This window comes from Vibrio sp. OPT20 (assembly GCF_963889365.1).
Lineage (GTDB): Bacteria > Pseudomonadota > Gammaproteobacteria > Enterobacterales > Vibrionaceae > Vibrio > Vibrio splendidus.
In genome coordinates, this window is the sequence record NZ_CAWPOA010000058.1 from 802,630 (window position 1) to 851,689 (window position 49,060).

General features: G+C 43.0%; 34 protein-coding genes (1 of these 34 cut by a window edge). 16 read left to right on the forward strand and 18 right to left on the reverse strand.

Translation table 11 applies throughout. The features are described from left to right. From AACR09_RS15620 to phaC, 4 genes are all read left to right on the forward strand, one after another. Positions 1-235, forward strand: the final stretch of a protein-coding gene (locus tag AACR09_RS15620) for an SDR family oxidoreductase (protein ID WP_017109528.1). Its footprint begins 506 nt before the window's first position; 235 of the gene's 741 nt are visible here — the last part of the coding sequence; the start codon falls outside the window, past its left edge; its stop codon occupies positions 233-235. 26 nt (positions 236-261) lie between these two features. Further along, positions 262-1,473 carry an acetyl-CoA C-acetyltransferase gene (locus tag AACR09_RS15625; protein WP_171313394.1) on the forward strand — a complete coding sequence of 404 codons (1,212 nt, stop codon included), beginning with the start codon at positions 262-264 and terminating at the stop codon, positions 1,471-1,473. Between the two features lie 110 nt (positions 1,474-1,583). Continuing rightward, entirely contained in the window at positions 1,584-1,931 is a 348-nt protein-coding gene (locus AACR09_RS15630) for a phasin family protein (RefSeq protein WP_004731353.1), read from the forward strand. Positions 1,932-2,006: 75 nt separating this feature from the next. Then, positions 2,007-3,833: a class I poly(R)-hydroxyalkanoic acid synthase gene (gene phaC / locus AACR09_RS15635; RefSeq protein WP_193835354.1), complete on the forward strand. Its 1,827-nt coding sequence runs from the start codon at positions 2,007-2,009 to the stop codon at positions 3,831-3,833. Between the two features lie 124 nt (positions 3,834-3,957). On the opposite strand, the gene AACR09_RS15640 is transcribed toward phaC, so the two are convergent. The 6 genes from AACR09_RS15640 to napF form a co-directional block, all read right to left on the reverse strand. Next, on the reverse strand, positions 3,958-4,095 hold the full coding sequence (locus AACR09_RS15640; RefSeq protein WP_004731329.1) for a TIGR02808 family protein: 138 nt from the start codon (positions 4,093-4,095) through the stop codon (positions 3,958-3,960). Positions 4,096-4,106: 11 nt separating this feature from the next. Further along, positions 4,107-4,688 carry a NapC/NirT family cytochrome c gene (locus tag AACR09_RS15645; protein ID WP_004731326.1) on the reverse strand — a complete coding sequence of 194 codons (582 nt, stop codon included), beginning with the start codon at positions 4,686-4,688 and terminating at the stop codon, positions 4,107-4,109. A gap of 29 nt (positions 4,689-4,717) precedes the next feature. Next, positions 4,718-5,179 carry a nitrate reductase cytochrome c-type subunit gene (locus tag AACR09_RS15650; protein WP_004731324.1) on the reverse strand — a complete coding sequence of 154 codons (462 nt, stop codon included), beginning with the start codon at positions 5,177-5,179 and terminating at the stop codon, positions 4,718-4,720. Positions 5,180-5,304: 125 nt separating this feature from the next. Then, positions 5,305-7,794 (reverse strand): periplasmic nitrate reductase subunit alpha, encoded by a 2,490-nt coding sequence (gene napA, locus AACR09_RS15655; RefSeq protein WP_171329636.1) that lies wholly within the window; start codon positions 7,792-7,794, stop codon positions 5,305-5,307. Continuing rightward, the gene (locus AACR09_RS15660) at positions 7,791-8,096 is read right to left on the reverse strand and encodes a chaperone NapD (protein ID WP_004731320.1); all 306 of its coding nucleotides are present in this window, start codon (positions 8,094-8,096) and stop codon (positions 7,791-7,793) included. Before AACR09_RS15660 ends, napA begins: the two co-directional genes overlap by 4 nt. Positions 8,097-8,119: 23 nt before the next feature. After that, positions 8,120-8,599: a ferredoxin-type protein NapF gene (gene napF / locus AACR09_RS15665; protein WP_017078318.1), complete on the reverse strand. Its 480-nt coding sequence runs from the start codon at positions 8,597-8,599 to the stop codon at positions 8,120-8,122. A 253-nt stretch (positions 8,600-8,852) separates the two neighbouring features. Here napF and narQ point away from each other — a divergent pair, with 253 nt between their 5' ends. Together narQ and AACR09_RS15675 are read left to right on the forward strand one after the other, a co-directional pair. Further along, positions 8,853-10,583, forward strand: a complete 1,731-nt coding sequence (gene narQ, locus AACR09_RS15670) for a nitrate/nitrite two-component system sensor histidine kinase NarQ (RefSeq protein WP_017082100.1) — start codon at positions 8,853-8,855, stop codon at positions 10,581-10,583. Beyond that, on the forward strand, positions 10,570-11,202 hold the full coding sequence (locus AACR09_RS15675; protein WP_193835355.1) for a response regulator: 633 nt from the start codon (positions 10,570-10,572) through the stop codon (positions 11,200-11,202). The genes narQ and AACR09_RS15675 overlap by 14 nt, the downstream gene beginning before the upstream one ends. A gap of 232 nt (positions 11,203-11,434) precedes the next feature. On the opposite strand, the gene dcuC is transcribed toward AACR09_RS15675, so the two are convergent. From dcuC to AACR09_RS15690, 3 genes are all read right to left on the reverse strand, one after another. Then, positions 11,435-12,802 carry an anaerobic C4-dicarboxylate transporter DcuC gene (gene dcuC, locus AACR09_RS15680; protein WP_016785306.1) on the reverse strand — a complete coding sequence of 456 codons (1,368 nt, stop codon included), beginning with the start codon at positions 12,800-12,802 and terminating at the stop codon, positions 11,435-11,437. A gap of 444 nt (positions 12,803-13,246) precedes the next feature. Beyond that, a complete protein-coding gene (locus AACR09_RS15685) occupies positions 13,247-13,753 on the reverse strand; it encodes a hypothetical protein (protein ID WP_193835356.1) in 507 nt (168 codons plus the stop codon). Next, a complete protein-coding gene (locus AACR09_RS15690; RefSeq protein ID WP_104214976.1) occupies positions 13,746-14,465 on the reverse strand; it encodes a winged helix-turn-helix domain-containing protein in 720 nt (239 codons plus the stop codon). The genes AACR09_RS15685 and AACR09_RS15690 overlap by 8 nt, the downstream gene beginning before the upstream one ends. A 357-nt stretch (positions 14,466-14,822) precedes the next feature. Between AACR09_RS15690 and AACR09_RS15695 the strand changes: the two genes are divergently transcribed. The 4 genes from AACR09_RS15695 (at position 14,823) to AACR09_RS15710 (ending at position 22,828) form a co-directional block, all read left to right on the forward strand. Further along, complete coding sequence (locus AACR09_RS15695) at positions 14,823-17,045, forward strand: alpha/beta fold hydrolase (RefSeq protein WP_151417117.1); 2,223 nt, start codon at positions 14,823-14,825, stop codon at positions 17,043-17,045. Then, positions 17,035-18,231 (forward strand): outer membrane protein transport protein, encoded by a 1,197-nt coding sequence (locus AACR09_RS15700; protein WP_193835357.1) that lies wholly within the window; start codon positions 17,035-17,037, stop codon positions 18,229-18,231. Before AACR09_RS15695 ends, AACR09_RS15700 begins: the two co-directional genes overlap by 11 nt. Positions 18,232-18,426: 195 nt before the next feature. Beyond that, positions 18,427-19,764 carry an efflux RND transporter periplasmic adaptor subunit gene (locus AACR09_RS15705; protein ID WP_151417116.1) on the forward strand — a complete coding sequence of 446 codons (1,338 nt, stop codon included), beginning with the start codon at positions 18,427-18,429 and terminating at the stop codon, positions 19,762-19,764. After that, positions 19,751-22,828: an efflux RND transporter permease subunit gene (locus tag AACR09_RS15710; RefSeq protein ID WP_193835358.1), complete on the forward strand. Its 3,078-nt coding sequence runs from the start codon at positions 19,751-19,753 to the stop codon at positions 22,826-22,828. The genes AACR09_RS15705 and AACR09_RS15710 overlap by 14 nt, the downstream gene beginning before the upstream one ends. 114 nt (positions 22,829-22,942) lie before the next feature. On the opposite strand, the gene AACR09_RS15715 is transcribed toward AACR09_RS15710, so the two are convergent. The 4 genes from AACR09_RS15715 to AACR09_RS15730 all read right to left on the reverse strand — a co-directional run bounded on the left by AACR09_RS15715 (position 22,943) and on the right by AACR09_RS15730 (position 26,895). After that, entirely contained in the window at positions 22,943-23,854 is a 912-nt protein-coding gene (locus AACR09_RS15715; protein ID WP_108122380.1) for a 2OG-Fe(II) oxygenase, read from the reverse strand. A 235-nt stretch (positions 23,855-24,089) separates the two neighbouring features. After that, on the reverse strand, positions 24,090-24,842 hold the full coding sequence (locus AACR09_RS15720) for a DUF481 domain-containing protein (RefSeq protein ID WP_193835384.1): 753 nt from the start codon (positions 24,840-24,842) through the stop codon (positions 24,090-24,092). A 191-nt stretch (positions 24,843-25,033) separates the two neighbouring features. Beyond that, positions 25,034-25,930, reverse strand: a complete 897-nt coding sequence (locus tag AACR09_RS15725) for a hypothetical protein (RefSeq protein WP_193835359.1) — start codon at positions 25,928-25,930, stop codon at positions 25,034-25,036. A 248-nt stretch (positions 25,931-26,178) separates the two neighbouring features. After that, complete coding sequence (locus AACR09_RS15730; RefSeq protein ID WP_004731293.1) at positions 26,179-26,895, reverse strand: GntR family transcriptional regulator; 717 nt, start codon at positions 26,893-26,895, stop codon at positions 26,179-26,181. A gap of 317 nt (positions 26,896-27,212) precedes the next feature. On the opposite strand from AACR09_RS15730, the gene mngA reads away from it, so the two are divergent. From mngA to manA, 4 genes are all read left to right on the forward strand, one after another. Then, positions 27,213-29,147, forward strand: a complete 1,935-nt coding sequence (gene mngA / locus AACR09_RS15735; RefSeq protein ID WP_065605179.1) for a PTS 2-O-a-mannosyl-D-glycerate transporter subunit IIABC — start codon at positions 27,213-27,215, stop codon at positions 29,145-29,147. A gap of 237 nt (positions 29,148-29,384) precedes the next feature. Continuing rightward, a complete protein-coding gene (mngB, locus tag AACR09_RS15740) occupies positions 29,385-32,024 on the forward strand; it encodes a mannosylglycerate hydrolase (RefSeq protein ID WP_193835360.1) in 2,640 nt (879 codons plus the stop codon). Between the two features lie 45 nt (positions 32,025-32,069). Further along, entirely contained in the window at positions 32,070-33,236 is a 1,167-nt protein-coding gene (locus tag AACR09_RS15745) for a glycerate kinase (RefSeq protein WP_193835361.1), read from the forward strand. Positions 33,237-33,238: 2 nt separating this feature from the next. Next, the gene (gene manA / locus AACR09_RS15750) at positions 33,239-34,426 is read left to right on the forward strand and encodes a mannose-6-phosphate isomerase, class I (RefSeq protein WP_193835362.1); all 1,188 of its coding nucleotides are present in this window, start codon (positions 33,239-33,241) and stop codon (positions 34,424-34,426) included. 392 nt (positions 34,427-34,818) lie between these two features. Here the strand turns inward: manA and AACR09_RS15755 are convergent, their stop codons facing one another. Both AACR09_RS15755 and AACR09_RS15760 read right to left on the reverse strand, forming a co-directional pair. Continuing rightward, the gene (locus AACR09_RS15755; protein WP_081230494.1) at positions 34,819-35,109 is read right to left on the reverse strand and encodes a putative quinol monooxygenase; all 291 of its coding nucleotides are present in this window, start codon (positions 35,107-35,109) and stop codon (positions 34,819-34,821) included. A gap of 236 nt (positions 35,110-35,345) precedes the next feature. Then, positions 35,346-36,488, reverse strand: a complete 1,143-nt coding sequence (locus tag AACR09_RS15760) for an acyl-CoA desaturase (protein ID WP_193835363.1) — start codon at positions 36,486-36,488, stop codon at positions 35,346-35,348. Between the two features lie 166 nt (positions 36,489-36,654). Here AACR09_RS15760 and AACR09_RS15765 point away from each other — a divergent pair, with 166 nt between their 5' ends. Next, entirely contained in the window at positions 36,655-37,200 is a 546-nt protein-coding gene (locus AACR09_RS15765; RefSeq protein ID WP_004731280.1) for a GNAT family N-acetyltransferase, read from the forward strand. Positions 37,201-37,369: 169 nt separating this feature from the next. On the opposite strand, the gene AACR09_RS15770 is transcribed toward AACR09_RS15765, so the two are convergent. The 3 genes from AACR09_RS15770 to AACR09_RS15780 all read right to left on the reverse strand — a co-directional run bounded on the left by AACR09_RS15770 (position 37,370) and on the right by AACR09_RS15780 (position 40,887). Continuing rightward, complete coding sequence (locus tag AACR09_RS15770) at positions 37,370-38,395, reverse strand: GGDEF domain-containing protein (protein WP_029406384.1); 1,026 nt, start codon at positions 38,393-38,395, stop codon at positions 37,370-37,372. Positions 38,396-38,679: 284 nt separating this feature from the next. Beyond that, complete coding sequence (ylqF, locus tag AACR09_RS15775) at positions 38,680-39,615, reverse strand: ribosome biogenesis GTPase YlqF (RefSeq protein ID WP_004731276.1); 936 nt, start codon at positions 39,613-39,615, stop codon at positions 38,680-38,682. Between the two features lie 312 nt (positions 39,616-39,927). Next, positions 39,928-40,887 carry a peptidoglycan DD-metalloendopeptidase family protein gene (locus AACR09_RS15780; protein WP_054542357.1) on the reverse strand — a complete coding sequence of 320 codons (960 nt, stop codon included), beginning with the start codon at positions 40,885-40,887 and terminating at the stop codon, positions 39,928-39,930. Positions 40,888-41,145: 258 nt separating this feature from the next. Here AACR09_RS15780 and AACR09_RS15785 point away from each other — a divergent pair. Beyond that, positions 41,146-49,060 (forward strand): hypothetical protein (locus tag AACR09_RS15785; RefSeq protein WP_228010659.1); only part of this gene is annotated, 7,915 nt, incomplete at its 3' end.

Consider the following 49,060-nt stretch of genomic DNA (forward strand, 5'->3'; position numbering starts at 1 on the left):
AGAGGGGGCTAGAAGCGGTGTGACGGTAAACGTGGTTGCCCCTGGCTACACCGGCACCCCTATGGTTGAGCAAATGAAGCCTGAAGTACTTGATTCAATTAAAAACCAAATTCCAATGAAACGTTTAGCGACACCTGTAGAAATTGCAGACGCAGTGGGCTTTTTAGCAAGTGAATCTGGCGCGTACATTACAGGCGAAACACTGTCTGTTAATGGCGGCTTGTACATGCACTAATCGGCGAAACTGAAGGGAATGGAATAATGGAAAAAGTATTTATTGTTGCGGCTAAGCGTACTCCTATTGGAGCATTCACCGGGTCGCTAAAAAACGTATCTGCGGGCGAGTTGGCTGGCGTTGCGATCAAAGGCGCGTTGGAGTCCGTAGATCTTTCGTTGGATGCGATTGATGAAGTGATCGTTGGTAATGTGATTTCGGCAGGTCAAGGTATGGGGGTTGCACGGCAGGCTTCCATCTATGCAGGGTTACCTGAGGAAACACCTGCATACGGTGTGAACATGATTTGCGGCAGCGGCATGAAGTCGGTGATGGACGCAGCGGCGCACATCAAAGCACAAGATGCTGAAGTCGTTATTGCAGCGGGTGTTGAGGTGATGTCTCAGATTCCTTTTATTGTGCCACCGAGTATTCGCAACGGACACAAGATGGGTGACATCTCGATGAAAGACTTGCTAGTGGGTGATGGGTTAACCGATGCGTTCAATCACTACCACATGGGCATGACCGCTGAAAACATCGCCAACGCTTTGAATATTTCGCGTCTCGCACAAGATAACTACGCGTTAGAAAGCCAGCAGAAGGCGGTAGCCGCTATCGAAGCGGGTAAATTCAATGAGCAAATCGTGCCTGTAGAAGTTAAGCAGCGCAGACAAACCGTCACTTTTGATACCGATGAGTATCCGAAGTCAGACGCGACATTCGAAGCTCTACAAAAGCTTCGTCCAGCCTTTGACCGTGAAGGTACGGTTACGGCAGGTAACGCTTCGGGCATCAATGATGGCGCAAGTGCCATTATCTTAGCGTCTGAATCTGCGGTCTTGAAATACGGCCTGACACCACTCGTAGAGCTAAGCAGCTACGCACAATCTGGTTTAGACCCAAAAATTATGGGATTGGGCCCAGTAGAAGCAGTATCTAAAGCGCTAGATAAAGCGGATTTAACTTTAGAAGAAGTCGAGTTGTTTGAGTTGAATGAAGCCTTCGCTGCACAGGCGTTAGGCGTAATGTACCAGTTGTCTGAACAACATGATCTGCCGCTTGAAGCGTTCAAATCTAAAGTTAATGTCAACGGTGGCGCTATCGCACTTGGTCACCCTTTAGGGGCATCAGGTAACCGAATTATTGTTTCACTCATCCACGAAATGATCGAGCAACATACCAATTATGGTGTTGCTTCGCTTTGTGTGGGTGGGGGAATGGGAACCGCTGTTTTACTTAAAGGTATTGAGGGGTAGAACTCGACGTGCCGTAGGCGAGGCAAATTGGTTTTTTAAGCTATTTATTTTTTAACTGTTTCTTTATTAAGCTATTTCTTCACTAACTATGTATTCACCAGGAGTTACTTATGTACACGGATATTTTCAAAACAATCACAGACCAAACTGAAAAGCAGTTCGAACCGTACTTGAAATTCAATAAGTTGGTTGCAAAGAACGTTCAAACAATGACTGAACTTCAAATGAATGCTTTGCAGACTTATACCGATATGGGTCTTGCACAAATGAAAGCAGTCAGTGAAATCAAAGACGTAAATAGTCTTACCGCTTTTAATGGCCAGCAACTAACGGCACTCACTCAATTGTCTCAACAGATGATGAGTGATAGCTCAAAAATGCAAGCTGCTGCAAAAGAGTTCAAAGAAGATGTTGAAACACTAACAACTGAAAACTTGAAAACAGTTACGCCTGCATAAAACTAGTCGCCATCGAGTTAGTACAGGTTGGCCTGTGCGGCTTGGTGGCGATTTTCCGATTATTGGAGTCATGTTATGTTTCAACACTTCTTTTCGGACTACCTTGTTAAGCTTCAACAAACGAACCAGCAATGGTGGGAAAATTTTGAACAAAACAAGGAAGCCGCGCAATCTCCCTTAAATAAAGCGATGCAAGAATTGAATTTTGATGATGCATCGAAAATTTTTGAGCAAGCCGCAAACCAACCAGCCGTTCTACTTCAGCTGCAATCTCAATGGTGGGAACAGCAACTGCAAATCTGGCAAAACGCAGCACTGATGGGTAACACTGAAAGCGTTATCACTGAAGATCGTGGTGACAAGCGTTTTATCGATGATGCATGGAAGAACGACCCTTTCTATAGCTTCATCAAGCAATCTTACTTGCTGTTTAGTAAAAGCTATATCGATACCATCAACTCGATTGAAGGCATTGACGAGAAAACCAAAGAACGTGTGGCGTTCTTCTCACGTCAGGCTATCAATGCCATGTCCCCAAGTAATTTTATCGCGACTAACCCGGAGTTGATGAAGCTGACTCTTGAGAGAAATGGCGAGAACCTTCTTGATGGGTTAGAACAATTGCAAGCGGACGTGGAAGCGAGTGCCGACATCCTTAAGATCCGCATGACCAACAATAATGCATTCCGATTGGGTGTGGATGTTGCCAATACTGAAGGTGATGTTGTCTTTCAAAACGAGCTGTTTGAGCTGATTCAGTACCACCCAAAGACACCACAAGTTAATGCGACACCATTGTTGATCGTTCCGCCTTTCATCAATAAGTACTACATTCTCGACCTTCGTGAAAAGAACTCGATGGTACGTTGGTTGCTCGAACAAGGGCATAGCGTATTTATGATGTCTTGGCGCAATCCGGGTGAGGCACAGAAAGACCAAGAATTCGGAGATTATGTCACGGAAGGTGTTGTTAAGGCGGTAACCGCTATTGAAGACATTACCGGTAAAGAGCAAATTAATGCGGCAGGCTATTGCATTGGCGGTACGGTACTCGCTTCTACTGTGGCTTACTATGCAGCTAAGCGTATGAAGAAACGCATAAAAACGGCGAGCTTCTTTACCACGTTACTAGATTTCTCTCAGCCTGGTGAGGTTGGGGCGTACATCAATGAAACGATAATCGACGCGATTGAGAAACAGAACAACGCGAAAGGCTACATGGATGGTCGCTCGTTGAGCGTGACGTTCAGTTTGCTTCGAGAGAACAGCTTATACTGGAACTACTATATTGATAACTACCTCAAAGGCAGCAGCCCGATGGAGTTCGATCTATTGTACTGGAACAGTGATAGCACTAACGTGGCGGCTAAATGCCATAACTTCTTGCTGCGAGAGCTCTATCTTGAAAACAAACTGGTTCAAGACAAAGGCGTGAAAGTCGGCGGTGTTTGGATTGATTTGAATAAGATCAAAATTCCGAGCTACTTTATCTCGGCCAAAGAAGACCATATTGCTTTGTGGCAAGGGACTTACCGTGGTGCATTGAACACGGGTGGCAACAAAACGTTTGTTCTGGGCGAGTCTGGCCACATTGCAGGCATTGTTAACCATCCAGAGAAAAAGAAATACGGCTACTGGTTGAACGACAACCTAGACGACTCTGCTGACGAATGGCTAAACAACGCAAGTCACAACGAAGGCTCATGGTGGACACACTGGGATCAATGGTTACAAGGCTTTGAAGCTGACGAGAAAATCGAACCTTTCAATCAAGGTTCCGAGCTTCATCCTGTGATTGGCAAGGCTCCGGGTAACTATGTAAAGCAGGTGCTGCCGATTCTTGATAAAGAAGCTGTCGATAAAGAGACCGTCGACCCAGAAGCTTCGGAAAACCAAGCTTAACGTCTTGCCTCTTACTTAACAGTAGAAATACCTTACAGACAATAAAAAAGCCACTGAATTCAGTGGCTTTCTAGTATCAACTCATCTCAAAAATAACTGGCAAAAGTTGACGCAATTTCGATTTCTAATCGATTTCTTTGTCTTTAGTCATAGATAAAAGCCAAAGAGATACGGCCGCAACACCTGCAAAGCCACCAAGAATGATAACTGGCATAGCACTGTAACCTAGGATGTGCCAAATTACGCTTTCTAAAGTACTCATTCAATCGCTCCTTATTGCCAGCCTTCAACGCCGTGCATGTCTGGTAGTTTATGTGCGATACCTTTGTGGCAATCTACACACGTTTTTTCACCAGAAGCTAGCGCAGTTGAGTGTTGTTTCGCACTACGAGGGCTCTGCTCTGAGAAGTCCATGTAATCGAACTGGTGACAGTTACGACACTCAAGTGAGTCATTGCCTTTCATACGTTTCCACTCACGTTCAGCAAGGTGGGCACGACGTGCTTTGAATTTCTCTTCAGTGTTGATGGTTTTTGCAATAAAGTGCGCGTACAACTCTTTAGATGCCTGAACCTTACGAACAATTTTATCTGTCCACTCGTGAGGTACGTGACAATCTGAACAGATAGCACGAACGCCTGAGCGGTTAGAGTAGTGAATTGTTTCTTGGATTTCAGCAACAATAGGCGCATGACAACCAGAACAGAACTCTTCCGTGTTGGTTGCTTGCATACCTGTGTTAAATGCACCCCAGAATAAAAGACCGCCAGCGAAACCCAAGAAAAGTACAACGCCTACCGCTGCTTTACTTGGTGTCGCGAGTCTTTTCCAAAACGCTTTAAGTAATTTTATCATATATAGCCTCTCTTACCGTCTGGCTACGATTAACGCAGTGAATCTACAGGTTTGAACTCGTTCTCAACTAGTGGTTTAGCATTAGCTTGAGGTACGTGACACTGTAGACAGAAATAACGACGAGGTGATACGTCTGCAAGTACCGCATCTTCACGGTTCATGTAGTGAGTTACACTCACTTTAGTCGCACCCATTTCTTTTGCGTTTTTCCAGCTGTGGCAAGAAAGACACTTGTTAGCGTTAAGAGAAACTTCATAGCTACGAATAGTATGAGGCACTAGAGGTGGTTGGTATACGTAGTCACTCTCAAGTACTTGGTCACGAGGGAACTTTTTGAAGTCATCTGCTGCGCGAGTAGCTTCAAGTTCACTTGCACCACGTAGAGATTCTACGCCACCAATGCCGCCTGGGTTATCCAGCTCAGCTTGAGCTTGAACTGCACCAGCTAGCAAAAGACCAGCTGATAGTAGGGCAGTAATCAGTTTTTTCATGGTTAATTTCTCCGCCTAAAGGCTAATTCTTTGAGTGGACTACTTTTTTCAAAAAGTGATGAAAAAAGTAGTCGCAATATTAAATACGTTAGATCTTGTATCTAGGTTCTAAAAGCAATTGGCGCTTAAGAAACCTTAGTGATCTTAACTGGACACTTCTTATAATCCGTCTGCTTAGACAGAGGATCCGTTGCATCCAAGATCAACTTGTTGATCAGAATTCTTGCATCAAAGAATGGTACGAATACCAAGCCTTGTGGTGGACGGTTACGACCACGAGTTTCAACACGAACGCGTACTTCACCACGTTTGTTTTCGATAAGAACTTCATCACCACGGCGAAGGCCACGAGCTTTAGCGTCAGCAGGGTGGATGTAACAAAGTGCATCCGGTACTGCTTTGTAAAGTTCTGGTACACGACGAGTCATAGTACCTGTGTGCCAGTGCTCAAGAACACGACCAGTACATAGCCACATATCGTATTCATCGTTTGGTACTTCTGGTGGCGCTTCGTATGGAGCGTTGATGATCAGTGCTTTACCATCTGGCTTGCCGTAGAAGTCCCAGTCAGAACCTTTCTTAGCGTATGGATCTGAACCTTCTTTAAAGCGCCATAGTGTTTCTTTACCGTCAACAACAGGCCAACGTAGACCACGAACTTGGTGGTAGCGATCGTATGGTGCTAAATCGTGACCGTGGCCGCGACCAAAGGCTGCGTATTCTTCGAATAGACCTTTTTGAACGTAGAAACCTTGAGCTTGTGCATCGTCGTTAAGCTCTTGAGCTTCAGACAGTGGGAATGCATCAACGTTGCCGTTTTTGTAAAGCACGTCGTACATGGTTTTGCCACGGTACTCAGGCATTTTCGCAACCAGCTCTTCGCCCCAAACTTCTTCAATAGTGAAACGCTTAGAGAATTCCATGATTTGCCATAGGTCAGACTTCGCGTCACCTACCGTTTTCACTTGTTGGTACCATGCTTGTGTACGACGTTCTGCGTTACCGTAAGCACCTTCTTTTTCGATCCACATTGCTGTTGGAAGGATAAGGTCAGCCGCTTGAGCTGTTGCCGTTGGGTACGGGTCAGAACATACAATGAAGTTGTCTGGGTTGCGGTAACCTGGCAGACGTTCAGTGTTGATGTTTGGACCAGCTTGCATGTTGTTGTTACACATTACCCAGTACGCATTGATCTTGCCGTCTTTAAGCATACGGTCTTGAACAACAGCGTGAGCACCCGGTTTAGCAGGGATAGTGCCTTCTGGAAGTTTCCAGATGTCTTCTGCAATCTTACGGTGTTTAGGGTTAGCAACCACCATATCTGCCGGTAGACGGTGAGAGAACGTACCAACTTCACGAGCTGTACCACACGCAGATGGTTGGCCAGTTAGTGAGAATGGGCTGTTACCTGGAGTAGAAATCTTACCTGTTAGAAGGTGGATGTTGTACACAAGGCTGTTCATCCATACACCACGAGTATGTTGGTTCATACCCATAGTCCAAAGTGACATTACTTTGATGTTTGGATCCGCGTATTGCTTAGCCAGCTTGATAAGGTCATCTTGAGATACACCTGACATTTCAGACGCTTTCTCAACGGTGTATTCAGCAACAGAAGCTTTGTAGTTCTCGAAGCTGATATCAGTCATTTTGCCTGAGTTAGGGTTCGCAGCTGCCTGTTGTAGAGGATCATCATCACGAAGGCCGTAACCGATGTCTGTTGTTGCTTGCTTGAAGTTCGTGTGTTTGTTCACGAAGTCCCAGTTAACCGCATCGTTTTGAATGATGTAGTTAGCAATGAAGTTAGCAATCGCTAGATCTGATTGAGGTTCGAAGATGTAACCCGTGTCTGCAAGCTCAAAAGAACGGTGGTAGTAAGTAGACAGTACGTTTACTTTAACGTGTGGGTGGCTTAGACGACGGTCTGTAATACGGGTCCATAGTACTGGGTGCATTTCTGCCATGTTTGAACCCCACAGTACAAATGCGTCTGCGTGTTCAAAGTCATCGTAACAACCCATTGGCTCATCGATACCGAAGGTACGCATGAATGCACCTACCGCAGAAGCCATACAGTGACGAGCGTTTGGATCGATGTTGTTTGAACGGAAGCCCGCTTTCATCATCTTAACTGCTGCGTAACCTTCCATTACAGTCCACTGGCCTGAACCGAACATACCAACACCTGTTGGACCATTCTTCTTCAGAGCCGCTTTCCATTTCTCAGCCATTACGTCGAAAGCTGTGTCCCAAGATACTGGTGTGAAATCACCATCTTTATGGAACTCACCGTCTTTCATACGAAGAAGAGGAGTTTCAAGACGGTCTTTGCCGTACATGATTTTTGAAAGGAAGTAACCTTTAATACAGTTAAGGCCTTTGTTTACAGGTGCTTCTGGGTCGCCTTGAGTCGCAACCACTTTACCGTTTTGAGTACCAACTAGTACCGAACAGCCCGTACCACAAAAACGACAAGGCGCTTTATCCCACGTGATTTTTGTTTGATCAGAGCTAGCAATCAGGTTGGTTGCTGTTGCTGGCAGAGTTACACCTGCAACGGCTGCCGCTGATGCAGCTGCGTTTGCTTTCACAAACGCGCGTCTTGTCATTTTCATACTTCACCCTCAAGTTGAGAATTGTTGCTTCCAGTTTCTAAATCCGTTTCGTCGAGCTCAGTTTCGATTTGGTGATAAACCAAAGCTGTGCCTAAAACGTTCGTAATATTATTAATTTCTTCGATGGTGTCCGTTACAAAACCTTGGTTTTCGGTTTCTAGGACTACTATGATTTTGCCTTCAGGGCTGCTGCCGTAAATCTCTGCGTTATCGAATTTCTCGATTTGTGCTTTGATCTCGTCTAGATGCTCTGGGCTCACATGCACGACTAAACTTGATATATGCACTTCATTTAGTGCCATAAATTGCTCTCGTTATTTTTGTTTTATGCATTACTCACAAGAATAGCTGAAGTAGGGCAAACTGCTACGCAGGCTCCACAACCGTTACACTCATCTAACTCGATTTTTGGTAGAGCAACACTGCCTGCTCTAAGTTGAAATTGAATGGCCATAGGTTCACACATGTCACCACAGCTTCGGCATTCAACATTTTGTTGCGCTAAGCATTTATCAGAGATACTTGCTTTTGCTTGCCAAGGTGTTTCTTCCTTGGGTTTAAAAATTGGTTCAGGACAAACGTCAGCACATTGATAACAAAAAGTGCATTCGTCTTTTGAATAGTCGACAGTAGGAAAACCACCATCGCCTACAATGATTATCTTAGTCTCACAATTTTCGATACATTTACCGCAACGAGTGCAGTCATCTGTAAAGCTTTCTAGGCTGTTAATCCAAGGCAATCGAATCTGGCTTGAATCTACTTTTCGCCTAGAAAATAGGCGTCGTCTCGATAGGTCTACCACTAAATGCCTACTAATGTTGCTAAGATGTTGTAATTGTAGATCATTGTTTTGTTAATATCTTGTCATTTATCCTCACAAGTAGTGTAGTTTTAGAAATATTTGTATAAATACCCCTTAAGGGCTAAATAGGATCCTATATTGTCTTAGATCAATAAATTACGAAGCGTTTGGTCACATATTGAATGGAGCTCTGTTTTTTGATGTGTGACAATAGGTTTCGGACAGCCACTTATATACCTTCAGGATTTTGATTTTGCTTATTAAACCAGTTTCATCTGTAACGAGTACAATAGCTAAATCATTGCTGTCCATACTGCTCCTTTCGGTTGCCACTACTGGTTTTGCTATCTTTACATTGGCGTCAAGTCTCAACGACGCAGAGGCGGTTAACGTGGCCGGCTCAATGCGTATGCAAAGCTATCGTTTAGCGCATGATATTCAAATAGAATCAGTTGATTATGATTCTCATATTCGTGAATTCGAAAGTTCTCTTTATTCCCCTTCAATGGCCAACTTGGTCAGTTGGGAAGTTCCTACAGACATCACCGAAGATTACTATTTAATTATTGGTCGTTGGCACGAGCTTAAACAGGTATTAAGCAGTGAAGATCGAAAGCACTATCTCGTATTAGTTGAAAACTTCGTTACTGAAATTGATGGCTTCGTTTTTAAGCTGCAAGAGTTCTCTGAAGATAAGTTGATAAAGTTGGCGTGGGCTGGTGGTATTGGCTTAGGTGGAATTCTCGTCATATCTCTTTTTGTTGTTCACTTTGTCCGTAAACAAGTTGTTAAGCCGTTACATGCACTCGTTGGCGCCAGTCAGCGAATCAAAAACAGTGATTTTGAAGTCGAGTTGAAGGTCACCAATAACAACGAACTGGGTATTTTGACCAAGACATTTAACTCAATGGCGAAAGACTTGGGTGCGCTCTATCGAAATCTTGAAGACGTTGTGGATGCTAAGACAATAGAGCTACAAAACGCTAACCAATCCCTACAGGCGTTGTATCACTCTTCACAAGAGCTGACCGTAACACGTATCGCCCCAGAGAACTTCCGAGCCATCCTGCAGCACCTCGTGAGCTTAGAAGGCATCGAATCGTTAAGGCTAGAGATTGTAGACAACTCAGGTCGTTCACTGATTATGGATGAAGGGTACGACTCGAACTTAGACTATGAAAAATTTGAAATGAAGCTGGATGATAATGAGCTTATCTTGGGCTATTTATATTGTTCATATCATCATGGCCATTCAACGAGGACGCTGATTGATAGTTTTATCCAACTCTTATCGCGAGCTATCTATTATAATCGTGCGCAAAAAAAAGCTGAGCAGCTTATTATTATGGAAGAGCGTGCAACAATTGCACGTGAACTGCATGATTCACTGGCTCAATCACTGTCGTATTTAAAAATCCAAGTGACATTGCTGAAGCGTGTGATTGGCAAACTGCCAGAGCAACAACACCGAGAGCAGTCGGAACAAATAGCGTCGGAAATCGGTAACGGTTTGGCTGATGCCTATACTCAGTTACGAGAGCTACTCACAACATTCAGGTTGACCATAAAAGAGGGCAACTTCGGAGAGGCTTTGAGCACCATGCTTGAAGAACTCAGCGAAAGAACAGAAGCGAAGATTAACCTAACCAATAATCTTTCATCGATTGAGCTTGATGCGCACAGTCAGGTTCACTTGCTTCAATTGATTCGTGAAGCAACAATAAACGCAATAAAACACGCCAATGCCGACTTGATAGATGTATGCTGTATCGATGAGGAAGGTGAAGTATTCGTCGTGATTAAGGATAATGGAGATGGCTTTGACCCAAGTAGTTCGAAGATGAACCACTACGGGATGAGCATTATGCAGGAGCGTGCGGCAAGACTGAATGGCGACTTAACGATTGAAGCAGCTCAAGGTGAAGGCTGTACAGTCATATTGAAATATAAAAGTTTGAAGGAAGTTAAAGTTGACGATTTGTAAAGTAATGCTGGTTGATGATCATCCATTGATGCGCAGAGGTATAAGCCAATTACTGAGCTTTGAAGATGAATTCGAAGTGATTGCAGAAGCAAGTAACGGTACTGAAGCGGTCGCTCTTGCCCATGAAGAAGAACCTGATTTGATCCTTTTGGATCTTAATATGAAAGGCATGTCTGGCCTTGATACGTTAAAGGCACTTCGTAATGATGGCTCAAGCGCTAACATCGTTATTCTAACGGTTTCTGACAGTCCTGCAGATATTGAAGCAATTGTAAAAGCGGGCGCTGATGGTTACTTGCTTAAAGACACTGAACCCGATGAACTCATCGAATTACTGAAACAAGCGCACCATGGCGACAAAGCCTACAGCAGTGTTGTATCTCGTTACTTAAATGATGCTGAGAGCCGCAACGACATCTTCGACCAACTGACTGAACGTGAAATGCAGATCCTTCAAGAAGTTGCAAAAGGCTACCGCAACAAGCAGATCGCAGACCATCTGTTCATTTCTGAATCGACAGTTAAGGTACATATGAAGAGTTTGCTGAAAAAGCTACAAGTTCCTTCACGTACTGCAGCAACGGTTCTGTACCTAGAACGCTATGGTGACATGAAGTAGGGCTTGTTCCTTTGAAATAAAACTATTTCAAGCCGTACTGTTGGTTGTAAATGTTAGGGGCAAATAACGTGATCTTTTAACGACAGTTTCTCGTGATAACTTTTAATTTAGCATCAATAGCCTCTAATGATTTTGAACACGTGACATTAAAAAAGGCGCTGAACTTATTAAGTTCAGCGCCTTTTTGTTAGGGCATTTTATATCCAAATAATCATGTCTGTTTCACTGACAATTAAGCTGCCATTGGTACTAGAACAAGCGTACCGAAGATAACCGTGATAAGACCACAGATGACAGGGACAGAAGTACGTTTTACTACTTCAAATGGGCTGATTTTACCCATACCAGATGTCGCGACAATTACACCAGAGACTGGCGAGATGGTACGACCTAGGTTCGATGCTTGAAGCATTGGGATGATTAGGAACGCAGGGTTCAAGCCCATTTTAGCAGCCAGTGACGGAGCCAGTTCTACGAATGCATAGAACGGTGCGTTACCAGAACCTGTCGCGATAGCCGCTGCAACCGTTAGACCTGTTAGGATAAGCATCAATGCGATACCGCCTGCGCCTGCCGATTCCGCAAGACCAATCAGGTTATCAATAGCACCGATAGACATTAGGCCTTGAGCAAATACGCCCGCCGCAACCAACAGCATTACCACGCCTTTGAATGCTTCTGCCATACCTTGGTAGCAAGAATCTAGGTCTTCTAATGTTTTCTCACCGTCGAATTTCTTCACAACGTAATCGATGATAGCGCCCACGAAGATAGAGCCCACTACGATGGTGTAGATATCAAGTGAAAGGCCCGGAATCGTACGGCCGTTAAATAGGAATACACCGATGATAGGTAGGAATGGCAGTGCAGCGTAGAAAGCGGGTGCCGTTGTTTCAATGTCTGAAACGTCTACTTTTTCCATTGGTGTGTTTTCTTTCTTATCCAGATATTTGTTCCAGAAGAAAGCGGCCGCAGCCATCACGATGATTGCACAGATAGAAACAGGTAGTACCGTTTGAACGGCAAACACATCAAGAGACATGCCTGATTTTTCAGCTGCAATAACCACATCACCAGAGGTTGGTGAAAGAATGATTGCTGCAGGTGACGCACAAACTGCAACCGCTGCCGGGCGTGAAATACCCATTGCCGTCATCATTGGGAATAGGGTAGCCATCAATAGCACACCAAGGCCTGTTGCAGAACTTACTGCTAGAGACATTAGACACGCTACGATGTAAGCCGCAACAAGAAGTACGTATGGAGATTTGATCGCAGCAAGCGGTTTAGAGAATTGTTTCACTACCACGTTGTTTGCGCCGATGTGCGTCATGTAAGAAGCAAAGCCACAAAGAAGCATGATTTGCATACCTAGGCCGCCTCCACGGTACTGAAGCATGTATTTAACAAATTCTAGTGAGTCGGTAACCATGTTACCTGTTGAAGCGACCTTAGCTGGTAAGACTGTGTGACCAATAAGGCCAGTAATAAGAAGTAGGGCAAGGCCAGCAGTTAGTAATACGCCTGCCGCTTTATAGCCTTTCACAATAAAGTAACCAACAGCGATAGTAATCACTAATCCGATCAAGAGCTCTAACATAGAAATCTCCACAAAGTTTAAAAAATATAAGAAAGTGTTTCAGAATATGACAATGAATGTACAGAAAACTGCACTGTGGCACGAGGCATAGTTGAGGTTGATATGATCTAAGACAAACATTTTTTTCGATGTTAATTGTGGTTGTAAATCGTGATTAACTACTGTTGTTTAGATGTTAATAAACAAATTTTGTAGCTTGTTAGAATATAACTTGGATCACTTTTGGTTGTTCTAGTTGCATATGGATGCGTTGTTTTATAAACCATGAGTGTTTTTTGTACTTTGGAAGGAAATGTGTAACGAAGTGGGTATTTATCGGAGTAAAGAGGTGAGAATCTTTGCTTTGACGCTTACTTACGTTTAACGCCTACTTATTTTCCTAAGTAAGCGTTAAAACACAAGCTAGCACTAAAATATAATTAGGGTTAAAAATAGCGAGTGAGTTTAGTTCATATCAACGTCAGGAATGTCATTTGAATACGTTGACAGCTCAGAGCAGACTACCTTCTTACAAAAATGAATCATCCCATAACGCGTCACCAGTAAAAACTCTTCTCTATTCAATGGAATGTAAGGCATGGCGTCAGACGATAGTGTAGAACCTTCACTTATCATGACTTTTTCGTAAAACGACAACTCGCGATTCGGGATGATTTGCTGGTGTTGGTTCTCATCCAGTGAGATGTCGTGTTGAGTGACAGAGTAAGATCCTGATGACGTAAAACCGACTTGCTTGGTCGACACGTATAATAGGTCATAACTGTCATTCTTCTTAAATTCGATGTTAATAGAAGACTGGTTATGAATCATATTATTGGACGGGTTAATAATTGATGCTGTATTTGCTAAATAATGCCCTTCAAGGTGTGATTTAGGAATAAAAGTAGAAATCCAGCCGACTAATACGCCAAGCAGTACCACAACAATTGCTGTATTCGTTTTGTTATTCACAAGTCACTCCTTTAAATCCTGCTGGAAAGCTCAGAGATTTTCCTGAATTATCGATGATTATTTTTCGTCCCTTATAATCATAAAGCGTGACGTTGAATAACTCGTTAAAAGTGAATTCGTCGGATTCAATTTTACAAGAGATAAAATGCTGGCCCACGAGGTCTTCGCCTAGGCTATTTCTATCTAAATAAGAAAACAAATAATGGGATAAACCTGCAGCCACTACAAATAATGCAACCAGCGCTACTACACTGTTTGTCTTTTTCGTCGCGGCCGTTGTCTCGGTTGTTGAATTTTCTGTCGCTATGCTATCTGTCGCTGTGTTGTCTTCAGGTTGTTTCGTTTCTTGTTTGGGTTGCGATTGAATTTTACTCAGCGCGCGTTCTTTGTCTTGTGTCACTTGTCCTGCAAATCGGTAGCCTTTACCGCGCTCAGTGACGATGATCATCCCGCTCTTATCTTCTAATGCTTTTCGGCAAATCGAGATGGTCTGCATTAGGCTGCCATCTTCAACGTAGATACCTTTAGACACCCACACTTGTTCAATCAGAACTTGGCGAGTGATCACCTCATTGGGTCTCGAGATAAAAAACTTAAGCAGCTCTGATTCATTAGAACCTATTGGGTAGGTACGGCCCGTCTTGAAGTGATGGATTTCACTCTCTTCTAAATTGACCTGTATATCATCATTGATAATAAATTCAGCAGACATCTGGGTTCTCATTGTTATAAGCGTTCTAACCTAAATATAACAAATCTTACAACAAACATAAACTTACTGATTTTATCGTCTTTGATATTTAAGTGACTGAATTTATGTTGATTATTAACCTAATTAGATTTCCTTATATACCTTTTTGAGGTTGTTTAATGCGGTTTCAGGTGCTTGCCGTTAGTAGCTATTGGATCATTAACGGGTGACGCTGATTTAGTGGGTGTGGGTTAATTGCTCAAATTTCTTACGTAGTTTTATCAACGTGTCATTCCAACTCTGTGTTGCCTTGCTCTCTACGAATAAAAGTCGAGCTTACCTCCGACTCAATTGGCAACTCAAATAACGATAAATCGCATGACCACACCAGTTAAATGCGAAAGCTACGAAGGAGCTGTTTTGAAAGATTTCAATAAGCCATATATATGTGGACTAATTACGCTCGCCTTACTCGGCTGTCAGTCTGAAGACTCGACTCAAGATGCCGTATCGGTAATTGTTCCCTACAACATTAATGAATTACCAAAACCGAATGATGGTTATGGGTATGATGACGATGGAACAATATCGGGAGTCGGTGAAGACGTTGCCGCAATGTCATCGACCAATGACGCTTATTATCAGGACTACAACAATTCATACGCAGCCCTAGACGGCTGGGGACTTTGTGCGGAACCGATTTTAATTCCGCTACAAAGCGTAAATTCTGATAAGCGTTATCCATTAGATAACAACTCTTTATTAAATAATGTCGTGTTGATTGATGAGAGTGGGGAATTAGTTGCAACTCGCGTCGAAGCTGATGGTTCAAATATTAAGATCCAATGTGAAGCTAGTCTTAAGCCAAACGAAATTTATTCAGTCGTTGTAACTGATCGTGTGAAAACAGAATTTGGAGAGTCGCTTCAAGCTGCGCAATCTTTCAATGACCTTTTATATTCAGGTGTTCCCCTTAACAGTGAAAGAGATATTGAATTACAAAAACAAGTACTTAATGCTATGGACGCATACTACAAGCACTTTCCTGAACAAGGTGTTCCTGTGTATGCCGCTCAGTTTACAACGCAGAGTGCTTATTCGACTTTAGATGCGATGAGAGATAATCATATTTCTGAAGGAACGGCTTTCTCACGAGATCTCATCTTAGTCGAAGATAAAACGACTAAATATGATCTTTATACTCAAAAATTAAAGCTTCCATTTTATTTACCTTTTACTGAAAGTCGTGAGGCTGAATGTAATTATGATCAATACGACCCTAAAGTATCGTGTCCGCCGTTATATGAATGGATGAAAACAAGCTCTGGTGGCTTTCCTACTGGAGATGATCCACTTCCAATTGTCGTAGAGTCACAAATTATCAATGCTGATATCTACACCCCTGCTCGTTGGGATGGAATCGAGCAACTACCGACGGTTGTGTTTGTTCATGGCGTTACAGCTGATAAGTCAGCGGCTTCGCTAATGGCAAAAGATTATACGACACAAGGGTTTGCCGTGGTCGCTATTGACATGCCTTATCATGGCGAGCGCATGAGATACGATGTAAATGGACTTGAAATTAGTGCTAAAGCAAACAAATCTTTCTTTATCAATATCGACTCGCCTCTCGCTCTTCGCTCCAATTTACAACAGTCGGTTTCTGATTTTCTAGGGTTACGCTTTGCTTTGAATGATCAGCTGTGGGTTGATAAGAGCAATATCCACCTAGTCGGACACTCTCTGGGCGGAATTATGTCGGTAATGGTCAGCGAGTTTAGCCAAGAGACTCGTGAGTTACAGGCTAACTCTGACTTCTCATTTAATACCGTTAATTTTGTTGTTCCGGGACAAGGTTTAACCAATTTGGTTTTGTCTTCTCAAACGCTGGGACCAGAAATGTCTGAAGGCGTGAAAAAATCGCCGGATGTACAGCGTAGTATCGCTGAAACTGTGATTCCGGAAAACTGCGACGCAGAGAATAACAACCAAGAGTGTATTGAGTCATTAAACGAGTTTGTCAATTTATCGTCCGAAAATGCGCTGACAGTCAGTCAGCTAGAAGACGACATCTTTTCGCTTTTGGTGACAGGTCTAAAGCAGGGTGTACAAACTGCTATCGATAGCTCAGACCCAGCGAGCTTTACTTCTCGTCAAGCCAACAACGAACAACCAACGTTATTGTTGGCGGCGGTAGGTGATTGTGGCGACACTTGTGATGTCGGCGTTGACTATATTCCAGACAGCGTCGTTCCCAACTCTGCTCCAGACAATATACGAACGGGTACTGAGCCGCTAATAAAGGCCTTAGGTTTAGATTCTATTACTGGCACGACAGGACAACCTTTATCGGTTGTTCAAACCCGTGGAGTTATTCGAACGACCACGGGAGGGCATGGTACTTACCTGTTCCCTTATGAGGGAACGATGGACGAATCAGGATTACCCGGATTCCCAGATTCTGAAGAGCTCAATTTTGTTTGGGATGCGACCAATACTCAGCAGGTTGCCGTTGCATCGATGGTAACAACAACGGGTGCATCAATCGAAATCGTTAACGAAGATCATATCGAAACAGAGGAGCCTCAAGATGAAGAATAAACTCATATTGGGCACCGCAGCTGCTCTCATTCCTTGTTTAACAAACGCCGCAGGATTCCAACTTAACGCACAATCAGCAACGGGTTTAGGCCGTGCATTCGCGGGTGATGCTGTTATGGCTGATAGCGCGGCAATTGTTGCTAAGAACAGTGCTGCGATGGCTTACATCGAGCAACCAACACTCTCTGTCGGCGCTATCTATATCGATAGTGGTATTGATGTGTCTAGTGTTAGTTACACACCGAAGTTTAGTGATACTAAAACGTTAGACGACCAATCATTAGATACAGGGACATTAGTTCCGAACATTCATTATGTTCATCCTATCGAGGGTTCGAAGTTCACTCTGGGTGCGACGGTTCATTCTAACTTTGGTACCGACGTCGAATTTGATAACTCGTTCGAAGCGGATGAGTTTGGAGGCAAAACGGCGCTTTCCAGTATCAATGTTGGCTTCGCTGTCGCTTATGAGATCTCTGAAAAGATCAACTTAGGTGCTGGTATTGATGTTATCTACGGTGAAGGTGAAATTTCGCGTCAAGGTTTACTCGGTGTTGATGCTGATGGATTTGGCTTGGGCGCCAATATTGGTGCTACCTATCAAGTTAATGAGAATAACAAATTTGGTATTTCCTATCGTTACAGCCCTGATATCGAAGTTAAGGGGGATATCTGGATGCTGGGTTCTGGTACGGCAGAAAAAATGAATGTTCCGTTACCAGACATACTAGAGTTTTCCGGTTGGCACCAGTTCAACGAACAGTGGGCTTTTCACTACAGCCTGCAGTGGGTGAATTGGTCTGAATTTGACTCGCTAACATCTGACTCTTATGACGACTCTATTAAAGAGTATCAATGGAAAGATGCAGGACATGTTTCTGTCGGTGGTACATACACCATGTCAAAAGACATCGTTCTACGAGCGGGCTACATGTACGACATTTCCCCGACTGACGAACTCACATCGCTCTCTATTCCTGATGTTAACCGTCACTGGTTAACAGTCGGAGGGACGTATAACTTCACCGATGCCAGTTCTGTGGACGTTGGAGTCGGATTTATCATCGGAGAATCACAAGATATTGACGAAAACCTGACGACGATTCCAGGAACGAGTTCCAATATAACTGCTGATGTGACTGCCGATGCTCTCTTGCTTGGTGTTCAATATCAACATCGTTTTTAACTTTTACTTTGGAGTTCAGAACGTAAAAATTTAGGAATCATATAAAAATTGCAGGGCTCGACAGTGAGTTGAGCCCTTTTCTCATTATTAGCTGTTTTAGCATTATTTAAATAGCTGGAAGCTCATTAAGTAAGAAATAGCTGCTTAGAAAAACGTTTTAATTCAGACGAATTCAAACGGTTATGGTTATTAAAAATGAAATTTACAAAGCTTAGTAAAACAATCTGTTTGGCACTGTTTGCCTTACATATCTCTCCATCGTTTGCCCAAGACTCAAACTTGATTCCTGTGACTATCGAAAAAGCGCACAAACAAGCATTCACATCTTCAATCAACGAGGTTGGCAAAATCAGGGCAACGGATTCTGCTGCATTGACATTCAGTGCCTCCGACAAAATTCTCAATATCCATTTCAAAGATGGAGATTCAGTTAAAAAAGGCGAGTTGATCGCTCAACTGGACAATACCAAAGCAAAAGCCGATTTAGACAAAGCAAGAAGCTCTCTAGCGTTAGCAAAGTCGAAATTAAAGCGAGTACAAGAATTACTAAAGAAACAGCCTGACTCTATGTCTCAACAAGATGTTGAAGAACTGGGAGAGCAGGCGAATTTAGCTGCGGCTGATTTCCGTCAGAAAGAAGCGCTGATGAATGACTATCTATTGGTTGCGCCATTTGATGGGCAATTAACCAACTTTACCCACTCAGTGGGCAGTAAAATTGATGGCGCAACCGCGTTGGTGAGTTTGATTAAACTCGATCCTGTCGAAGTTCAGTATTCCATTGGCCAGTCGGATTTAGGCAACGCAAAACTTGGGCAGAATGTCTCAATCCAAGTTGATGCTTTTGTCGATGAAGCATTTTCTGGCGTGGTGGATTACATTGCCCCCGCGGTTGATGAGAGCTCAGGTCGCGTAGAAGTACACGCGCACGTGACCAATCCAGATCATCGCTTAGTTCCGGGTATGTTTGCCAAAGTAAGCCAAATGACGAGCGAAGACACGACTCAAATGGTGGTTTCTCAAAATTCCGTTCAAGCAAAAAATGCACAACGCTTTGTATGGATTGTGAATGGTGAAAAAATCGAGCAACGCATTGTTGAATTGGGTGTGAATACTAACGACGGTTACGTTGTTGTAGAGAAAGGCTTGAAGCTTGGCGATAACGTCGTTGTTACAGGACAACAGAACCTTAAGAAAGCGTCGTTAGTTAAGGTAATGAACCCTAATGCGGAGCAGAAAACGGTTGAGCTAATAACGGAGCCAATAGACAAAGAGGTCACTAAGCAGGCCGTTAAGCACGAGGTAGAAAAGACCGAAACACAGATTGATGAAGCACATCCGGTTGAGCCTTCGGTTGATTGGACGGAAGCAACAAAAGGTGTAGACGAAGCGGTCAACGAAAATAACGAGCGTGCGGAAACTAATGCGGCCGCTGAGCAATCATCGAGCGAAATCCAAAGCAAGGAAACTTTAAGCAAGCAAACCCAAAGCAAGGAAGCCGTAACAAAGGAGAATCTGAATGAAGCTTCCTGAGATTTGTATCAAGCACCCTGTGTTTGCGTCTGTTCTGAGTATCACCATTGTTTTGCTTGGACTTTTGTCGTTTCAAAAGCTCTCAATCCAATACTTTCCTGAACATAAAACACCTTCAGCAACGGTCACTGCTGCGATCAATGGTGCCAGTGCTGAGTTCATGTCGCGCAATGTGGCAGATAAACTGATCACGGCGGCAACGGGCTTAGACAGCGTGAAAACCATGACGACCGACTGTCAGGAAGGAACGTGTAATCTAAAAATCATGTTTGAAGATGACATTAATGACGTCGAATACACGAGCTTGATGAACAATCTGCGTAGCAGTGTTGAAGCGATTGGTGATTTCCCTCCTAGTATGACGGATAAGCCAACGGTAACGGATGACTCTTCTGATACCAGCATGCCGAGTAACATCATCACGTTTGTGAATACCGGCAAGATGTCTAAGCAAGACATGTATGACTACATTAGCCAGCAAGTCGTGCCCCAGTTTAAGCACATACAAGGTGTGGGTGGGATTTGGGGGCCGTATGGTGGCAGTGAAAAAGCGGTTCGTGTGTGGTTACAACCTGATCGAATGATGGCGCTTAACATGAGTGCGTCAGACGTGGTCGGTACATTAAGCTCATACAACGCGACGTTTACCGCGGGTACTATCAAAGGTCAGGTGCGAGATTTCTCCATTAACCCAGTCAACCAAGTGACCAGTGTTGATGATGTGCGAGATTTGGTGGTTCGTGTCGATAACGGCAAAATCATTCGCATTGGCGATATTGCTGAAGTAAAAATGGGTGAGGAGAGCCTTACACCGAGTATTCTTCGTGTTGACGACAACTTAGCTATGTCGATTCAGGTACTGCCACTGAAAAGTGAAAACCCAGTGACGGTTGCCAATAAGGTTAAGAAGCAAATAGACGTGATTCAACCTCAGTTGCCTGAAGGCATTGAGATGAAGATGGTCTACAACCAAGCTGATTTTATTAAAACTGCAATTGACGAAGGCTTCATGACTTTAGTTGAAGCGATTGTTCTGGTTTCAGCCGTTGTCGTGTTGTTCCTTGGTTCTGTTCGTGTGGCTTCGATTCCGATCATTACCATCCCAGTGTGTGTGATAGGTGTATTTGCCGTCATGCATCTACTCGGGTTTAGTATCAACGTATTGACTATATTAGCCATCATTCTTGCAATTGGTTTAGTTGTCGATGATGCCATTGTTGTGGCTGAAAACTGTTACCGGCATATCGAAGAGGGCGAAACCCCTTTTAATGCTGCAATCAAAGGGTGTCGAGAGATCGTTTTTCCTGTGATAGCGATGACGCTCACGTTAGCGGTCGTGTATCTACCTATTGGCCTGATGTCGGGCTTAACCGCCGATCTATTTAGACAATTTGCTTTCACTTTAGCAGCTGCAGTGATCATCTCAGGGTTTGTTGCTTTAACGCTCTCGCCCATGATGTGTGCTTACTTAATGAAGCCAGTTACAAAGCCAGCAAAGTGGTACAAAAAAGTTGATGCGAAGCTGAATGTTCTGTCTGACTTGTACACCAAAGAACTGGGCAAATGGTTTGAGCGTAAAACACTGATGAGTAGTATTGCTTTGGTGTTGATTGCTCTGTCTGTTTTGGCCGTTTGGAAAATGCCTCAAGTGCTCCTTCCAACCGAAGACACTGGCTTTGTTGAGGTGACTTCAACGCCACCAACAGGGGTAGGGCGTCAGTATCACCTCGACAACAACGAGCAACTTAACAGTGTGTTCAAAGGTGATCGTTCGGTAGAGGCAAACTTGTCTTACATCGAAGGGACTCCGACCAATCACGTTTTATTGAAATCATGGGGCGAGCGTGACCAGTCAGCTGATGAACTGGTTAACGAGTTTATCGCCAAAGCGCAAAGTTCGGTCTCTGCTTATGGCATGTCTTTCAAGGTTCGCTCGGCAGATAACTTAAGCATCGCGACCAATATGATCCTTGAGCTGACGACGGTTAACCGCGACACGTCGGTGTTGTCTGAAACCGCAAGTGAGGTCGTTGAGGCGCTTGAGAGTTATGAGGGCGTGACCAACATTAATAATTCGATGTTACGCGACCAATTACGTTATGACTTATCGATTGACCGTAATGCGATTGTGTTGTCTGGTGTTGATTACAGTAACGTAACCAACGCGTTATCGACCTTCCTTGGTTCTGTGAAAGCGGCAGATTTGCAAGCCGATGACGGTTATACATACCCCATTCAAGTTCAAGTTAACCGAAAGGATCTCGGCGACTTTAAGGTTCTCGATAAGCTGTATGTGGATTCACAGTCGGGGCAAAGGCTTCCTTTGTCTCAGTTTGTTTCGATCAAACAAGTGACATCAGAATCTAACTTTAAGACGTTCATGGGTAAAGACAGCGCTGAAATTACCGCAGATTTGATGCCCGGATACACGGCGAGTGATGTGAAAGCCTACATTGATGATACGGTTCCAAGCTTATTGAAACCGGCGCAGAGCTACGAATTCAATGGAATTGTAAAAGACTTAGTTGATTCAACAGCAGGCGCACAAGTGTTGTTCGTATTAGCGTTGATTTTCATTTTCCTGATATTGGCCGCGCAGTTTGAAAGCTTTGTCGACCCAATGATCATCTTGCTGACGGTTCCATTGTGTATCGTGGGTGCGATTTTGACGCTGTCGGTATTTGGTCAAAGTCTCAATATTTATTCGAAGATCGGGCTGCTGACATTGGTTGGCCTAGTGACCAAACACGGTATTTTGCTGGTGGAGTTTGCCAACGAGAAACGTAAATCTGGCGTGAGTGCAAAAGAAGCGGCGATCAGCAGTGCACGTTCAAGGCTGCGTCCTATCTTGATGACCTCACTGACGATGATCCTCGGTTCATTGCCATTGGCATTAGCAGATGGTCCGGGTTCATTAGGTCGAATCAATATTGGTTTAGTGTTGGTCGGAGGTTTGACTGCCGGAACCTTCTTCTCACTGTTCTTAGTGCCAGTGGCTTACGTTGGTATGGCGAATCTAAAACAGATGGACATACTGACTCGGTTGAGAACGAAACCCGCATAACTCGCTATATAGATTGACGAGTTAATTGAAGTGAAAACTAAAACGCGCCTACCATGACCATGGTGGGCGCGTTTGTATTTATTCTCTCAATTGCCTAGAACGGTACAAAACAGTCTAGAACGGTGCAAAACTGTCATGTACCACGGTTGGTACCGTCCAACGTTGATGCGCATCTACAGGCTCTAGTGCTGAATTGTGGTGTGGTATTTGTCCACGGTCGCCATACAACCACAATACCAAGTTTGAACGTTCACCACTTGTTATCGGCAGCGCCGCATGGGCAACGTTTCCTCGATGAATCATAGCGACACCGGGCGTGAATGTTGTTTGGTTCATCTTACCCGTAGTAGGGTCATAAAAGTTAAGTTCTGACCCTGAAAACTCTTCATCTGGCATATTTACGTTAATGTTGAGCGTGACAGAAGACGCATCAGTATGAAGGCGCAAAGACGTATCTTTGTTCGCTTGATACTGAATTGAGAATCCAAAAGTTTGTGTATCGTAGCCCATGATTTCTGGGAACAATAAACGGGCGATAGGGCGCATGTAACTGTCGAGCAAATTACGGTAAAACGCTTGGAAACTTGGCGCTGCTAAATAACCTTCAGATCGACTGTCTAACATTGCTCCACCGCGGTTAAGTACTATGCCATATGGTGGGCGCAGCGGAATTTGAGCGTTAGAGACCGCTTCCAAGTAATCACGCAACTCAGCGAGACGTTCAGCATCAAAGAACTGGAACTTAAATACTCCAGGAGAAATCTCTTCGAGCAAATCTTTTACCGCGATTTCTTTCGTTGGATTTTGCCAAGCTTCTCTGACAGCTTCACGCAGGCGGGCATCTAACAGCGAATCATCGAAATCCAATTGGCTGCCTTCCGCACTTGCTTCCCATTCTTTCCAAGCTTCGCTGAACAAGCCCTTATTGTTGTCCCAAAACTGTTGTACAGAAGGAGCTCGTTGAAGCATCGCTTCTCTTGTCGGTAAATCGATGGCGCGTGCGCGCTCTAGTTGATTAGATAACATAATGTGTTCGCTCCTTTTGTTTGCTTGCGACCAATCTATTACACCAAGGTTTGTAGATAAACGGGACACTGGGCAAAACAGAATTAACTTTTTCTATATAATCAGATAGTGGCTTAACGGTTCTGCTTAAGTAAATAAGCGGCAGGAATAGTTAATGATGAACAAATTGCGGAGTGATGGAGAAGCTTAGACGATCATGCAAATCCTTTTGCATGTTCGATGGGGGAAGTGTTATTTAGAAATCGTAGTTTAGATTCATTGAGCTGTAGATTTCGGCGTTACTTTGGTCTGATGCGACAGTGGTGTTGTAGATGTATTCTGTATCAAACGTGAGTGCCAAATTGCCCATCAGAATGTTCTTCAAATAGCCCTTTAGGTTGTAGTTGGTATTCTCTTCACCGTAAGCCATGTTAGCCGTTGCCCCAATAGAAAACGTTTCTGTTAGGGTCAGAGAGCCATCAATATTGGCATTGACGATCAGTTCATAGTTCTCTTTGTTTGGAAACTCTTCATCAGAAGACTGTCGCTTACTGATTCGGTAACCCGGACCGGCAGATCCTTGGAGTTTGATTCTTTCAGTATCATAAAAGTGGCGACCCAGTCCTGTAGCCGTTATGAATTGCTTACGATAAGTACCAAAGTGGTCGTGTTCAAAACGTGTTGTGGCGACCAAATAGGTGACTTCGTTCAGGTCATAGCTAATGCCATAGTTGGTGGTATAACGATTAGTACCATCTTCATCATTTTCAGCATCGGTATAGTAGGTGTCGAACTGAACTCGCTGCCCCCAGTTCTCTTTTTTGTATCCAACAGAGATTCCAGAGTTGATCGACAAAGATGAGCTGGTGTTTTGCGAGTAGATAAACCCAAGCTTAGTCAGGGTTGTAAAAGGAGATTCTTCAGCTTCTTCTTTTAACTCAGAACCTTCGCTTAATACGACGTCGCCTTCGAGTACCATTTCATCAACTTCTTCGGCAAATACGGGCATAGAGATAGCGATTAGAGCTATAGGTAGCTTTGCTAGGGAACGTGTGTATGAAACTGTGCTTGTTAATGGGCGAGTTGTTTGTGAGATAGTGTGTGTCGACATAATGGTTTGGTTTATAAAGTGATTTAACACGACGAACGTAAGGTTAGCCGTGAATAGTAGTCAATGATTGAATCGAAAATTGGATTGATTTAAGACGCGATAGGCAAAGGCGAGAAGATGGTTTTAATCGCAGAAAACCCGTTGCCTCTATGAGGGTTGAAATCTTCAATATGCACAATGAATTCAAGTATCTCAGAGGGTTTATCATCTTCGATTAATAGGAACTCGAGTAATCCCTGTTCGACATGGCATGAAACAATGGTCTCACTCGAATAGTCAGCTAGAACCTGTTCAACATTAATTAAGACGCTCGTCTCAGGCAAGACGTTGAAAGCATCTTGCGCGCATTTAAGAATACAGCTACACACATACTCACGATATAAGGTGTTGCTTTCAGAAAGAGGCATCGTTTCAAGCTTGACTTCACCTTGGCACAATACCTTTTTCTCTTTTGGGATCACGTTGTGCTTATTAACCTGAATATTGACTTCTAACAGGTGCCCATTCTTATAGGTATTAAAGTTATGGTTTATCAGCTTGGTGTCGACTACGGCTGCGTTTACAGGGTTCTGTTGCGCTTCTGAAAGGGCAGAAAGTTTGGCGCCACTGTCGTTGTTTAAAATGCCTTTCGACAACTGATTATCTTTGGCCCAGTAGCTGTAGTGTTGAACCCAACTTATAAACTCAGTTTTGTATTGTTCGATGTCTTTTTCGGCCGCACGCTCAATATTGTTGGTGAGGGTGTACAACTTCGACTTGCTGCCCAGCAACATATCTAGCCAGTTAGGCTTGTACTCATCGAGTGCTTCCATGGCTTTGACTTTATGATCGAATCGGACCGTTGGCATTGCCGGCGCAGGTTCCATCGCAATCGACTCCCAATTCATTTTTGGGGTCGGAATGGTATGCACGGATTGGATTAAGTGGAGGTGCTGATTGAATAAGCTCACTTCGCTTACCGCGTCCTCAAGTTGTTTGGTATTCATCTACATTCCTGTCGACTGTTGTTCTTGTCATTTGGTGCTTAGTTTATGTTCAAAGCGCGCGAACAGTATTTAAATGAACGTGAATGATCTTTCGTGAGGTTACTTGATATTGGTTTAGGAATATTTTGGGGAGAAAGCTAGGTTTATGATTAAAATAACAACACAGAAACACAGAAACACAGAGACACAGAGAACAAGGCGCTCTCTGTGCTGGTCAATTTGCTATTATAGAAACTCGCTGATGGGTATTATCTCTGGCGTCTTGCAACCAAAGTAAATCGGTAATCGTTAGACGTGAAGTAGTTACGGCTGTATTCAAACACCGTGTTATTGGCGAGGTAACCGCGAGTACGTTTTTCAATGATAGGCTGAGCTGGGTCAATACCTAGCTGTTTCGCAACATCTTCAGGCGGAAGAATCGGCACCAATTCTTGCTCACTTCTATCAATCACCATGCCTTTGGTGTTCTCAATAAAGTCGTACTTTGATGTCTGCATCACTTGATAGGTGAGATCTGGGAATAGGGCAACAGGTAACCAAGTTTCTTCAACCGTGATTGGATTGTTGTCTATGAAACGAACACGTTTTACGTAGAAAACCAATTCGCCTTCTTTGATATCTAAATGTTCAGACATCGCCAAAGAACACGGCTTCATTTCGAAGGCCAGAACGTCACTGTGTGTAACCACATCCAAATGCGCCCACTTTTCTTGAAAGCTCGACTGTTTGTAGATGTCGTAATTGATCTTGTTCTCTTTGACGTAAGTACCGCTACCTTGAACGCTTTCCAGCTCATCGTTTTCGATCAGTAGTTTCAGCGCCTGTCTAACCGTTACACGACTTACCGAGAATACTTCACGCAATTGCGCTTCCGTTGGGAGTGCTTCTCCAACTTTATATTCACCAGAACTGATCTTTTCTCTTATTGCATCGGCGATTTGGCGATACATAGGGAGTCTTGCCATTTTTGCCTCATTTGTGCGCTAGAACAACTAGACTTTGATTAACAACCTGTACCTTAAATACGTAAATTTGCTCTATATAAGCCTTGCTTTAAAGGTTAGTGTGAGCGTCGTATCGGCGTTTTGTAGTACATATAATACAAATTAAACGATACATAACAAGCTTTCTTAAAGGATTTTCCAATACGATTTAAATACAAATTAAATACAAATATGTATTGGTGAGATCGTGATCACGGATTAAATGTCTTGAAGTTGTATTATTCTTCTCGTCGACAGGGACGACTGTCGTACTAATCCGTGACTATGGGACAAAGGTTATGAAACTTACTACTCTAACGAATAAGTCGCTCGTAAATCTGCAAACTACGTTTAGCAGTCGAGAAGAAGCGATTTACGCACTTGCTGACCAACTGGATCAGCAAGGCAAACTGCATAACAAGCAAGAGTATCTTGATGCAGTATTTGCTCGTGAAGAGCAAGGCCCGACAGCGCTTGGCGAAGGCCTAGCAGTACCGCATGGCAAGACTGACGCGGTTAAAGAAGCTGGCTTCGCTGTAGCAACGCTTAAAGAAGACATGAAATGGAAAGGCTTGGATGAAGACGAAGATGTAAATCTTATCTTCCTAATTGCGATTCCAAATGCAGAAGCGGGTTCTACCCACATGCATCTGCTCACTGCATTGACAACTACATTGGTTGACGACGATGTTCGCGAAGCGGTATTAAAAGCGACAACGGCTGAAGAAATCTTTGTGCTTCTTGATGGCGACAATCAACAAGAAGAAAAACAAGACAACTTAGATACAAATGCACCGACAATTGTATGTGTTACTGCTTGCCCTGCAGGCATTGCTCATACCTATATGGCGGCAGAATATCTTGAAAAGGCGGGCAAAAAGCTTGGCTATAATGTGCATGTTGAAAAACAAGGCGCAAACGGTATTGAAGATCGCTTAACTGCGGAACAACTTAATAATGCTGTAGCGTGTGTGTTTGCTGCTGAAGTTGCGATTAAAGAATCTGAGCGCTTTAATGGCATTCCTCGTGTTGAAACCCCAGTTGCAGAACCGATTAAACACGGTGAACGCATTCTAAATGAAGCAATTGAAGAGTCGAAAAAAGGCAACGGTGCAGAGCGTAAAGTTGCTACTGATGACAAACCGAAGAAACTGCCACTGAAAACTGAGCTTAAACAAGCACTGCTTTCTGGTATTTCTTACGCGGTTCCTCTTATCGTTGCTGGTGGTACTGTTCTTGCGGTTGCTGTTCTTATCGCGCAAATTTTTGACCTGCAAGAGCTCTACGCAACAAAAGATTCTTGGCTATGGATGTATCGCAAACTAGGTGGCGGCCTACTGGGTACATTGATGGTGCCAGTACTGGCGGCTTACACTGCTTACTCATTAGCAGATAAACCGGCACTTGGTCCTGGTTTTGCCGCAGGTATTGCAGCAAACATCATTGGCTCTGGTTTCCTAGGCGGTGTTGTTGGTGGTTTGATTGCTGGTTACGTGATGCGTTGGGTAAAAGAGCATGTTCGCTTAGGCCCTGCGTTTAACGGCTTCCTTACTTTCTACCTTTATCCGGTGATCGGTACGTTGGTGGCAGGTAGCTTGATGCTATTTGTTATCGGTAAACCTGTAGCGTTCCTAAACCAAGGTCTAACGGACTGGTTGAACGGTATGTCAGGCACCAATGCGCTGTTATTGGGTGCGATTCTTGGTCTGTTTGTATCATTCGACTTGGGTGGTCCGGTAAACAAAGCCGCTTACGCATTCTGTTTAGGTGCAATGGCGAACGGTGTTTATGGCCCATACGCAATCTTTGGTTCAGTAAAAATGGTATCAGCGTTCACCGTAACGGCTTCAACCATGATTGCTCCACGCCTATTTAAAGACTTTGAGATTGAAACCGGTAAATCTACATGGCTACTTGGCCTAGCGGGTATTACCGAAGGTGCAATCCCAATGGCGATTGAAGATCCAATCCGTGTAATCGGCTCATTCTTACTAGGATCAGTGGTTACAGGTGCGATGGTTGGCGCGGCAGGTATTGGTCTATCGACTCCGGGCGCAGGTATCTTCTCTATCTTCTTGTTACACGATTCAGGTTTGGGCGCATTCTCTGCTGCTGCAATCTGGTTCGGTGCTGCGATTGTCGGCACAGTGATTTCAACTGTTACTCTTCTGATGTGGCGTGGTCATGCTGTAAAAAAGGGTAAGTTTGAAGCAAGTACTGCAACACAGAACTAACTAAATTTTGAGCTAACTTCTAACTCGCAATTAAAACACCATATAAAAAATAACGAACAACTTGGCTGTCCTAAATACCTGTGCTCCTAACGGTTTTATTCACACAGATTCTGGGCGTGGTTTTCTGCACCCTAAATTTAGTGGCAGCCAATTTTAACCCCTTGAAAAACTTTAATTTAGTCGTATTTGAGTTCGAATTTTAGATTTACTTGAAGCGACACATTTAGGTAAATGATTATGACTACATCACGCGTACATATTACTCCACACATGCACTGGGATCGTGAATGGTATTTCACAACAGAAGAGTCTCGTATTCTTCTAGTGAACAACATGGAAGAAATCATGAACCGTCTGGAGAGTGATCCAGAATACAAATACTACGTTCTAGATGGTCAAACCGCTGTTCTAGAAGACTACTTTGCGATCAAACCAGAGAACACAGAACGCGTAAAAGCATTGGTTGAAGCGGGCAAGCTTATTATTGGCCCTTGGTATTCTCAAACCGACACAATGCAAGTTTCTGGTGAGTCAATTGTACGTAACATGATGTATGGCATTCGTGACTGTATGAAATTTGGCGACGCAATGAAGATTGGTTACCTACCAGATTCATTCAGCATGAGTTCTCAACTGCCGATGATCTATAACGGTTTCGACATCACGCGTGCAATGTTTTGGCGTGGTTGTTCAGAGCGTCATGGCACGAATAAAACAGAATTCTTATGGCAATCAAACGACGGCAGTGAAGTTACGGCACAAGTGCTTCCGCTAGGTTACGCAATTGGCAAATACCTTCCACAAGACGAAGAAGGCTTGCGTGCTCGTTTAGATAAGTACTTCCCAGTGCTAGAAAAGCCATCGGTAACGAAAGACATTTTGCTGCCGAATGGCCATGACCAAATGCCGATTCAAAAAGACATCTTTGAAGTAATGGACAAACTTCGCGAAATCTACCCAGATCGCGAATTCTCAATGAGCCGCTTTGAAGAAGTATTCGAAAAAGTAGAAGCAGCACGCGACCAACTCGATACAATCAAAGGCGAATTCAACGACGGAAAATACATGCGTGTTCACCGTACTATTTCGTCTACGCGTATGGACATCAAACTGATCCACGCTGAAATCGAAAACAAGATTGTAAATATCTTAGAGCCGCTAGCGTCTATCGCTTGGACATTAGGCTTCGAATACCACCACGGCTTGATTGAGAAAATGTGGAAAGAGAGCATGAAGAACCACGCTCACGACTCGATTGGCTGCTGTTGTTCTGACAAGGTTCACGCTGAAATCCTAAACCGTTACATCCTTGCGGACGACATGGCGACCAACCTGATTCATTTCTACAAGCGTAAGATTGTTGACCACATGCCGGATCGCGAAGGTTGCGACAAACTAGCAATGTTCAACCTTTCTCCGTACGAGCGTGAAGAAGTGGTGAACACAACCATTACTATCCGTGCTCAAGAATTCTCAATCTTTGATGAAAACGAAAACCCAGTTGAGTACTTCATCCAAGACAAGCGCCAAATTGACCCGGGTAAAGTAGACCGCCAAATCGTTCACTACGGTAACTACGACCCGTTCATGGAGTTTGATATTCAAATCAAACGTAGTGTTCCAGCAATGGGCTTCACCACGTTACACATCCAAGGTAACGAGAAGGGCGCTGTAAAAGTTGCTGAGCAAAAAGACTACCTATTAGAAAACGAGTACTACCGAATCAATGTGAACGACAACGGTACTCTGACCATTTTCGATAAAGAGACAGAACAAGTATTCGACCAAGTCCTTCGTTTAGAAGACGGCTCTGATGACGGCGATGAATACGATTACTCTCCATCTCGTCAAGAATGGTTACTGTACTCAGACGAGTTCCCAGTCGAAACATCGATTGACCACCAAGGCTTCCAATCGGTCGCGAACATCGCTTTCCGAATGAACGTACCTGCAAACCTTGCAGAGCGTGAAGAACGCACGGGTCAAAACGGTTTTGTTGAAGCGCAATGCCAAGTGGTATTGAAGCAAGGTTCTCGCCGCATTGAAGTACGCATGGAACTAGACAATCAAGCCGACGACCACCGTGTACGTGTGTTAGTACCAACGCCATTTGTTTCTGAAACTGTGGTTGCAGATAACCAGTTCGGTTGTATTACTCGACCAACCAATGACCCAGCAATGGCGGTTTGGGAAGAAGAAAAGTGGAAAGAAGCACCAGTTCCTGTGTATCAGTTAATGAACTTTGCAGCGTTAGAAAACGGCAAAGCGGGTATGGCGATTATGTCGAATGGTCTGCGTGAATTTGAAGTGATTGCATCTCAAGGTGACGAAAACCGAGATACCTTCGCACTGACACTATTCCGCGGTATCGGCGTGTTAGGTAAAGAAGAGCTATTGCTTCGTCCGGGCCGTCCATCAGGCATCAAGATCCCGACACCAGATTCACAAGTACGCGGTAAGTTAGTGTGTGAATTCACGCTGTGTGGCTTCTCTGGCAACTATATTGACGCGAACATCATGGCGCAAGCACGTGACAATGTCACTCAAATCGAATGCTACAACAAGATCCCTTACAACGCGATGAAGCTGAATGTGGGCGAGCAAAACCTACCAATGAGCTTCAGCTTGCTATCGAAGCAACAAGCAGGTGCGGTACTAAGCGTACTTAAGAAAGCGGAAGACGAAGATGCGTTGATCATGCGTGTCTACAACCCAGCAGAAACGGGTTCAGTGTCAGATTCAATCTCCTTCACTCAAACCGTTTCAAGTTGGAAAGAGACAAGCATGGACGAGCGCGTTCGTGAAGGTGATGTAGCAACAGAAACCTTCGGCCAGTTGGCATCTTGCCAAGCAAAAACATTCCAAATTAAATTCTAATTTTAGTTACCCGCTCACCTTGGTGGGCGGGAATGGTGAACGACAATGAAAATTGTAATTGCCCCTGATTCATTTAAAGAATCACTCGACGCTAATCAAGTTGCGTCTTGTATTGAGCGTGGATTTGCTGACGTTTTCCCTCATGCAGAGTTTGTAAAAATGCCACTCGCTGATGGTGGTGAAGGCACGGTAGACGTGTTGCTAGAGGCGCTCAATGGTAAGAAACAACGGTTGCAAACGATGGACCCAATCGGACGTGAATGCACAGCTTACTGGGCGTCGTTAGAGCAGACTTTTGATGGAATTAAGGTGAAAACTGCCTTGTTGGAATTTGCTCAAGCGTCGGGCTTAGACCGATTAACGGTAGAAGAAAGATCACCTTTAACTGCATCTTCGTTTGGCACAGGGCTATTGATTAAAGATGCTTTAGATCAAGGCGTTGAACAAATCATTATCGGCTTGGGCGGTAGCGCAACCAACGATGCAGGTGCAGGAATTTTACAAGCATTGGGAGGCAAGTTATTAGACAAGCAAGGCAACGAGCTATCTGGTGGCGGCGCCGAGTTAAGCCAGTTAGCAAGCATCGATCTTGATGGACTGCACCCTAGATGCAAAGAAGTCACGTTCGTGGTCGCGTGTGATGTAAATAATCCTCTGTGTGGTGAAAGCGGAGCAAGTGCTGTGTTTGGCCCACAGAAGGGAGCATCGAAAGCTCAAGTTGAACAACTTGATATTGCGATCGGTCACTTTGCCGATATCGCTCAAGCACATACGGGTACTAATCATCGTGACACAGCTGGTTTTGGTGCGGCTGGTGGTACACCACTGGGGTTAAGTCTTGCATTCAATATTCAAATTAAAGCGGGTATTGAGATGGTATTAGATGCCTTGGATGCAGATAAGGTTCTTGAAGGTGCTTCACTGGTCGTGACCGGAGAGGGGCAGATGGACAACCAAACCCTGCAAGGTAAAACACCTTTCGGTATCGCTCAGAGAGCTCAAAAGCTGAGTATTCCAACCATTGGAATTGCGGGCTCTTTGGGGCAAGACGTTGAAAAGCTTTACGGTTCAATGTCTAGCTTATTTGGAACTGTACGTTCACCTCAGTCTTTAGACCAAGTTTTATTAGAAGCGAATCAAAACCTGACTCGTACTGCCCGTAATATCGCCGCCACGCTCAAGCTTGGCAGCCAGATTTTTAATGAGAAGTAATTATGTCTCTATTTAAACTCGACAACGTTATTCAAAACTACGCATGGGGAAGCAATGACTCCATTAACCAACTGTTTGGTATTGTGAACCCAAACCAAGAACCTCAAGCAGAAATTTGGATGGGTGCTCATCCTAATGGTTGCTCCAAAGTAGGCGATACTGGTGAGCCGCTTTCTCACATGATTGATGAAAATAGGATCGATGTCTTAGGTGGGTACACGGCGGCACGTTTCGGTGAGCTACCTTTCTTATTTAAGGTGTTAGCAGCTGAAACACCGTTGTCGATTCAGGTTCATCCGAATAAGCGTAAATCTGAATTAGGTTTTGAGCGAGAGAATGCACTTGGTATCCCTTTGAATGCGTCAAATCGTAATTACAAAGATCCAAACCACAAGCCTGAGTTGGTTTATGCGTTGACCTTCTACAAAGCGATGAATGGCTTTCGTCCAATCGGCGATATTATAGCCTTGTTCGAAGAAGCGGATATCCCTTCGTTAGCGATTGAGCTTAATGTACTTAAAGCCAATGCCGACAGTGATTCTCTGAAGTCTTTCTTTAGCGCAATTATGTCTCTTGAGGGAGAGCGCAAAGCCTCTGCGCTTAATGAGCTTTATGCTGCACATGCGCGACCAGCTAAAACGGTCATGGGGCGTGAAGCTCTGCAATACAGCATTGAATTCAAACAGCATTATCCGGGTGATATTGGTTTGTTTGCCCCATTGATGCTCAACACGGTTGAACTGGCGCCCGGTGAAGCGATGTTCCTGTTCGCAGAAACACCTCACGCTTATGTTCAAGGCACAGGTTTGGAGATCATGGCAAACTCAGACAATGTGCTGCGCGCCGGTCTTACACCCAAATACATAGACGTTCCTGAGCTTATCGATAACACGATCTTTGAGCCGATTAAGCCAGAAGATATTCGCCTTAAGCCTGTATTGAAAGAGGGCAAGATGAGCTATCCGATTCCAGTGGATGACTTTGGCTTTGATATCTTGTCTGCGACTGATGAGAGCAAGTCACAGTATTTACGTAGCGCGGAGATCTTGTTCTGTGTGGAAGGAGAGGCGACCGTCACTTCAGAAGGACGGTCAGTTTCTCTTAAACCCGGAGAATCGGTCTTTGTAAGTAGTAATTCAAGTGTTTACCAATATCAAGGGAATGGCATTTTGGCTCGTGCTTTTAACTAGTGCCCCCGTGCTAGCGATCAGCAAAAGAAATGTCAGAGTGCCACTGTAAAGTGGTACTCAATATTGGATTGATGGTTGTTATACCAATCACAGTAAGTAAGTGATCAGAAATAGCGCAGGAAAAAGACTTGAGAACAAGGCAGAATTTTTCGATAAGTAGTTATTCTACAATCAAAAATTCTAACGCAGTTATCAAGTTTTTGAACCAGCTAGGCTGACAGTTATTTACTACGATTGGTATTATCTATCTGTCTTTGACAGTCATGATTATTGACCATACCCGCTACTCTGGCGGGTTTTTTCATTATTAGAATGAGCAGATATAAGCTTGTAGAAACGAAAAACCCTGCGATCAGAGCAGGGTTTTTATTGAATCAGTTCTGAGTGGCTGGTTAAGCGATATGCGTCATTTTGTTAAGCACAAAGGTTTCAATACAGTTTTCAGTCGCAGCCATGTACTCGGCGATGTGTTGGCTCGCTAAGTGTTTCTCTAGATGGGCTTCAGACTCCCAGTTCTCATGAAAAACGAAGTGAGCAGGGTTACTGTTATCCTGGTGCAGATCGTAGTTAATACAGCCATCTTCAACACGGGTTTTATCGATCAATTTAATCATCTCAGCTTTTACAAGCTCAGTTTTGTCTTCTTTAGAGACGATCGTTGCAATAATAGTCAGTTTGCTCATTTTCAATTCCTCGACTTTAAACTCGATAAGTTCACGTAATATAAGTATAAATTCAGATTGAAGAAAGAGTTCTGAAATCCAATAACTATGGTTCTTGGCATCCACAATTCAAATTTGAGAGCTTAAAGCTTGTGGTAATCGGTTGCGCTCATTAAAAAGCCCTCATAGCAATATGAGGGCTTGAGAACAAGAATCAAACAGTGTTGTTATTGGGGTGTTAAGCGTATTGCTTTACCTTAAGCGTACTGCTCTACTGTCATCGCCCAATTTTTCTTCTGTTGTTCAAAATTCATTTTGATTTGTTGGTAGCGAACTTTAAGAACAGAGTGTTCGTACTTTTTCACAACGTCTTCACGTTTACTTTCAAGTAGCTGTTTTTTGACTTCGTAGTATTCGTTCATGTTTGATACTAGAGCATCGAACTCTTGTTGAAGCTTGTCTGCGATTTGCTGTTTGTCGGCACGGTGCATGATTTTCTGCTGAGTGCGTTTCAGTAACATTGTTGCTTCGGCCTTTTCAATACGAGCTTGGGGTGTTTTCTTAAGCTTACTTGCTAGGCCCATCAATGAAGCACTCTTAATCAACCATTTCGTTGGATCGTATTGCCACCAGTAGATGCCGTTACGGTAGTCGTTCTCAAAGATGTGGTGGAAGTTGTGGTAGCCTTCGCCAAAAGTGAGTACCGCTAGCACACCGTTGTCACGCGCTGTATTTTTGTCGGTAAAAGGTTGGCTACCCCAGATGTGAGCAAGAGAGTTAATGAAGAATGTGGTGTGGTGGTTGAGGACCAAACGAACTGCACCCACAATTAACAGCATGCCAAGCACGTCACCGTAAATTACACCTAATGCGATTGGAACACCGAAGTTCATAAGTAATGCTAATAAAACGTAATGCTTGTGCTGCCACATAACAATCTTATCTTTTTTTAGGTCGCGACAATTTTCGTAATCTGTGTACATTGCAGTGTTGTAATTACGAATCATCCAGCCTATGTGCGAATACCAAAAGCCACGCTTTGCTGAGTATGGGTCTTTGTCGTTGTTATCGACATGTTTGTGGTGCACACGGTGATCAGAAGACCAGTGTAGTGCGCTGTTTTGTAGAGCAAATGCGCCACCTAATGCAAATAGAAATCTTAGGCTTGAATGCGCTTCAAATGCTTTGTGCGACCATAAGCGGTGATAACCCGTCGTGATAGAAAGGTTACAGAACGTAAAACAGATCGCTAGCCATATCCAGTGCTCCATACCATAGCCAAAAAAGTAGCCATAAACGGGAGCCGCGACAACAGCAAGCAGCATGCTAAAAGAGAAAACAAAAATATTGAGCCAGATTAGTGGTGGCTTTTTTGTTGATGGTTTATCGGCACTATTCATTAGTAAATTTCCATTGAGCTTACATCTGTTCGCTAGAATATCAGCGTACACGTGTAAGTCAATATTGAAAGTGTAAACGTGTATTAGTATGTTTTGCTTAAATATTGTATAAAGGTAGTGTGAAATGTAGTAGCAAGTAATAAATGGAAGTACTAAGGGCTAATAAATGGAAATTAAGGTAGCTGAATATAAAGATTATGAGCGGATTGCCCAATTACACGCGGATAGCTGGAAGCTATATTACCGTGGCATTCTTGCTGATGATTACCTAGAAAATGATGTTTTGGAGGACAGATCTGTTATTTGGCAGACTCGTTTGATTAATCCTCCTTTCAACCAACATGTTTTATTGCTTGAAGAAGGCGGTTTACTGGTTGGTTTCGTCTGCGCGTTTGGTAATCACAACTTTGAACGTGGTACGTTCATTGATGCGTTACACGTAGACAATAATTACCACGGTCGTGGTGTTGGCAAGCGTCTATTGTCTGAATTGTCAAAGTGGTTGCAGCAATACTATTCTGATTCGGGGCTTTACCTAGAGGTGATGTCTGAGAACCACCAAGCGATTGCTTTTTATCAGGCGATTGGTGGCAAAGAAGAACTAGAGCAAGTTTGGAACGCACCATGTGGCAGCCAAGTGAATGAAAAAGTGATTTCTTGGAGCTCTCCCGTTGAACTTGAACAGAAAACAGCGAGCGTTGTGTATTCTTAGTAGATTCTTGTTGAGTACTGGTTGTTTGCTGAGTAGCAGGTTCTTAACTAAGCTATTTTAAAGCACAAGAACAAAGACAAAAGCCCCGAGCATTCAATTGTTCGGGGCTTTTTTGATTGGATTAATGGTCGTTATAATGAATCGCTAGGGCGCGTGAAATGCTGGGCGATTAATCACTCCATGTGATCTTATTTCTACCGCTCTTCTTCGAAATGTAGAGTGCTTGATCGGCATCGTCGATAAGTTGTTCGACAGAGCCGAGAGCCTGTAACGCATGTTTCACACCGATTGAAATCGTTACTTCTAACCGAAGGAGAGAAGGAGATTCTAATAGGGAGTTAACTAGCGATTCAATTGAAGCCTCAGTTTCTCCTTGGACCATCACCAAAAACTCTTCACCGCCGTATCGAAAGCAGTTACTGCTGGTTGGTAGCCTTTTTTGAATCTCATCGGCCAGTTCTTTGATCACCATATCACCCATTTGGTGGCCGTAGGTGTCGTTAATCGATTTGAAATGATCAATATCTATCATGATCGATGTAATGGATAACTGACGGTCTATGCTTGGTTCGATCACCTGATGAAGATAAAGGCGGTTGTAGCAACCCGTTAGCGCATCTTGATAAGAAAGGGCTTCAAACATATTAGATTGCTTGCGGAGTTGTATTGCTTGTTTACGAAGCTGTTCGGATTGAGTGAAGCGTTTATGCACTTCGAAATCTCGTCTTAAACAAGAAGCTGCAATAAGAATATAAGCTGAAGCGTATACGGAAATGGTTTCTATTTCGTGACTAGGCTCTGCTTCATAAAGCTGAGGGGCAAGGCCAATGAGATAAGCCAAAAAGATAAATGATAGCGTAGAGATGCTGTATTTAACAGACAGTCTTGAAAAGGTTCCGATGTAGATCATGACGAGAATGATGCCACCTTGGTAATCGAAATTACTCAGTTCGATAGCGAGTCGGCCTACATAGACCAAGAAAAGCGAGCTAATTACAAGGAAGGTACTTTCTATGAGTTCTAAAACGTTGGGTTTATTTGTAATGCAGTATCTGGCGACAGCCATCATCAATAGAAAAAGTAAGACTCGGAAAATGATAGGTGTTACACACTCTGTACCAAAGTGAATGTAGTCGGTAACAATGAAAGCACAGAATATTGAGATCGGGATGTAGATGAAATTTATGTACGGCAAATAAATTTCATTATCGAAATAGGTTTTAAATCTTTGATTCTTGAACCCAGAATAAGAGCGCATTGAGAAACTAGCCGAAATGAATACACAATAATTTGCGTAGTATGTCACAGTCTTTGGGATTGTAAATGACCATTTCTATAGATTTGTCAGTATGTTAGCTAGATCAACAAACGGTACAAGGCAATATTCACGCTCTATTATCGGTAGAACGTGAATATCTTAGAGGCTGGTGTAAGAGTGGTTAACAGAAACTAATGGAGATTAACAAAAACTAATAGCGATTAGCGCTTGTTCTTTAAGTAACGCTTACGACGTTCTTCTTTCTTCTTAATCTGTTGCTCAGCTTTCAGTGCAGCCGCTTCTTCTACTTCAACCAACTCTTTGGTGATCATCTCTGGTAGTTCTAGCGTTACTTTACCTAAAGTACCACTGCGAAGTTCATGAAGAAGGATTTCCGAACATTTGTGAATGTCTATATGACCACCTGCACGAAGTGCACCACGCTTACGACCAATCGCTTCCATCAATTCGATGTCAGACTCTGGCAGTTCTTCAATTTGGTAGCGTTCCTGCAGTAGGTGAGGGTACTGCTTTGCTAGGTATTCTACTGTGTAGAATGCCACTTCGTCGTATTCCATTGCTGTATCTTTTACCGCACCAGTCGCAGCTAAACGGAAGCCGCTGTGTGGGTTTTCTACTTTAGGCCAAAGGATCCCAGGAGTATCTGAAAGGATCACACCGTTTTGCAGGTTGATACGTTGTTGGCGACGAGTTACCGCAGGTTGGTTACCCGTTACCGCAATCGTACGTCCAGCCAAGCAGTTGATAATGGTCGATTTACCCACGTTAGGGATACCCATAATCATTGTTCGAATGTTCTTGCCCATTTGCTCACGGTGCGGTGCCAGTTTACGTACTAGCTCCATCACGTGGTTAACTTCTTCTTTTACGCTGGTGGTAATGGCAATAGCTTTAACGCCTTGCTCTTTCTCGAAGTGTTCAATCCAACGTTCAGTAAGCTCAGGATCGGCAAGGTCGCGCTTGTTCAACACTTTTACACAAGGCTTATCGCCGCGCAGTGAAGAGATCATTGGGTTTTCACTACTGAACGGGATACGAGCGTCCAGTACTTCGATGATCACATCAACCTGTGGGATAACTTCTTCGATTTCTTTGCGGGCTTTATGCATGTGACCCGGAAACCATTGAATAGACATAGAGATAAACCTTGATAAATATATTTGCTGCACATTGTAAGGGTTCGCTAGGGCGTGTAAAGCGCTATATCGCCTAGAAGAACTACAGAAAAAGACATTTGCGCAAAGATTCTTGGGAGTTCAATTGAAATTGACTACTAAGTTACAATTTAGAGTGCAGTGATCATATTTCTAACTCTCTGATTAAGCTTAAAAAAGTTTAGGTTGACTAGTGAGAGAACGCGTTATTTGAGTCGCCTATTCGGAGACAAATAATGCGAGTATTTGCTTGGTTTGCCTCAAAGATAAAATCAAATGTTACTCCGAAAAGCACTATGTTGGAGGTTGGCTTGATTGTACCGATTGAGCTAGGCTTTTTATTAGCTGTTTACGCTCTGCTTGAGCGATGTATATAAATTGGTCGTTGTAGCTTTTGTCTGCGTTGATATATTGTTCGAAGTTAACCGGTACTCCAGCAACCGAAAGCTCTAAATGCAAGTGAGGTCCAGTTGTTCGGCCTGAATTCCCAGTAAGACCGATTATCTGACCTTTAGTGATGTATTCCCCAGCTAAGACATGTCTTTCTGAAAGATGAAGGTAGCGCGCATAGTTTCCATCAGTGTGTTTTATGGTTAGGTAGTTACCTGCGAAACGGTTATATCGAGACTTCAAAACGACACCGTCGGACAACGAATGAATCTCTGTGCCAATAGGTGTCGCGTAATCCGTTCCAAAATGAGGTGCAATTCGATTCGTTATAGGGTGTTTCCTGTTTAAATCGAATGATGAACTTACTCGATAATGCTTAGGAAGAGGGAATACATAGTCATTATTTATTTTATATCCATTTTCGTTATAGATATTATCATCCGCCCCTCTCATAGCAAAAAATTCTATATCACTGCCTAAATAGTAAAAAGCACTGACATATTCTGTGTTTGTACCATCATGTTGGGTTTTTATTGAAAACTTATCACCGTTGTTAACTGATTTAATAATGTCAAAATTATCACCTAATAGACTCAATAGTGATTTTAATTCATTGTTCGTCAAACCAGAGGATAGTATGGAACTGACAAAAGAGTATTTCACAACCCCTGAAACCATTTCAGATGTCGGAGCTGGGGTTGGAATATGAATGCTTTTGGGCTCAGCTATTTTAGGTGCCTGTTTTTTATCAGTATTTGAATGGTTGTAGCTTAGCGATATGGCTGTTGAAACGATCAAAAAAACCATCAAAAGGCCAAAGGAAAGGGTGCGGCGACTTAAATGGCTATTTATTTTCAAATACATAAATCATCAATAAAATTCGGTTAATGGATAAAAATAAGAATTAGATCATAATATTTATTTGTTTTTTTTGCATGTTATTTTAGTTCATTCCTTCTTAATGACTGGCTAAAGGCATAGGGTGTGTTTCTAGAGTGATAAAAAACAAACCTTTCACCTTTTGATTTAGCTAAACTGTACTTTGCAAGTAGTTATTATGTCATGTTGAGAAAATTTTAGACGATAATATAATCGCGGCAAAATATACTCTGCCAGAATACTATGTTCACTAAAAATACGCTGAAATCAACATTAGGTCTTATTGTTACGTCGCTTATCTTAAGCGCATGTGGCGGTGGGGAAGGTGGAGGTGATAACACCCCGCCAGCAAGGAATACCGGAAGCATCTCAGGTAACGTTTTTGACGCTCCTGTGAGCGGTGCGAAAATTGAGGTGTTTGAATACAAGGATGGAAACCTAGGTAGGAAGTTAGCAAGTACGACTTCCGATGCTTTTGGTGACTACAAGGTTGAATTTGAATCTTCATCAATGCCACTTTTTATCGTAGCTAAAGAAGGCAGTTATACCGATCCCTTAACGAAAAATACAGTGTCTGTCAGTAACGGCAAAACACTGCGTTTAGAAGCTATGCTCAATTACAAAGAAGGGCGTGATCAAAACTTAATGCTGACCCCTTTGACGAACATCGTTTCAGGCTTAACTCAATACAAAGTAGGCAGGGGAGTGTCAGACTCTACTGCTATATCGGAATCACTAAATAGCATTAACGATATGTATGGTTTCGATGTCAATGAAACTACTCCGATAGACATTACTAAAGGTGGTCAAAGTAGTTTTGCTACATCCGGTCACCAATATGGTGCTTTATTGACCGCTTATTCTTCTTATTCGTACGACCTAATTCAAAAATACGGTGATACTCAGAGTAATATTTACACATCGATGCATTTGGCTGATATCCAATATCGAGATGTCATTGCCGATGGTCTTCTTGATGGGCTGGAAATAAGTACTGTGTCGGGAGGGGTAACCCCTTTGACCTTCGGTCAACAAAAAGTCTCTAGTGATATTTACACTAACGATTTGGCACAGCATGTTCTAATTGTCGTCAATGATCCTAACTTAAATATTTCAGGAACAGACGCAGACGACTATGTTGAGTTTAGCCGTAAGATTAATGACCAAGGCACCAATAGCGGTACTGGCGGTGTGATCCCTCCTCGCGATGAAACCGAAATTGATACCGAAGCGCCTACAGTGTCTAGAACAGACAGTGATGTATTGGCAGGTCTCGATAAAGTGGATATTAAGCTCAATGATGAAATTGGTGTTCAAGGTGTTTCAGCGTACCTTGAATACCAACTGGACGGTGTCTGGTCTCTCGAGAGTCAGTGTGACGATGAACAAACTTCGGATAGTGAGTTTTGTTTCTTGGAGTTCGACGGCTTTGAATCTGGTCTTAGAGAAACAAGTATTAAAGTAAGTGTAGACACAAAAGCCATTGACGCGGTAGAAGTGGGACTCTCAAATGTCACTGCGGCACGTTTGGTTTTTTATACGACTGATGTCTTAGGCAACGAATTAGTTCAAGGGCGAGATGTTGGCCAGTATATAAACTTTGAATGGGACAACAATGCACCAGTAATTGAGGTAACTTCAGAAGATACTTTCAATGGTAAAGATGATAACTATTTTCTTAGAGGAATTATAAAAGAAGATTATCAAAATATCGAATCAACGACGGTAAGAATCAATGGAGAACTACCTAAAAATTTAGAATGTAAGCCGATGAACGCTGAGTTTGGTAGCGCTTGTAGCTTCGAAGAGAGCTATCCTGCAGCGGACTTTTCATCATCAACAACTTCATTTGAAATTACGGCGACAGATACGCAAGGGAATGTAGGAATAGAGCCACATACAGTAACTAAGGATGATCAAGCTCCGGAGCAAGTAATTAGCTATCCAAAGAATGCTCCAATGAATTATATCAACGTTAGTGTTGATGGGGAGCGAGTATCTAAAGAAGATGTTTATACGCAAGATACCTACACATCAGAAACGGTTCAATCCACTCGTGATTATTTGAAGATTGATTACATTTACGCGAGTAAGGGGATTTTAAGCTCAATTCCAGGTGTTGATTTCAGTGACTTTAATGTCAACCACCTCAAAGATAACAAAATTCCATATGTTCGTGTCAGAGTTTCAGATGGCAATGGAGATACGGGGTTAGGATCTAGTGCCGACAAACTTAAGCTAGTTGTTAAGTATTTAGTAAGCCCAAATAATGATAACAACTACGCGCTTCAGAAGGTGACCGATACCGTAGCCTCTGCCGCTAAAATACCCCACGAAACTATCTCTGATACTGAAGGGCACGTAAATGAGGTCATCTATTATGTTCCTTTTGTAAAAGAGATACTTGGTGACAACTTCGATTCTACATCCGAGAACAGCAGTCAAAAACTGGTGATTCAAACTATTGACGAGTCTGAAAATGAAAGTGCTGAGCAAGAGGTATATTTTCGTAGTAGTTTCGACTTACCGACAATGACGATTGTTACTCCATTTATCGGGGCTAGTGTGCAACTGGAGGGGTTAAACTCGAAGGGGGAGTTTACCTCGTTAGGAAGATGTACCACTATTCAACACTTAGAAAGTGATGGAACAAATAAAGCACTAGATGTTGCTGGGTGTGAAACAACAACCGATGTAGTTAACTACGACTTTATGCGAGTGCGGCTAATCGGTATTGATGGTAATACACAACCGCATTACTACAAGTGGGAAAGTGATCCGGGTACACAATCAGAACAAGTGAACTTAAATAGCGCGAATATAGGAGCTTACTTCAAACTAAATGGTTCTAAAACTTTTTATATTACCGAGCTAGCAACATACCAGACCGGACTGTTTGACTCTCAATGGAATCAAGTTGAAGCTGGAAACAAGACCCCTGAGAATGCCGCACGAATTTTAGACGACGTAGAATATGCTCTCGCTGGTGGAAGTGACTCATTCTTTGGTTTCGACCCAACGATCGTTTCGTATGCGACGAATGAAATGTTGAAAGGTGCTATTCCGGAAAAACTGCCAAATAATTACATTCATAGGTTTTTAGTAGAAGCGATTTACGACATTACCCAAGTAAACAATATGCTACTAAGTAACTCTGTTGATTTTGCTTCCGCTATTTATGATGACTTGCAGTACGATGGCCAAGCTAACGGTATTGGTAGTGGGGGTAAAAAAATAGTTCTAGATTCATATGAATTTAGCTCAACGTCTTACCGTAATGACTTAGCGCAATCGTACTATAACATTATGACTGAAAAGTATGGTGTTGCAGCTAACCTAGCTCAGCGATACGCCGATCAGATATCAATGGCTAACCCAAGCCTAGATGGCGAACAGATCATAGACGGTGATGTCGAAAGTATTGATAAATCACCGCCTAAACCTTCGCTAAGTATCGAAAATGGCCGAGAAACATGGGTTGGAAATAAACGTTACGTTGCTGGTGTTTTAAATTCGCAGATTCTTTTGGAAGATCCATCTGGCATTGTAGTAGAAGAAGGCAGTCAGCCATCATTTGTTACTATGTGGTATGAAAAAACTGAACCGAATACGGGAACTCCAATTGACCTGAATATTCGAGAGTCAGGTGGTGATAGTTATAAAAAAGAGTATCTATTTACCCTTGATACTGAGTCGTCAAATCTCACAGGTATTGACAAGTTTGAGCTTATAACGAGTGCAATGGACGAGCATGGAAATAGCTATGGTTACAATGGGGAAGATCCCCATATAGAAACCTTATATATCGATAATGATTATCCTTTGGTCACTTACACTCCCCCGATCGGTGGTGACGATAACCCGGTCGAAGAGGGCGTCTACCTGAACACCAATTATAACCAAGAACTCACTTTTACAATTGATGATCCTGTAGGGGATAAGTTGGATAAGCGCGGCCTAACTTTCTATAACGCGGCCACAGGAGAAAGCAATAGTTATACTCCGAACCGTTTTTCAAGTAATGAAGAAAAATATTTTAAGGTGAAACTATGCTCTGGAGACAAATGTAGCGCAGAAGATAATATTCTTAGTCCAAAAGATGGTAATTGGACTGTATATGTGAGTGCTGAAGACAATTTGTCTAATATAGTTAACCGTCAGACGACCAATGCTCCTCAATTTAGTGTATTACTTGATTCAAAAGGTCCGGTAGTCAACGGGTCTAAAATTGCTAACCATCTGGGTGGTAACTCAAGTTGGGTTCCTGATATTACTTGGAGTTTAAGCCCGGGAAGTTTGGTCAAAGTCGAAATGAAACCAGAGTCTGGAAGGCGTTTCACTTTACAACAGTACGAAACCGAACCTGAAGAGAGTACTGAGCCGTATCTCTTTGGTATTCAGCCTAATGTAGAGGTGAGACTAGTTGCAGATGCATTTAAATATAATGAGAAAAACTTTTTCTACGTAACAGCAACAGACAGTTCTTTCCCATTGGGTACACACAGTGGTGAATTTGAATTCTTAGTCGACAATAAGGGGCCAGTAATTGAACTTGCTGACCCGTGGGTAATAGATACAAACTCCGGTGAAAGCTATGTTCTTGGCACCAACTTTACGGTGAAGTTTACGTCAGTATCTGACGATTCTGACGTATCTAAAGTTGAACTTTGGCAACAAGATCAAGTGGCTGCAATACGTTCAATTGACCCCAAAGATCCAACGCAGCCTTTTGATTTCGTAATTACAGAAACACAAAGTGACGCTATCGTAATTGGGGAAGACAAAAAGGCTAATCTGTACCTTAAAGCTGTAGACGAATATGGATTTGAATCTGAAACGGAAATAAGAACTATTCTGTTAGATCGTGAAGGTCCATCATTAAAGTTAAATGGGTTTGATCCGGAAAGTTTCTATCTTGGTAATTATGTATTCAACCTTTCTGCTCAAGACTTAAATGACAGGGGAACACCTTCGTCAGAGGGTGTTAACAAAGAAACATTAGAGTATTGGACTTTTAAAGAAAACCCCTCTGATGCAAGCACCTTAGTTGGTGATGAAATGAAGATCCCTTTAGGAGGCGAAAACTATGTCGATAGTGCGACTCGCACAATCAGATTAGGTGGTTCCGACATTAGAGGGAATACGACAAGCGTAGATTATGTGGTTAAAGTTCAAAACTCAAAGCCCACGATTAAATCGGTTACTTTCACATATGAAGGTGGCACACCAGTTTCTTCTGCTGGTGGCCAGATACAAATTACTCGTAGTGAACCTGTAATTATCAGTATTGCTGCCGAAGACGAAAGCGGGATCCCGCTAGTTGAAGGTACTTATAAATATGGTGAACAAACCAACAGTATCTCATTTTCTCAGAAAGACGGCTTATGGGAAGCTAGGTTGACAGAGGCCGATCTAACGGAAGACGGAGCCTATCAACTGAAATTCAAAGTATATAATAATGTTCGCTATAACTCAGATCAAGAAAGGCCGTCTGAAACAAAGTCAGCAAGTATCAATGTGCAACGTCAAGGCGTAGCTCTGTCAATCGCAAAACCGACTGACTTCCAAAGTCATATATCGGGAAGTACCCTTAATGTTGAATTTGACCCTGTGGGTGAGGTAAAAGCGAGAACATTAGAATGTTGGGTAAGAGAAAATTACACATCAGAAGGTGTACCGGAAGATAGCTCAAACAACCCTTACTCAGGTGTTATAACTAATCCTCAAGAGAATTATAAGTGTAGTGTTACAACTGATGTGAATATGTCTGTTTCGCCTGTGGTTTTGATAACTAAAACAGTCGGAATGAATGGCACTGAAACTGTTAATAAGTTCAGCTTTAATATGATGGATATCGATGCCCCGACGGTTGAAAAAGACACATATCAATTTACTGGCAATGACGTTGGTTTGAATGCCGAAGGTAAGAAAGTTCTGAGCTTAACATTGAGCTTCAAAGACAATCTTTCTGGTGTGGATATTAGTGATGGTAACGAACCGTTATTGGTAAGAAATCAATTAAATGTGTCTTTTGAACCAAAAAGTTGTAGCTCTAAATTGGGTATAACGACATGTACGTATACCGCGTTGTATGCCGATATCCTCTATCCAGGGGCGTTGCAGCATTTATACACGATTAAGAACTTGTCTGATATCGCCGGAAACTTGGGTTCGGATCATGCGTTAGAGTTATTGCTTCCAGCCCAAGGCGATTTAGAAATCGCCATTACGAGCCCTGCTGAAAATACTTTTATTCGAGGTGAGACCCTTGAAATGAAATTCAAGGTGAAGGTTGGAGAAAATTCTGATCTTGAAAATGTCGTCGCAACTATAGATGGTGCGTCATATAATTTGAATGATAACCCAGAGAACTTTAGCCCTTCTTTCATTAAGTGCGAGGATGACTATTCTTGCTCTACGTTTACCGCGCCATTAGGTGACAAACTTGATGGCAAAAAAATTGAGCCGCGAATACAAATTATTGATGTATGGGGTGAATCAAAGAGCGATGAAGTCCGTGTAACGGTCGATAATAGCGTTCCAAATATTGACGATACAGTTACCCTCAATGAATCTCCGGACGATGCTAACTTGGTTAGATTCCAGTTTTCGGTTTGGGATGAAGGGAGTGGAATTGCAAGCGTTAAATACACGTTAAGCAATCCTAAGCATGTCTTCGATAAAGATAACATTCCCGACAATTCGCATCTCTATTTTGATCTTCCGAAAACTGAGTTACAGGGATTGAATTCGATACGAGTCAATGTCGAAGCAACTGACAATGTAGGTTGGACTCAAAACAAAACGATTGATATTGACATTAGGGTACCAACTATTGATTTGGCTTTTGATGGAATAACAAGTTTACAAGGGGATAAGCTTGCTTTTACCAATGAAAGCCAAGCGTTCACCATTACTTCTGATGAGGGAGAGGATGTAAAAGCTGCTTCCTATTCTATAGATTTGGTTCCAGCTTCAGGTAGCACAATTAAGTTTTCTGGAAAAATAGCCTCTTCAACAGCTTCAGATACGATGACATTTGATATCGATGCTCAAGCTGAGTATAGGCAAAAAGTAACCGTAACCGATTCTATCGGGCGAGTCATAACCGACGTTAATGTGCTCAATAAGACTTACGATTCTAAAGGCATTGCGTCCATTGTTGATTACCAAGCTCCGGTCATTTCAAGTATCACTAGTAGCCAGGATTCGATGATTCCGGAGAAGGGGCAATACTATTTGGATGTAAGAGCATACGTCTTCGATAAAAATCTAAGCAGTGTTAATTCTACGGCGGACAACGGTACCGATGCCCCGGTAAATCCACAGTCAATTGAAGAACCGACCAAAGACGGTGACCCTTACTTGATACGTTATCTTTTATCTCCTGGCGATTATCTAATAACGGTAACAGCAGACGATTTAGTTGAACACAAGACCGAGAAGTCACTAAATGCAAAAGTTGAAGCTGCAAGTATTCCTGAGTTAACAATATCAACGACAGCGTCAATGCCTTTGGCTGGTGGAGTCGAAATTCCACTTTTGTTTACCTTCACTGAAGAGGTAAATCAATTTGAATTTTCAGATGTAGAGATTCAAGCAAGTGACGGTAATGATACAGGCGAGCTGAAGCAAGCATCATGGATTACAACAGATAACATAACTTGGTCGGTCAATTATATAACGCCTGAAAAACAGGACAAAAACATAACCATACGGGTCGGTGATAATAGTTACGAAAGCGTAAATACTATCCCCGGAACAGGGGATAGTTTGGTTATGGGGGTCGAGGGCGTTCTGCCAACGCTGACCAAAGTGACGTTTGATCCTACTTATCAAGAAATCGGTAAGGATGTTCAAGTTGAGCTTAAGTTTGACAAAGAGTTGCAAGAGGCCAAGGCTACATTAGGCGCGAACAATATTACTATGATTGCTGATACTGAAAATAAGAAAGTTTGGACCGGAACCGTGAATGTCCCAGACGTACCAGAACTCGGTGTTGGCCTAGTGGTGAGTCAATATAAAGACCTAGTAGGCAATGTGGGCGAGGATAACACGTCATATACATTGCCAATCACGCCAACATTGACCATAGCCGATGTGGATAAGGTGGACGAGAGCGAGGCAGCAAACTATCAGTTTACAGGCACCGCGAAAC

Bases quoted from the DNA above. Each gene is read 5' to 3' on its own strand.
- AACR09_RS15625 (WP_171313394.1), top strand. From the start codon at position 262: ATGGAAAAAGTATTTATTGTTGCGGCTAAGCGTACTCCTATTGGAGCA.
- AACR09_RS15630 (WP_004731353.1), top strand. From the start codon at position 1,584: ATGTACACGGATATTTTCAAAACAATCACAGACCAAACTGAAAAGCAG.
- phaC (WP_193835354.1), top strand. From the start codon at position 2,007: ATGTTTCAACACTTCTTTTCGGACTACCTTGTTAAGCTTCAACAAACG.
- AACR09_RS15640 (WP_004731329.1), bottom strand. From the start codon at position 4,095: ATGAGTACTTTAGAAAGCGTAATTTGGCACATCCTAGGTTACAGTGCT.
- AACR09_RS15645 (WP_004731326.1), bottom strand. From the start codon at position 4,688: ATGATAAAATTACTTAAAGCGTTTTGGAAAAGACTCGCGACACCAAGT.
- AACR09_RS15650 (WP_004731324.1), bottom strand. From the start codon at position 5,179: ATGAAAAAACTGATTACTGCCCTACTATCAGCTGGTCTTTTGCTAGCT.
- napA (WP_171329636.1), bottom strand. From the start codon at position 7,794: ATGAAAATGACAAGACGCGCGTTTGTGAAAGCAAACGCAGCTGCATCA.
- AACR09_RS15660 (WP_004731320.1), bottom strand. From the start codon at position 8,096: ATGGCACTAAATGAAGTGCATATATCAAGTTTAGTCGTGCATGTGAGC.
- dcuC (WP_016785306.1), bottom strand. From the start codon at position 12,802: ATGTTAGAGCTCTTGATCGGATTAGTGATTACTATCGCTGTTGGTTAC.
- AACR09_RS15690 (WP_104214976.1), bottom strand. From the start codon at position 14,465: ATGTCTGCTGAATTTATTATCAATGATGATATACAGGTCAATTTAGAA.
- AACR09_RS15695 (WP_151417117.1), top strand. From the start codon at position 14,823: ATGACCACACCAGTTAAATGCGAAAGCTACGAAGGAGCTGTTTTGAAA.
- AACR09_RS15700 (WP_193835357.1), top strand. From the start codon at position 17,035: ATGAAGAATAAACTCATATTGGGCACCGCAGCTGCTCTCATTCCTTGT.
- AACR09_RS15705 (WP_151417116.1), top strand. From the start codon at position 18,427: ATGAAATTTACAAAGCTTAGTAAAACAATCTGTTTGGCACTGTTTGCC.
- AACR09_RS15710 (WP_193835358.1), top strand. From the start codon at position 19,751: ATGAAGCTTCCTGAGATTTGTATCAAGCACCCTGTGTTTGCGTCTGTT.
- AACR09_RS15715 (WP_108122380.1), bottom strand. From the start codon at position 23,854: ATGTTATCTAATCAACTAGAGCGCGCACGCGCCATCGATTTACCGACA.
- AACR09_RS15720 (WP_193835384.1), bottom strand. From the start codon at position 24,842: ATGCCCGTATTTGCCGAAGAAGTTGATGAAATGGTACTCGAAGGCGAC.
- AACR09_RS15725 (WP_193835359.1), bottom strand. From the start codon at position 25,930: ATGAATACCAAACAACTTGAGGACGCGGTAAGCGAAGTGAGCTTATTC.
- AACR09_RS15730 (WP_004731293.1), bottom strand. From the start codon at position 26,895: ATGGCAAGACTCCCTATGTATCGCCAAATCGCCGATGCAATAAGAGAA.
- mngA (WP_065605179.1), top strand. From the start codon at position 27,213: ATGAAACTTACTACTCTAACGAATAAGTCGCTCGTAAATCTGCAAACT.
- mngB (WP_193835360.1), top strand. From the start codon at position 29,385: ATGACTACATCACGCGTACATATTACTCCACACATGCACTGGGATCGT.
- AACR09_RS15745 (WP_193835361.1), top strand. From the start codon at position 32,070: ATGAAAATTGTAATTGCCCCTGATTCATTTAAAGAATCACTCGACGCT.
- manA (WP_193835362.1), top strand. From the start codon at position 33,239: ATGTCTCTATTTAAACTCGACAACGTTATTCAAAACTACGCATGGGGA.
- AACR09_RS15755 (WP_081230494.1), bottom strand. From the start codon at position 35,109: ATGAGCAAACTGACTATTATTGCAACGATCGTCTCTAAAGAAGACAAA.
- AACR09_RS15760 (WP_193835363.1), bottom strand. From the start codon at position 36,488: ATGAATAGTGCCGATAAACCATCAACAAAAAAGCCACCACTAATCTGG.
- AACR09_RS15765 (WP_004731280.1), top strand. From the start codon at position 36,655: ATGGAAATTAAGGTAGCTGAATATAAAGATTATGAGCGGATTGCCCAA.
- ylqF (WP_004731276.1), bottom strand. From the start codon at position 39,615: ATGTCTATTCAATGGTTTCCGGGTCACATGCATAAAGCCCGCAAAGAA.
- AACR09_RS15780 (WP_054542357.1), bottom strand. From the start codon at position 40,887: ATGTATTTGAAAATAAATAGCCATTTAAGTCGCCGCACCCTTTCCTTT.